At 46.9% G+C, this 56,170-nt stretch carries 45 protein-coding genes, 5 tRNA genes, 1 pseudogene and 2 riboswitches; of the genes and pseudogenes, 11 read left to right on the plus strand and 40 right to left on the minus strand.

The window, feature by feature from the left end; genetic code table 11:
• Positions 1–404 precede the first annotated feature (404 nt).
• Positions 405–863 (plus strand): hypothetical protein, encoded by a 459-nt coding sequence (locus tag AC3WU2_RS29515; RefSeq protein ID WP_492458411.1) that lies wholly within the window; start codon positions 405–407, stop codon positions 861–863.
• 94 nt (positions 864–957) lie between these two features.
• Here AC3WU2_RS29515 and AC3WU2_RS29520 read toward each other — a convergent pair whose 3' ends face one another.
• The 13 genes from AC3WU2_RS29520 to AC3WU2_RS29580 form a co-directional block, all read right to left on the minus strand.
• Positions 958–1,188, minus strand: a complete 231-nt coding sequence (locus tag AC3WU2_RS29520; RefSeq protein WP_492458412.1) for a DUF896 domain-containing protein — start codon at positions 1,186–1,188, stop codon at positions 958–960.
• A gap of 108 nt (positions 1,189–1,296) precedes the next feature.
• The gene (locus tag AC3WU2_RS29525; protein ID WP_492458413.1) at positions 1,297–2,265 is read right to left on the minus strand and encodes a DMT family transporter; all 969 of its coding nucleotides are present in this window, start codon (positions 2,263–2,265) and stop codon (positions 1,297–1,299) included.
• A 196-nt stretch (positions 2,266–2,461) separates the two neighbouring features.
• Positions 2,462–2,610: riboswitch (FMN riboswitch) on the minus strand.
• A gap of 63 nt (positions 2,611–2,673) precedes the next feature.
• A complete protein-coding gene (locus tag AC3WU2_RS29530) occupies positions 2,674–3,564 on the minus strand; it encodes a DMT family transporter (protein ID WP_018759876.1) in 891 nt (296 codons plus the stop codon).
• A gap of 75 nt (positions 3,565–3,639) precedes the next feature.
• Positions 3,640–3,855: a hypothetical protein gene (locus tag AC3WU2_RS29535; protein WP_492458414.1), complete on the minus strand. Its 216-nt coding sequence runs from the start codon at positions 3,853–3,855 to the stop codon at positions 3,640–3,642.
• Positions 3,856–3,881: 26 nt separating this feature from the next.
• Positions 3,882–4,550: a fructose-6-phosphate aldolase gene (gene fsa, locus AC3WU2_RS29540; protein ID WP_018759874.1), complete on the minus strand. Its 669-nt coding sequence runs from the start codon at positions 4,548–4,550 to the stop codon at positions 3,882–3,884.
• A 62-nt stretch (positions 4,551–4,612) separates the two neighbouring features.
• Positions 4,613–5,506, minus strand: a complete 894-nt coding sequence (gnd, locus tag AC3WU2_RS29545) for a phosphogluconate dehydrogenase (NAD(+)-dependent, decarboxylating) (protein WP_492458415.1) — start codon at positions 5,504–5,506, stop codon at positions 4,613–4,615.
• 57 nt (positions 5,507–5,563) lie between these two features.
• Complete coding sequence (gene zwf / locus AC3WU2_RS29550; RefSeq protein ID WP_492458416.1) at positions 5,564–7,054, minus strand: glucose-6-phosphate dehydrogenase; 1,491 nt, start codon at positions 7,052–7,054, stop codon at positions 5,564–5,566.
• 135 nt (positions 7,055–7,189) lie between these two features.
• Positions 7,190–7,660, minus strand: coding sequence for a MarR family winged helix-turn-helix transcriptional regulator (locus AC3WU2_RS29555; RefSeq protein ID WP_018759871.1), 471 nt, complete (start codon positions 7,658–7,660; stop codon positions 7,190–7,192).
• 155 nt (positions 7,661–7,815) lie between these two features.
• Positions 7,816–8,907 (minus strand): hypothetical protein, encoded by a 1,092-nt coding sequence (locus AC3WU2_RS29560; protein WP_492458417.1) that lies wholly within the window; start codon positions 8,905–8,907, stop codon positions 7,816–7,818.
• Positions 8,908–9,044: 137 nt separating this feature from the next.
• The gene (locus AC3WU2_RS29565) at positions 9,045–9,287 is read right to left on the minus strand and encodes a glutaredoxin family protein (RefSeq protein WP_492458418.1); all 243 of its coding nucleotides are present in this window, start codon (positions 9,285–9,287) and stop codon (positions 9,045–9,047) included.
• A gap of 24 nt (positions 9,288–9,311) precedes the next feature.
• Positions 9,312–9,932 (minus strand): nitrite reductase, encoded by a 621-nt coding sequence (locus AC3WU2_RS29570; protein ID WP_492458419.1) that lies wholly within the window; start codon positions 9,930–9,932, stop codon positions 9,312–9,314.
• Positions 9,933–9,943: 11 nt separating this feature from the next.
• Positions 9,944–12,373 carry a heavy metal translocating P-type ATPase gene (locus AC3WU2_RS29575; protein ID WP_492458420.1) on the minus strand — a complete coding sequence of 810 codons (2,430 nt, stop codon included), beginning with the start codon at positions 12,371–12,373 and terminating at the stop codon, positions 9,944–9,946.
• A gap of 153 nt (positions 12,374–12,526) precedes the next feature.
• A complete protein-coding gene (locus tag AC3WU2_RS29580; protein ID WP_492458422.1) occupies positions 12,527–12,763 on the minus strand; it encodes a metal-sensitive transcriptional regulator in 237 nt (78 codons plus the stop codon).
• Between the two features lie 142 nt (positions 12,764–12,905).
• On the opposite strand from AC3WU2_RS29580, the gene AC3WU2_RS29585 reads away from it, so the two are divergent.
• From AC3WU2_RS29585 to AC3WU2_RS29620, 8 genes are all read left to right on the plus strand, one after another.
• Positions 12,906–15,206 (plus strand): helix-turn-helix domain-containing protein, encoded by a 2,301-nt coding sequence (locus AC3WU2_RS29585; RefSeq protein ID WP_492458423.1) that lies wholly within the window; start codon positions 12,906–12,908, stop codon positions 15,204–15,206.
• Positions 15,207–15,419: 213 nt separating this feature from the next.
• Positions 15,420–16,274 carry an ABC transporter permease gene (locus AC3WU2_RS29590; protein WP_018759864.1) on the plus strand — a complete coding sequence of 285 codons (855 nt, stop codon included), beginning with the start codon at positions 15,420–15,422 and terminating at the stop codon, positions 16,272–16,274.
• A 15-nt stretch (positions 16,275–16,289) separates the two neighbouring features.
• Positions 16,290–17,189, plus strand: coding sequence for a carbohydrate ABC transporter permease (locus tag AC3WU2_RS29595; RefSeq protein ID WP_018759863.1), 900 nt, complete (start codon positions 16,290–16,292; stop codon positions 17,187–17,189).
• Positions 17,190–17,223: 34 nt separating this feature from the next.
• Entirely contained in the window at positions 17,224–18,903 is a 1,680-nt protein-coding gene (locus AC3WU2_RS29600) for an ABC transporter substrate-binding protein (protein WP_492458426.1), read from the plus strand.
• 80 nt (positions 18,904–18,983) lie between these two features.
• On the plus strand, positions 18,984–20,075 hold the full coding sequence (locus AC3WU2_RS29605) for an asparaginase (RefSeq protein ID WP_492458428.1): 1,092 nt from the start codon (positions 18,984–18,986) through the stop codon (positions 20,073–20,075).
• Between the two features lie 4 nt (positions 20,076–20,079).
• The gene (gene pepV / locus AC3WU2_RS29610; protein ID WP_492458429.1) at positions 20,080–21,618 is read left to right on the plus strand and encodes a dipeptidase PepV; all 1,539 of its coding nucleotides are present in this window, start codon (positions 20,080–20,082) and stop codon (positions 21,616–21,618) included.
• Entirely contained in the window at positions 21,615–23,072 is a 1,458-nt protein-coding gene (locus AC3WU2_RS29615; protein ID WP_492458431.1) for a leucyl aminopeptidase family protein, read from the plus strand. The genes pepV and AC3WU2_RS29615 overlap by 4 nt, the downstream gene beginning before the upstream one ends.
• A 159-nt stretch (positions 23,073–23,231) precedes the next feature.
• Positions 23,232–23,882, plus strand: a complete 651-nt coding sequence (locus tag AC3WU2_RS29620) for a 4'-phosphopantetheinyl transferase family protein (protein WP_492458433.1) — start codon at positions 23,232–23,234, stop codon at positions 23,880–23,882.
• Between the two features lie 63 nt (positions 23,883–23,945).
• Here the strand turns inward: AC3WU2_RS29620 and AC3WU2_RS29625 are convergent, their stop codons facing one another.
• The 13 genes and pseudogenes from AC3WU2_RS29625 to AC3WU2_RS29685 form a co-directional block, all read right to left on the minus strand.
• Positions 23,946–25,217 (minus strand): methyl-accepting chemotaxis protein, encoded by a 1,272-nt coding sequence (locus tag AC3WU2_RS29625; protein WP_492458435.1) that lies wholly within the window; start codon positions 25,215–25,217, stop codon positions 23,946–23,948.
• Between the two features lie 112 nt (positions 25,218–25,329).
• A complete protein-coding gene (locus AC3WU2_RS29630; protein WP_492458436.1) occupies positions 25,330–25,674 on the minus strand; it encodes a hypothetical protein in 345 nt (114 codons plus the stop codon).
• Between the two features lie 148 nt (positions 25,675–25,822).
• Positions 25,823–32,638, minus strand: a complete 6,816-nt coding sequence (locus AC3WU2_RS29635; RefSeq protein WP_492458437.1) for a non-ribosomal peptide synthetase — start codon at positions 32,636–32,638, stop codon at positions 25,823–25,825.
• A gap of 90 nt (positions 32,639–32,728) precedes the next feature.
• A riboswitch (cyclic di-GMP riboswitch) is annotated at positions 32,729–32,821 on the minus strand.
• A gap of 98 nt (positions 32,822–32,919) precedes the next feature.
• On the minus strand, positions 32,920–33,402 hold the full coding sequence (locus tag AC3WU2_RS29640) for a copper amine oxidase N-terminal domain-containing protein (protein ID WP_492458438.1): 483 nt from the start codon (positions 33,400–33,402) through the stop codon (positions 32,920–32,922).
• Between the two features lie 168 nt (positions 33,403–33,570).
• Complete coding sequence (locus AC3WU2_RS29645; protein WP_492458439.1) at positions 33,571–34,875, minus strand: DUF6080 domain-containing protein; 1,305 nt, start codon at positions 34,873–34,875, stop codon at positions 33,571–33,573.
• A 35-nt stretch (positions 34,876–34,910) separates the two neighbouring features.
• On the minus strand, positions 34,911–35,228 hold the full coding sequence (locus AC3WU2_RS29650) for an EamA family transporter (protein ID WP_492458440.1): 318 nt from the start codon (positions 35,226–35,228) through the stop codon (positions 34,911–34,913).
• Positions 35,218–35,547 carry an EamA family transporter gene (locus tag AC3WU2_RS29655; RefSeq protein ID WP_492458442.1) on the minus strand — a complete coding sequence of 110 codons (330 nt, stop codon included), beginning with the start codon at positions 35,545–35,547 and terminating at the stop codon, positions 35,218–35,220. Before AC3WU2_RS29655 ends, AC3WU2_RS29650 begins: the two co-directional genes overlap by 11 nt.
• On the minus strand, positions 35,535–36,164 hold the full coding sequence (locus AC3WU2_RS29660; RefSeq protein WP_492458443.1) for an HAD family hydrolase: 630 nt from the start codon (positions 36,162–36,164) through the stop codon (positions 35,535–35,537). Before AC3WU2_RS29660 ends, AC3WU2_RS29655 begins: the two co-directional genes overlap by 13 nt.
• A gap of 27 nt (positions 36,165–36,191) precedes the next feature.
• On the minus strand, positions 36,192–37,109 hold the full coding sequence (locus tag AC3WU2_RS29665) for a decaprenyl-phosphate phosphoribosyltransferase (RefSeq protein ID WP_492458444.1): 918 nt from the start codon (positions 37,107–37,109) through the stop codon (positions 36,192–36,194).
• Between the two features lie 289 nt (positions 37,110–37,398).
• Positions 37,399–38,415: a sensor histidine kinase gene (locus tag AC3WU2_RS29670; protein WP_492458445.1), complete on the minus strand. Its 1,017-nt coding sequence runs from the start codon at positions 38,413–38,415 to the stop codon at positions 37,399–37,401.
• Positions 38,412–39,084 (minus strand): annotated as a pseudogene (ybdJ, locus tag AC3WU2_RS29675) (two-component system response regulator YbdJ). Before ybdJ ends, AC3WU2_RS29670 begins: the two are co-directional and overlap by 4 nt.
• Complete coding sequence (locus AC3WU2_RS29680; protein ID WP_492458446.1) at positions 39,081–40,076, minus strand: alpha/beta fold hydrolase; 996 nt, start codon at positions 40,074–40,076, stop codon at positions 39,081–39,083. Before AC3WU2_RS29680 ends, ybdJ begins: the two are co-directional and overlap by 4 nt.
• A gap of 390 nt (positions 40,077–40,466) precedes the next feature.
• On the minus strand, positions 40,467–40,847 hold the full coding sequence (locus tag AC3WU2_RS29685; RefSeq protein WP_492458458.1) for an MFS transporter: 381 nt from the start codon (positions 40,845–40,847) through the stop codon (positions 40,467–40,469).
• Between the two features lie 90 nt (positions 40,848–40,937).
• On the opposite strand from AC3WU2_RS29685, the gene AC3WU2_RS29690 reads away from it, so the two are divergent.
• The gene (locus AC3WU2_RS29690) at positions 40,938–41,516 is read left to right on the plus strand and encodes a hypothetical protein (protein WP_492458447.1); all 579 of its coding nucleotides are present in this window, start codon (positions 40,938–40,940) and stop codon (positions 41,514–41,516) included.
• Positions 41,517–41,770: 254 nt separating this feature from the next.
• Here AC3WU2_RS29690 and AC3WU2_RS29695 read toward each other — a convergent pair whose 3' ends face one another.
• A complete protein-coding gene (locus AC3WU2_RS29695) occupies positions 41,771–42,127 on the minus strand; it encodes a GNAT family N-acetyltransferase (RefSeq protein ID WP_492458448.1) in 357 nt (118 codons plus the stop codon).
• A 191-nt stretch (positions 42,128–42,318) separates the two neighbouring features.
• Between AC3WU2_RS29695 and AC3WU2_RS29700 the strand changes: the two genes are divergently transcribed.
• On the plus strand, positions 42,319–42,759 hold the full coding sequence (locus tag AC3WU2_RS29700) for an HTH domain-containing protein (RefSeq protein WP_492458449.1): 441 nt from the start codon (positions 42,319–42,321) through the stop codon (positions 42,757–42,759).
• A gap of 114 nt (positions 42,760–42,873) precedes the next feature.
• On the opposite strand, the gene AC3WU2_RS29705 is transcribed toward AC3WU2_RS29700, so the two are convergent.
• The 13 genes from AC3WU2_RS29705 to AC3WU2_RS29765 all read right to left on the minus strand — a co-directional run bounded on the left by AC3WU2_RS29705 (position 42,874) and on the right by AC3WU2_RS29765 (position 56,083).
• Positions 42,874–43,212: a helix-turn-helix domain-containing protein gene (locus AC3WU2_RS29705; RefSeq protein WP_492458450.1), complete on the minus strand. Its 339-nt coding sequence runs from the start codon at positions 43,210–43,212 to the stop codon at positions 42,874–42,876.
• 192 nt (positions 43,213–43,404) lie between these two features.
• On the minus strand, positions 43,405–45,234 hold the full coding sequence (gene glmS, locus AC3WU2_RS29710) for a glutamine--fructose-6-phosphate transaminase (isomerizing) (RefSeq protein WP_492458451.1): 1,830 nt from the start codon (positions 45,232–45,234) through the stop codon (positions 43,405–43,407).
• Between the two features lie 589 nt (positions 45,235–45,823).
• Positions 45,824–47,164 carry a phosphoglucosamine mutase gene (glmM, locus tag AC3WU2_RS29715; protein ID WP_492458452.1) on the minus strand — a complete coding sequence of 447 codons (1,341 nt, stop codon included), beginning with the start codon at positions 47,162–47,164 and terminating at the stop codon, positions 45,824–45,826.
• Between the two features lie 49 nt (positions 47,165–47,213).
• The gene (locus tag AC3WU2_RS29720) at positions 47,214–48,581 is read right to left on the minus strand and encodes a CdaR family protein (protein ID WP_492458454.1); all 1,368 of its coding nucleotides are present in this window, start codon (positions 48,579–48,581) and stop codon (positions 47,214–47,216) included.
• A complete protein-coding gene (cdaA, locus tag AC3WU2_RS29725) occupies positions 48,574–49,398 on the minus strand; it encodes a diadenylate cyclase CdaA (RefSeq protein ID WP_492458455.1) in 825 nt (274 codons plus the stop codon). Before cdaA ends, AC3WU2_RS29720 begins: the two co-directional genes overlap by 8 nt.
• Before the next feature lie 140 nt (positions 49,399–49,538).
• Positions 49,539–50,156, minus strand: a complete 618-nt coding sequence (locus AC3WU2_RS29730; protein ID WP_492458456.1) for a zf-HC2 domain-containing protein — start codon at positions 50,154–50,156, stop codon at positions 49,539–49,541.
• 169 nt (positions 50,157–50,325) lie between these two features.
• Positions 50,326–50,919 (minus strand): RNA polymerase sigma factor SigW, encoded by a 594-nt coding sequence (gene sigW, locus AC3WU2_RS29735; RefSeq protein ID WP_018759843.1) that lies wholly within the window; start codon positions 50,917–50,919, stop codon positions 50,326–50,328.
• Between the two features lie 118 nt (positions 50,920–51,037).
• Positions 51,038–53,830, minus strand: a complete 2,793-nt coding sequence (gene ppc, locus AC3WU2_RS29740; protein ID WP_492458457.1) for a phosphoenolpyruvate carboxylase — start codon at positions 53,828–53,830, stop codon at positions 51,038–51,040.
• 963 nt (positions 53,831–54,793) lie between these two features.
• Positions 54,794–54,867: transfer RNA gene (locus tag AC3WU2_RS29745), tRNA-Gly, on the minus strand.
• 7 nt (positions 54,868–54,874) lie between these two features.
• A tRNA-Pro gene (locus tag AC3WU2_RS29750) sits at positions 54,875–54,951 on the minus strand.
• A 10-nt stretch (positions 54,952–54,961) separates the two neighbouring features.
• Positions 54,962–55,038: transfer RNA gene (locus tag AC3WU2_RS29755), tRNA-Arg, on the minus strand.
• 14 nt (positions 55,039–55,052) lie between these two features.
• Positions 55,053–55,127: transfer RNA gene (locus tag AC3WU2_RS29760), tRNA-Gly, on the minus strand.
• Positions 55,128–56,000: 873 nt separating this feature from the next.
• A tRNA-Leu gene (locus tag AC3WU2_RS29765) sits at positions 56,001–56,083 on the minus strand.
• Between the last annotated feature and the right edge of the window lie 87 nt (positions 56,084–56,170).

Genomic DNA, 56,170 nt, shown 5'->3' on the forward strand with positions numbered 1-56,170 from the left:
CGCCAGCGTTCGTCCTGAGCCAGGATCAAACTCTCCAATAAAGTGTTTGACTTGCTCATTTTGAAACTGACTTGCTTGCGAGAACCGAAGTTCTCGTTATTCTTTCAATCATTCGTTGTTCAGTTTTCAAAGATCAATGTCTTTCTCGTTGTCGCTGTTGTTCTCAGCAGCAACTTTTATAATATATCATGTTTGATTTCATAATGCAAGATATTTTTTTAAGTTTTTTTCGAGAAGTTCTTTTCTCTTGCGTCCCGTCTGCTACTCTCGTAGCGGCCGGAATAAGAATATACCATGCATTTCACGTTTATAGCAAGAGGTAAAATATTACATCAAAATCCGCGCTTTTCTAGTAAAATCTATTGGACATATAATAGAGCTAACTCTAAGCAAGGAGACGATTCATGAGCCAATTCACATTCATCGCATCCCGTCATCCGATACCCGAAATTGATTTAACAGATATAAAGAAAGTCAAAATTAAAGATATAAGGAACAAACCTAACTTTCCAGCTTCACTCGCCCATTTGAGTGATGATATAGAAATATTGTATGGCGAAGATGGGCATACGCTAAGTGGTCTTCGTATTTCCCCGTGCACCAATCCACCCTATGATCTAGAACATTACATACGGTTAGCCTTCATCTATTGGCTTGAAGGGGTATTTGACTCCTCCACGCGAGTCCAGCATCTTATCGATTATTTGCAGACATTCAAGACTCCCGTCGAGATCTGGTCCATTGCCTTCGGACAAGGGCGACTCCCTGTACATGATAGAACCATTCGACGCGTCGACCTTCACAGTAATGACTTGAACATACTCCATCAACGGCAGTCGACTTATTGCCTGACTCTTCTATAGAAGAATCTCGTTTTCCAAATCTCCACACAATGAGGCTATAATCAAAAAAGCCCGTGCACAATGCACGAGCTTCCATTCTTATACCATGAATGAGCTATGAAATATGATAGCGATCTTGCAGCGCTTTGACTTTATTCGGCGTGACATCATTTCCCAATGGGTCCATCACCGTCGTGCTAACGACGATCTTCTCCATGGAGCCGCGAATCTCGCTCAAGTAGGATTGACGAAGACGTTGTTGTTCTTCCTTCTCCTCTGGTGCCAACGCAAATTGTTTCTCTTTTCTAGCAAGTGCATTGATTCTGGAAAGGCTCTGAATAACCATGGGTACTTCCCTCACTTCCACACACATAATTTAAGTTATTAACTAACTTAATTGAAGTATAGTGGTAATGCTCTCCATTGTCAACATCCCAGAATGCCCCTTAGTAACCTAGGCCTGCGCGGATTGCAACGTCTGACTTGGAGCCACTTCTTGCTTCTGGCGGGAAATATAGAACAGCGTGAACCAAATGAACACAAATCCAAGCAGCTGCGTCCAAGTCACGACTTGTTGGAACACGATCCAGTTGATCAATACCCCTACCATCGGAAAGCTAAGTTCTGCGAGTGTTGCATAGGAAGCTTTCGTCGTACCCAATCCTTTATAATAGAGCAGCAAACTTAGCAAACCAGGCAATAAAGCCTGCAATAATAGATTAATGAAGACGAGTGATGCATCAAGCGTTCCGATCGACAGGTTCCAGCTCTGTCCCTCAGATAGCGTAACGATAATGAGCAGCGGTAGTGCTAATGCGAAACGAAGCGAGGTAACCGTCTCATATTTCATTGTTCGTAGCAGATAGCTCCCCATCACCGTGGAACCTCCCCATAACGCAGCAGCCCCAAGCGACAAGAGACTTCCAACCTGAACAAAATCATTCACATGCCCGAACGGCAAGGTCCATCCGAACGTCAATAAATACGTACCTAACAAAGCAAGAATGAATAGGAATCCAAAGTATTTCGGCAATACTTCCTTCAGAATCACTCTAGCCAAAACAATCGCGAACAATGGCTGCAGCTTCTGCAGTAATAGCACGGCATTCAGGTCTCCATGCATAAGCCCCTGGGTGAACAGGATCGTCGCGATCGCGGACCCGCCCCAAGACACGAATAAGAGAGCGAAGACACGACGCCATCCAATCCCCTGCAGTTCCGTCCGATGCCGCCATAAGACTGGCGCAGCAACGAAGAACAGAATAATATGCTCGAGCAATACAATTTGCGTGGACGTCAGCCATTTAAGCAGGATGACGCGGAAGAGTGGATCAACACCCCATAGCGCAGCGCCGAGCACGACGAGCCAGAATCCAGCATTGAATCGTGAAGTACGTGGAACGGATAATTCTGTAGCATTCATAGTGAACTCCTCTTCTGAATACAGGAACGAAGCGGTAAGGAAACCCCACAAAGTAGTGACTTGACTTGAAGCTGATTCAGGTACTTTGCGGAGGCCCCGAAAATCATAATAGCCCCGCAAGCGCACAACCATGTACGCAAACGGGGCTGATCAAATAAACATGCAGGAATATAGCGCTACTCCAGCACGCTTTTTTGATGATCTTCTACCATCCGGACTTTACCGTCGGCCTTGGATTCTCACCAAGTCAGTCCCCACGCCAAGTTCAGCATGAGGAGTCGCGGGCTGCGTTCTACGAGGAACATCACCGCCGGTTGGGAATTGCACCCTACCCCGAAGATCCTTATTCATTTAAATTTTTATTATTTGAAAACTTATAATTAAGATTATACACGTTCACGAAATATTTCAAGTGATTTTCATCACGCTCTGCCGCGGTCTATTCACGAAATAAATACTGACGAGAATGAGCACAAGCCCAACAAGCAGTGATAGGGTAAAGGGTTCATTCAAGAATACCGTTCCAATTAGAATCGCCACTAGCGGGATTAGAAAAGTAAACGACGCCACTTTCCCTGCCTCACCCGTATCGATCAGATAATAGAACACGATCCACCCTACCGCAATGACGAAGATCGCTATAAATAACAAACATAAAACAAAGGTCCAGTTCCAGTCGATATCCGCCCAGCTTTCGAACTGTGATCCGCCCACAGTCATCACGAAACCGCCAATGATGAGCTGCAGAGTGACAAGCCATATCGAATCGACGATCGGTGCTACTTTCTTCACGAAGATCGTACCTAGCGCCCAACTCAGTGCCGAGCCAAGGGCTAACAAGATCCCTGTAACAGAAAGATCACCGCTGAACCCGCCCATACTAATCACGCCGACCCCTGCGAATCCAAGAATAAGACCTATGAGCTTCAACCCATACATCGATTCACCTAACCATAACCAGGAGAATACGCCGACAAGAACGGGTTGGAGGAACACGATCGCCGAGAACAGCCCTGCCGGCAGATAATTCAGTCCAATCGTCTGTAGTCCGTAGTACAGAATGACATTCACCAACGCGGCGAACAAATAAATCTTCCACGTCTCGCGGAATTTGAGCTTGCGGTATCTTGGCAATGCGACAATCAGCAAGAAAATCCCGCCGAGCAATGTTCGAAGTCCGGAGAATAACACAGGCGGTGTATGCTCAAGGGCGATCTTCGTAAGGGGCCAATTAATCCCCCATACCGTAATTAAAAATATTAGCAATAATGCCGACTGTAGCCTTGTTGACTTCCCCATGGTGCCATTTCCCCCTCTCGCTACCATGCTAAAACGAACGGAATCCGCCATAAGCAGCGGATCCCTCGTCTTTGTCTATAGTACAGTGATGTCAGCGATGCGGAAGGAAATCTTAGTCATTTGAACCGGATGTCCGGTATGACGTATCGCTCTAGCTTGCGCCTCCATGAGGTCAAAATATTTGAAATAGATCTCTGCCTCGTCCAGATTCGGCGTGACATAAGGCTCCACTTCGATATAATATTGACCATCCTCGAACTTCAGAACATGGCCGGTCTTCTTATTCGACATAGTTTCCCCTCTCTTACCTCAAACCCTTAATTCTTCGGTGCTTTTGCCCAGTCTGCAGCGAATTTCTCCATCCCTTGATCCGTTAATGGATGCTTCGTCAACTGCTCGATTACCCCATAAGGGATTGTCGCAATGTGCGCCCCTGCCATCGCTACGCGAGTTACGTGATCCGGGTGACGGACCGAAGCGGCAATAATTTGCGCATCCAGGTTATGAATACGGAACAACTCCGCAATTTTCGAGACAAGCAGCACGCCATCTTCTGAGATATCATCAAGACGGCCTAAGAACGGCGACACATACGTCGCACCTGCACGAGCTGCAAGAAGCGCTTGGTTCACTGTGAAAATCAACGTAACGTTCGTCTTCACGCCTTTTTTGGTTAGGTAACGGCAAGCTTCTAGACCTGCAAGGGTCATTGGAAGCTTAATTGTAATGTTTTTATCGCCACCATTGATCTTAATCAGTTCATTCGCTTCAGCGATCATCTCTTCCGCAGTTACAGCATCAGGCGATACTTCTGCTGATACAGATTCAACTTCAGGTACGAGCTTAAGAATTTCTTCAATACGATCTTCGAATTTAACGCCTTCTTTGGCAACCAGAGATGGATTCGTTGTAACACCAGAGAGAACACCGAGTTTGTACGCCTTCTGAATATCCACTACATTCGCTGTATCGATAAAAAATTTCATGCCACTTACCTCCGTTTATGATTTGATAAGATTGGTGCATTACCCTTACTATTATAAACCAATTACTGCTTCTCGACAGCATGTCCCCCGAATTCGTTGCGAAGCGCTGCGACAACCTTGCCTGTGAACGTATCCTGATCTAACGAGCGATAACGCATAAGCAGGGACATGGCAATGACAGGCGTAGCCGTCTGTAGTTCGAATGCTGTCTCGACCGTCCACTTGCCTTCCCCGGAAGAGTGCATAATGCCCTTGATCTCATCCAGATTCGCATCCTTCGAGAAAGCACGCTCCATCAGTTCGATCAACCACGAACGAATAACGGATCCGTTATTCCATACGCGGGCAACCTGCTCATAATCGAAATCAAAATCAGACTTCTCAAGCACTTCGAACCCTTCGCCAATGGCAGCCATCATCCCGTATTCGATGCCGTTATGCACCATTTTCAGAAAATGTCCGCTGCCTGACTTACCTGCATACAGATATCCTTTATCCACGGCAGTATCACGGAAAATCGGTTCAACAACGGCCCATGCCTCTGCATCGCCGCCAACCATATAACATGCCCCGTGACGAGCGCCTTCCATTCCGCCCGAGGTACCCACATCCATAAAGCTCACGCCAAATGGCTGCAACTGATTGTAACGGCGAATCGATTCTTTGTAATGCGAATTCCCCGCTTCAATGACAATATCCCCTTGCGATAACAACGGCGTGATCTCCTCAATGACAGCATCCACAACCTGATGCGGAACCATAATCCATACAATGCGCGGTGTATCAAGTGAATGAACCATCTCTTGCAGCGACGAGACACCCGTTGCTCCGTAGGATTTCATCTCTTCTACCGCTTGTGTATTCAAATCAAATGCAACGACCTCGTGCTGGTGATCCAATAAATTTTGCCCTAGGTTCAACCCCATTTTCCCAAGACCTACTAATCCGACTTTCATATGCTACCCCTCCAATGGTGTGTATATTAATTCTAGATGTCCGGCGAGTTATGAAAATTACACTTCAGTAAGCACTCGTTCTCTGAGCGGCTTATCGAGCCACCACTGGTCTTCACCCAGCAGTTGATGTGCTGCTTCTGGCCCATTCGAACCCGCTTCATACGTATGAAGTGGAACCTCATTCGCTGCGAATGCATCGAGGATTGGCTGCACCCAAGCCCAAGATAATTCAACCTCATCCCAATGGGCGAAGAATGTTCCGTCCCCGCGCATCGCGTCATGGATCAAATTCTCATAAGCCTCCGGCATATCTTGCGCATTCGAGAAGCAGTTCACTTGGACAGGCTCGAACTTGTTCGCATGCACAGGATCTTTACTATTCAACTGCAGCGTAAGCCCCTCATGCGGACCGATCTCGATCACGAGCAGGTTCGGACCTGCTGTTTCATCTTGCGGTTTGTTAAATGGTTGCAATGGATCTTTGAATTCGATAACGATCCGTGTAGACTTCTCTTGCATTCTTTTACCTGTACGGATATAGAATGGTACGCCTTCCCACAAGCTGTTATCGATCCACAATTTGGCTGCGAAGAACGTATCATTCTGCGAGCTGGACACAATGCCCGGTTCATCCAAGTAACCATGTACCGATTTCCCAGCCATTTCCCCTGCTGCATATTGTCCACGAACGATGTTGCGCGTCAAATCTTCCTTGGCGAGTGGCCGAAGCGCCTCCATCACCATCTTCTTCTTGCGGCGAACTTCGTCCGGCGTACTCTGCTGCGGCAGCTGCATCGCTGTCATCATGAGTAATTGCAGCATATGATTCTGGAACATATCCCGAATCGCACCCGCTTTATCGTAATAGCCTGCACGCTCTTCAACACCAACGGTCTCTGCTGCTGTGATCTGCACGTTCTTAATGAAACGGTTCGACCATAGCGCATGAATGACCGGGTTCGCGAATTCGAGGACTTCCAAGTTCTGAACCATCGGCTTGCCAAGATAGTGGTCAATACGATAAATTTCATTCTCATCGAACGAACGAGATAGCTGTTCGTTCAGCGCGCGAGCAGATTCCAGATCATGACCGAATGGCTTCTCAATGACGAGTCGTTTCCAGCCCTTCGTGGAGCCTAGGCCGCTTGCTTTGATATTCGATGCGATCACATCGAAGAACTCTGGAGCTACCGACAAGTAGAACAGGCGGTTGCTTGGAATATGCAATTCTTCCTCACGCGCTTCAACCAGCTTCAGAAGTTTCTCATAATCTTCGATTCGGCCCACATCAAGCACGCTGTAGCGAAGTGAGCTAAGGAAAGCTTGAAGCTGCTCAGGCGTACCTACATCACGTCTAGAGAAGGTATGAAGGGAATCTTCCACTTGCGAGCGGAATTTCTCATCAGACCATTCTCTTCTTCCGAGCCCGATAATGGAGAATGAAGCAGGCATTTTCTGGTCCAAGAACAGATTATACAAAGCCGGATATATTTTTCTTTTGGCTAAATCGCCTGTTGCACCAAATAATACGAGTGTTGTTGATTCCATATATGTGTTCCTCCTGTTGAAAAAACAATGGTTGAATCGAGGAAAGCATGCTGCCTTTATTCCTGTGAATTCAGTCCGTCATTTATTAATTATAGTATATTACAAAAAGTAAGATAAGTAAATAAATAAATCGATTCAATCGGATGAATCTGATGTACTTTGGCATAAAGCTTGAAGTACACCTTCATTGATCCGAAGCAGCTGGTCAATTTCTTCTGCGGTCAAACGATTCAGCACATTTAATATCGCTTGGCTCGACGTCGATTTCACGATCGATTGCTTCGAGATTTCCTTGCCCTGCTCGGTTAACCGCAGCTTCACTTCTCTTCGGTTATGCATCGGAATTTCTCTTACAACCAGCCCCGCCTTTACGAGTCCATCAATATTGACGCTTAACGTGCTTTTGGAAGACACCAGACGTTCGGTCAAATCCTTCAATTTCATTTCGGGCGTTGCATGCAATGTATTTAGAATCGCCATTTGCTGTAATGATAAGCCTAATGAGGCGGCATTCTGCTGCTCCATCTTGACAGTCACCCGACTAATATTCCAATAGGAGTCCAATACACGCGCTGCAAGTTTGCTCTGCTCATCCAGAGAATGCAATCGAGATATACCTCCAATCTTGTGAAAACGCTTCATTAGTGAATTGTTCATAACTGAACTATCCAACTGTGATTTAGATCATATTCCTATTCATTTTCCTTGTCAATACAAATACCACCCCTTCGTAAGAGGTGGTATTTGCCATAAATTCAATATTATTTCAACCGAGAGAGAACATTGGGGTTCAATCTGGAGCTAATCTCCTCCACGACCGCATAGTCCGTCGCTTCCGCATAGATGGCACGAACCTGGTCGCGCAGCTGCTTCACTTCCGCCAAAATCGCAAGAGAGGCCTTCATCGATGCAGCGTATTGGGCCTTCACTTGGGCAATCTCCTCCGCATACCGCTCATCGGTTCCTTCATCAATCGTACGCACGTACATATCTAGAATTTCGTCCCCTTCACGGCTTGGAAAATGCTCATGCGGCGCCGTAGAATCGAATATCGCCAGACTCAGCGCCGGGAAGATGACCATATCCAAGCTGTTCGGATCGAATCCGCAATGATAGACCTCGACACTCTGTCCGCGTTCCTCCCCTGTGGCCACCAGCTTCTTCAGCATCGTTGATTTGCCGGATCCTGGGCGGCCTTTGACGAAAATACGACGGTCGAGATGCTCCGTCAAGTTCATCACGTAATCGACGGCGCCGACGCTTGTCGCCGCCCCCAGATACAAATGACGCGTCGATTGCACAGGCCGTTCCGACGATGCATCGGGAATGAGCGACTTCAGTTCTTCCGTCACCTGATCCGCCGCATCGAAACGAATATGGTCGATATAATATTTCTCCCAATCATCGTGAATACGTAATGTATGCAGGAATGAATCCGTCGCGCTTGCATAGCGCTCCTCGATCTGCTCCTGGATCTGTTGCAATTCCTGTTGATACGGGTTGAGGATATCACGGCTAACGGCACGATGCAGCGATACCGTAATGATCTTGGTATCGGTAAAGCCTGCAAAAGCATCCGGGCATGCTGCCGCGTCAACAACGCCAATCGCTGCGCTTGGAATCCACAGGCCATCGAGCGTCTCATGATTCAACGGATTGTGGAACCACCACGCCTGAGCTCCTTGGTCACGCACGCCGTCCGCGATCTTCTGAATCATCGTTGATTTTCCCGTTCCAGGGCCACCTTCTAATAGAAACAACGCATAAGCTCCTTGAAATGCCGATGCAAATGAATTCGTTCTTCCTAACGCCGTATTCCCGCCCGCAAAAGCATGTTTAACCGTACCTGCCATTGCTATCACACTCCCTGTCATCGATTGCTTATAAGATACGATATGCAAATACCTGGAACTGTGTGTTCGCCCATAACAAAAGAGAACCCTGCCTTCATATGGAAGGAGGGTTCTTCGAACTTCGTACGTCTTATAAATTATTTACCAAGCAAATCCCTAATGGCGCTCATATTCTCTGCAAAGCCGACGAAGACTTTATCATGAATCACGAGCGTCGGCACGACCTGCTTGCCTGTCAGCTCCCAGACTTCCTTCGGATATTTCTCATTCTCTTCGCAGTTGAACTCCTGATAAGGAATGCCATTCTCCTTGAAATACCGTTTGGCATGATTACAGTCACTACAGGTTGGAATCGTATATATTTTGAGAGGTTCGGTCATCGCTATCCACTCCTTATGAGTCATTTATGCTGCAATATCTTGCAGCTTCGTAAGCGTCATTCGGTTCACGAACTTGCTGAATTTCTCCTTACCCTTCGCCTCTGCTCTATAGAAATCGATGATTCGCGTAATGGTCGGCACGAGTTGCAGTTCCTGCAATCCCGATAACAATAGCTGTGCTGCGGCAACTTTGATCCCTTTCGGCTCACCGCCGACATAGATGTCGAACGTATCCCGCATCTTCACGACGCCGATATCTTTGAACAAAGGCTCACTCGTTCCGAGGGCACAACCTGCGTATCCGATTTTGAGCGGTGTCGGTGTATCGATGCCTGCTATGGCCCGGTTCAAAGCCCGCGCCGTCTCGATCCCTGCATCTTCTGCACCTTTGCAGAAGTTACAGGCAATTAAGCTTTTGCTAACAAAACCTGCGGGGTAGACCTCGAGCCCTGCCTGCTCTAATGCCGCTTGGATCGCATCACGCCGCTCCACTGGAATCTGTACATACATTTGCTTGAACGGCGTCATCTCAATCTTCGCATTCGGACCCACAATCGTGCCAATGGCGCTCAGCTGCTCTGGGGTAAACAAGGTGCCTCCCACCTGAAGAGGTGGGGCCACCGCAATATTCATCTTCTCTCCCATGATCATTCTCCTTAGTGACGAATTTTCACACGTTGTAGACGGAGCGCATTAAGAACAACCGATACCGAGCTTAGTGCCATCGCCGCGCCAGCTACCCACGGTGCAAGCAAACCGATTGCTGCAATTGGAATCCCCAGGGTATTGTATCCAAGCGCCCAGAACAAGTTCTGCTTAATGTTGCTCATCGTCTTCCGGCTCATGTAGATCGCATCCGGGATGCTCGAGAGATCGCCGCGCATTAGGGTGACGTCAGCTGCTTCCATCGCAACGTCCGTACCTGTACCGATCGCCATTCCGATATCCGCCGTTGCAAGTGCAGGCGCATCATTAATGCCGTCCCCAACCATTGCCACGGTCTTACCTTGCGATTGTAATTTCTTCACTTCTTCCGCCTTGCCCTCTGGAAGGACTTCAGCGAGCACATGTTCAATACCGACCTCCGCTGCAATCGCCTTCGCTGTCCGCTCATTATCGCCAGTGATCATAATAACTTGAATGCCCATATCTTTGAGACGGGTTACTGCTTCCTTAGAAGTTTCTTTGATGGTATCAGCTACTGCGACAAGACCTGCATAGTCGCCGTTCATCGCAACGATCATCGCTGTCTTACCCGCTTCTTCCAGTCGATTCATCACATCATAAGCATGTTGTGCATTCACATCGAATTTCTCCATCAATCGACGAGTACCGATCAAGAGCTCCTTCCCTTCCACAACAGCCTTAATTCCATACCCCGGAATCGCTTCGAAGGACTCGGTTGCTGGCATTTCAATATTTTTCGCTTTGATCCCTTCAACGATCGCTTCTGCAAGCGGATGCTCTGAGTTCTTCTCCGCTGCACCAACCAAGCGAAGGAATTCGGTCTCATTATTTTCCGTCAATACGTCGGTTAATTCCGGTTTACCTTTCGTTACGGTACCTGTTTTATCCAGGATGATCGCGTCAATCTTATGGGTCTGCTCTAGGTGTTCGCCACCTTTGAACAAGATCCCGAACTCTGCTGCACGACCCGACCCTGCCATAATGGATGTTGGTGTCGCTAGACCAAGGGCACAAGGGCACGCAATGACGAGGATGGCAATGGCTTTCTCAAGCGCCTCAGCGAAGTTGCCTGGGGTGACAAAGAAATACCATACGAGAAAGGCAACAATGGCAATCCCAACGACAATCGGTACGAAAATACCGGAGATGACGTCTGCCACCCGTTGAATCGGCGCCTTAGAGCCTTGCGCTTCTTCAACGACCTTAATAATTTGCGCAAGCGCTGTTTCTTTCCCTACCTTTGTTGCTTGAATACGTAACATGCCGTTTTTATTCATCGTTGCCCCGATGATTTCATCGCCGGCTTTCTTCTCTACTGGAAGGCTCTCACCGGTTAACATCGACTCATCCACGGACGATACCCCTTCGAGTACAAGACCATCGACAGGAATTTTCTCACCTGGTTTGACGAGGACAACATCGCCCGCCAACACTTCTTCGACTGGAATGGATTGCTCAACGCCGTCACGAATGACAAGCGCCGCCTTTGCTTGCAGCCCCATCAACGATTTGATCGCTTCGGATGTCCGGCCTTTCGCCAAAGACTCGAATAATTTGCCCATAAGAACGAGCGTAATCAACACGGCACTTGTCTCGTAGTACATCGCAGGCCCATGGTGGGCGTTCGCACCTGCTAAGAACCAATCGATGGTGAGATACAGACTGTAGAAGTAAGCAGCAGATGTACCGAGCGATACCAATACATCCATGTTCGCACTGCCGTTACGAAGCGCTTTGTAAGCCCCGACATAGAACTGTCTTCCGATATAGAATTGAACTGGCGTGGAGAGAAGCAACTGTATCCACGGATTCATGAATAGATCCGGTACGTAAATCCACGACGTAAATGAAAAGTGTCCCACCATGCTCCACAAGAGTGGAAGCGAGAGAATCGCCGAGATCAGCAGGTTCCGTTTCTGGTGCCGAATTTCCTTAGCACGATGATCGCCCGTGGATTCACTATCTTGCTTCGTGATCGCCTGGTAACCAAGCTGCTTCACCTTGTTCTGCATATCCGTGACCGACACATCGCCTGGCGAATATTCGACGCGTGCTGTCTCCATCGCGAAGTTAACGGTTGCGCTTGTCACCCCAGCCATCTTGCTGAGTCCTTTCTCAATTCGGTTCGCGCAAGCTGCGCAAGTCATGCCTTCCAGCTTGAAATCAACCGTTTCTTTGGCTACACCATAACCTAATTTCTTAATGGTCTCTTCCATACGATCCACGTCTAGCTTAGATGGATCATAAGATAGGCTCGCTTTCTCCAGTGCAAAGTTCACGTTGGCGTTCGATACGCCTTCTAATTTATTGAGACCCTTCTCAATCCGGTTTGCGCAAGCCGCACAAGTCATGCCCGTAATGGAAAGGGTGGTCTGTTTCTCATTCGTCGCCGTTGACATTCTCAGTCACTCCTCTTGTTCAACCTCTTCATGAACTTAGTATACCCCTCTACCCTATATGAAGTCAACAGCATTTTTACAATACCCCTCTACCCTACATAAAAGATCATAATGAATTCCCGCAATTCCCTACAATTGATGTTGGTTTTCCCGTTATTTTATGAGCTTATTCACCGTCACCAGGAGCTCTGATAACACATTTGTGTCGCCTTCCTTCACCCGATCCATGACACAGCTCTTCATATGACATTCGAGCACCAGCTTACCTACTTCATTCAAAGCCGACTGTACAGATGCAATCTGACTCATCACATCATCATAGTAGGTATCCTTCTCGGTCGTGCCTTTCACGCCACGAATTTGCCCTTCAATTCGATTCAGTCTGCTCATAATATACCCCTCTATAGTATATTAATCGGTTCGTAAAACTTCAATTTTTAAGCTTTACGCATTTCGTTCTTATTGTTATCTTGGTAAAAAGTAATCTATCGTCTTAGGCACCTACTATGCAATGGACAAGGAGAGGTTATTCATGTTCAAACAAGACCGCGGGAACCTGAAAGTATGGATCCATTTTTTCGTTCCTTATGCCCTTCTACTCACCGGGTTCCTCGGCGTCGGCTTATACGCATATGACCGGACCACATCATTAGTTGAGAGCCATACCAAAGAAACCGCCTATGCCGTCCTCGAACAGACCAAAGAGATTCTAGACCGCCGCTTCAATGAGCTGGAGACGATGGCCGAGCAGGCTGCGAACAGCACGAAGGTGCAGTCTTTTCAGTATGTCGATCGACCCTTCGCTGGTACCAATCCCATTCGAATCCTCGAGCTCAAAAAAGATTTATTCGATTATTCCCTATTCAATCATTTCCTACTGAACTACTACATGGTCTACCCGCACAGCGAAGTCGTGGTGTCGCCCCGATCTTCTTATTCCCTGCGCCAATTCTACGACCTGGAGTTCCGATACGAGAACCAATCCTATGAGGACTGGCTGAAAGAATTGAAGTCTCGCACCAGTACCAAGACCTTCATCCCGGGACGTACGACAACGTATCAGAACAAAGAGGTCTCTGTCGTCACGTACATGCAATCATTTGGCTCCCAAGAACGATCCGGCATCGTCCTCATGCTCATCGACAATACGCAGATCCAGAGCATGCTGCACAAGCTGGATTCTAGTAATGGCGGTTTCGTCTTAATTACAGACGCAAAAGGCGAGATCATCAGTCGTACCGGTTCGAAAACCGACAGCAGCTGGGCCTCAGAGCTGAAGGATGGATTCAACCCGATCGATATCGATGGGCAACGGATGCTCGTTACGAAGACCACGTCTCGCTACAATGGCTGGACGTATCTGACGGCGCAGCCTGAGTCCTATGTTCTCGAGAAGGTTCACTCCATTAAACAACTAATCTTATCCATTATGCTAATCGGCCTCATCTTCGGTCTGATCGCAGCACTGCTCTTCTCCTATCGCAACAGCCGTCCGCTCTGGTTGCTCCTTCGTCTACTCCCATCGGGCCGCATGGCGGGAGGACATTCACCGAATCGCAATGCTTGGGATTTCGTACGGACCTCGGTGACGAATCTGATGCTAAGCAATGACTACTTGTCCGAGAAAATGGATCAGCAGGTCCCACTTATTCGCAGCGGATTCTATGATCGACTGCTGCGTGGCCACTATCTGTCCAACAAAGACATTGCCGCGGCGATGGAGCATTCCCGCCAGACCTGGGATGGTGAATACTTCGCCGTCAGCATTCTAATGATCGCAGGTTATGAGGGGACATATAATGAAGCCATGCTCACCGAGCTAGATTTCCGTAAAATCGCAATCCGCGACATTATCGCCACAGGCTATGGGCGTATCATCGCAACACATGACCTGGGGGAGAATCAGATCGGCTTACTGCTGAATGACGACGCTATCTCGCCAGCCGCATTCATGGAGGATGTTCGGAACCATCTCAAAGCACTACATCATCGAATTGCTGCCGCACTGCATGTTCAGGTCAATATGACCGTCGGCGGATGTTATATGCAAATGACGGAGATCAGCCGATCTTATGAAGAAGCTCGTCTGCTTCGAGAACGGGAGCATTTATCCGAACAACGTCCCATCGTGTTCCATGACGAGGAGAGCCCTGCATTGCCAATGTATTATTATCCGCCCGATGTTGAGCTCAGGCTCATTAACCTTGTTAAATCAGGCAACTTGCCCGAGACAGAGGCGCTTCTCGAACAGATCCGTCAGAACAACCTGGAGCAACAGCATCTCCCTGCCGCCGTCACACGGGTTCTTATTCATGAGTTAACAGGTACACTCCTGAAATGCTGTGAGCAAGAACCGGGAGATAACGATCGCCAGCAAGAAGAAGTCAAATCAGCACTCGCCGCTTCGGAAACGAGTCGTATGCCAAGGATCGCATTCGAACTGCTTGTCATCGCGTTCATGCATCTATGCCGCCAGCAGCATGACCGGAAGAAAAGCCATAACAATCAGTTAAAACAAGATTTGATCCAACACCTCGAAGAGCATTATATGCGAACGGAGCTGAGCTTATCGGAGCTTGCAGAGCGCTTCAACTACGCTGAAGCGTATATATCGTATTTTTTCAAAGAACAGACGGGTGTGAACTTCTCCGATTATCTGGAATCGATTCGCATGAACCATGCCAGACGGCTCCTCAAGGAGAGCGACATGTCCGTGAACGAGATCGCAGCTTGGGTCGGCTACTATTCCCTCAACTCGTTCAGCCGCGCCTTCAAAAGAGCCAACGGCGTAAGCGCCACGGAGTTCCGCAAGCACGCACGGAGCGGAATCTAAAGGATTGCACAGCACTTGATTAGGGAATAAACGAGCATTTATTCCTTTTCTAAAAACCTGCATAGCCCTTGAATTTAACGCATTTACGAAAGCGCTTACTCCCTCTATACTTCGAATCACCGGCCGGTTAACCAATGGACATTCAAGGGGGAATCACAGCTGAAATCTTGGATATCGTTTAAAAAGGGGTGGCAGCTGTACGCGTTATTTGCCTTGCCGCTTCTCTACATCATCGTGTTCAAATATGCCCCGATGCTTGGCAACATTATCGCATTCAAACAGTATTCGATCACCAAAGGCATGTTCGGCAGCCCATGGGCAGGATTCACGCATTTCGAACGGTTCTTCAACTCTCACGAATTTTGGCGCTTACTGACCAACACGCTATCCATCAGCTTCTACACGCTTCTCGCGAGTTTCCCGTTCCCGATCCTGCTCGCTTTAGGACTTAATTATGTGAAAAATGAACGCTTCAAGAAAACGGTCCAAATGGTTACGTATGCGCCCTACTTCATCTCACTCGTCGTCGTTGTCGGCTTGCTGTTCCAATTCCTTGACCCCCGCACGGGGATCGTCAATCACATCTTGGGATGGTTCGGTGTGGATCCGATCAACTTCATGGGTGAAGCATCGATGTATCAGACCATCTATGTCGGTTCCTATGTATGGCAGAACGTCGGGTTTGCTTGCATCATTTATTTGGCAGCGCTCGCGGGGATTGATCCCTCTCTGCACGAAGCGGCTGTCATGGATGGCGCCAACAAAGTCCAGCGGATGCGTCACATCGATATCCCTGGTATTATGCCGATTGCCGTCATTCTGTTAATCCTGAATACAGGGCAGATGATGGAGACGGGCTTCGAGAAGATCCTGCTCATGCAAAATTCACTGAACTTGCGAACTTCGGAGGTCATTGATACGTACGTGTACAAAGTTGGGCTCGTCTCGCAAGCAATGAATTTCTCATACGCGACCGCAATTGGCCTATTCAAAGCCGCGATTGGTTTTGTCCTGCTGATCGTCGTTAACCAGACGGCGAAAAAGGTCGGGCAAGAAAGTCTATGGTAGGAGGGGGAGACAACGATGCAACAACATTCCACCATTCGCGAGTCGGGCAGCGACAAGGCATTCACCATCGTTAATTATGTGATTCTCTCGATCGTGCTCCTCATCATCTTGTATCCGCTCATCTATGTTGTAAGCGCTTCATTTAGTTCGAGCTATGCTGTTCTATCCGGCAAAGTATGGCTATGGCCCGTCGAACCGTCGCTGGATGGCTATAAGGCCGTTTTCAAAAACAAAAATATACTCACGGGGTTCCAAAACACGGTGTTCTATACGATCGCGGGAACTCTGATCAATGTCATCATGACGATCTTAGCTGCCTATCCACTATCCAGACGGGATTTCAACGGTCGAAATGTCTTCATGCTAATCTTCGTGTTCACCATGATGTTCAGCGGCGGACTGATTCCAACGTATTTCGTTGTCAAAGAGCTGCATATGATTGACACCGTCTGGGCGATGCTCATTCCTACAGCGTTATCCGTATGGAATGTGATCATTATGCGAACGTATTTTCAGACGACGATTCCACATGAACTGCTCGAAGCATCACAAATGGACGGATGCAATGATTTTCGTTTCCTGCGGAGCATCGTGCTTCCGTTGTCCGGACCGATTCTGGCCGTCATCGCTTTGTTCTACGCCGTTGGGCATTGGAATCAATATTTTAACGCGATGATCTATTTGAAAGACCCGGAGTTGTATCCATTACAGCTCATTCTTCGGGACATCTTGGTTCAGAACGAGGTGAAGATCGACATGCTGGGGGATGTCAAAACGGCGGCGGCCCGCCAAGGCTTGCGCGAACTATTGAAGTATTCGCTCATTGTCGTATCCTCTGTCCCTCTGCTTATCGTCTATCCGTTCGTGCAGAAGTTTTTCGTGAAAGGCGTCATGATTGGCTCTATTAAGGGCTAAGGTTGGTTATTAGAACCATTATGGGAGGGTCTCTATGAGAAAAACATGGGTTACGCTTATCGCAATCTTGCTTCTACTTACTACTGTTCTATCCGCTTGCTCCGGTTCGAATGAAGGGAAAGGCACCACGACAGATACGCCAAAAGAAGGTACAACGACGACGGACAGCTTGCTGACGCCGCCAGGCACCTACCCGATTACCAAAGAGAAAGTTACACTGAAGGTCATGGTGCGCGGCAATCCGCTCGTCGAGAATTTCTCGACGAATGAATTCACCAAATGGTATGAAGAGAAAACCAATGTCCACATTGAATGGGAAGTCGTCCCTGAGCAGAGCATGCAGGAGAAATTGAACCTTGTGCTTGCCAGTGAAGACTATCCGGATGTCATCTTCGGAATGAACGTGTCGCCTGCACAAGAGATGATCTATGGCACGCAGGGCGTATTCCTGCCATTGAATGATCTGATTGAGCAGCAAGGCACGCAGACGAAGAAGATGTTCGCCGATCGCCCTGATATTAAAGCAGCGATTACCGCACCAGGCGGCAACATCTACTCTCTGCCTGAAGTGAATGAATGCTACCACTGCTCGATGAGTCAGAAGATGTGGATCTACAAGCCGTGGCTCGATAAATTAGGTCTCAGCATGCCGACGACGACCGAGGAGCTGTACAACGTGCTCAAAGCGTTCAAGACGAAGGACCCGAATGGCAACGGCAAAGCCGATGAGATTCCACTATCCATCTCACCAAAATCGTGGAGATCTTCCATTGATGGGTTCCTGATGAACTCCTTCGTCTACAACCCGATGTACGGATCGACGAAGCATCTATTCGTGCAGGACGGCAAGCTCGATGTCTCCTACACGAAGCCGGAATGGAAAGAAGGCTTGAAGTATCTGCACAAGCTCTATGCGGAAGGTTTGATTGCTCCTGAATCATTCACCCAAGACGATAATCAGCTCATTCAGATCGGGGAAAATCCGAAGGAAGTCCTGCTCGGCGCTTCAACCGGCGGACACCAAGGAGTATTCACGCAGTTGCTCGGCGAGAGCGGTCGCTGGAGCGAGTATACTACTGTTCCGGTCTTGAAAGGCCCTGGTGGCGTGCAATATGCGCCAAACGATGCAACAAGCTTAACGACGGGTGCTTTCCTCATCACGAATAAAGCGAAAAATCCTGAAATCGCGCTCCGTTGGGCCGATGGATTATACGAATACGAGCACACACTGCGCAGCAATTACGGCCGTCCAGACTCGGAATGGCGTGATGCCAAAGAAGGCGAGATCGGCATCGACGGCAAACCGGCGAAATGGTCCGAATTGAAATCGTTCGGGGAAGTACAGAACGTGAACTGGGCACAGACAGGTCCTGCGCTTCGCTCCAACGAATTCCGCCTTAGCGCGGTGAGCAAAGGCGATAAAGACCTTGAAGTGATCCTCTATAATGAGACCAAGAATAATTATGAGCCATACAAGCCAACGAATATCGCAACGGTTCCTCCGCTCTTCATGACGAATGAGCAAGCGACAGAGGTTGCTGATCTCTCGAAGACCGTCAATGATTATGTAGATGAAATGTTAGCCCGCTTCGTCATCGGAGATGCCGACGTTGATAAGGAATGGGATACCTATATCAGTACGCTCGATGGGATGAATTTGAAACGACTCGTCGAGGTCTACCAGGAAGCTTATGATGCGCAGACGAAAAAATAATTGATGTGATAAGGATCCGTTCTGTTCTATGGACGGGTCCTTTCGATTGTTGCATAATGTAGACATGGGAGGGACTATACATGACAACTGAGCTGAATCATAATCAAAAAAACGAATCATCACCAAGTAAACCAGCGGTTGAAACCGCTGCCATGGAAATGACCCGCAATGCCGAGCCACTCGTGCTCGAATTCCGCGGCGGTCACCTAGAAAATGTCCACTACGGACATGTCTGCGGCGTCGATGAGACCAGACGCACGACGTATCGTTCCGGGGATCCGGAATGGGTTACCTTCATGCGTTCCGCAGCCAAGCCGATTCAAGCGATTCCATTCTTCCTCGAAGGATTTGACGAGAAATTCGGGTTCACCCCCGAAGAACAAGCCATTATGATGGCTTCGCATCGCGCGCTTCCTTATCATGTTGAGGCGTTGGAAGGCATGATGACCAAGCTGGGGCTAGACGAGAATGTCCTTGTCTGCAAGCCGACCTATCCACTCGATGCAGACGCAAGAGATACGCTCGTAGGGGATCATAAGCCGCAGCGCCGCATCTATCATAACTGCTCTGGTAAACACCTCGGTGTACTCGCATACTGCAAAGGTATGGGCTATTCGCTTGATGAATATTATGCTGCGGACCATCCCGCACAAGTACGTATTCTACAGATTGCATCGGAGTTATCCGAATGCCCTGTTCAAGATATTCAGATCGGAACCGACGGCTGCGGCTTCCCTGTATTCGGCATGCCGCTTCGGAATATGGCAATCGCCTTCCTCAAGCTGGCTTGCCCGGATTTGATCGAAGATGTGAAGCTGCGTGAAGCGGTCGTGAAAGTCACAACACTTATGAATGCCTATCCACGCATGATCTCGGCGGAGTATCTGATCTGCCCGAATCTGCTCATGGACGAGAATATTGTAGCGAAAGGTGGCGCAAAAGGCATCTATTGCTTCGCACTGAAGAAAGAGCGTCTTGCCTTTGCACTCAAAGTAACCGATGGTTCCGAAGATGAATGGCCGATCGCGGTCGCTTCGATCCTCGAGCAAATCGGATATAAAAATCAAGCAACGATTGATCGGATGTACCACATCGGTCCACCGGCGATTCGCAACGACAACGGACTCGTTATCGGCGAGAACCGCAGCGTCTTCACGCTGCATCAGGAGTAGTATCATGCCGAACATCGACTGGAATTACGAAGTTCAGCGGCGGCAAGAAGCGCTTATGCGCGACTTGTCGTCGCTCCTTGCCATTCCTAGCGTGAAGGACCTCAGCACGGTAGGTCCTGGAGCGCCGCTCGGAGTTGAATCCGCGCTGGCGCTGCGCTATGTGCTGGACCTCGCTGCACAGCATGGGCTTCAGGTCGTGAACCACGAAGGGATCGTTGGCTATGCAGCTTACGGTGGCGCGGTAGACGCGAATGCTGCTGGGAAATCGGATGGTACTGCTGATGCTGGTAAGCCGGAGGATTATATTGCGGTGCTTAGTCATGTGGACGTCGTTCCGGCGACGGGAGACTGGACTTCTCCTCCCTTCGCTCCGGAAATTCGCGAAGGCCGCTTGTACGCGCGGGGCGCAATTGATGATAAAGGGCCTACCATCGCCGCACTCTATGGGCTGCTCATCGTGAAAGAACTCGGCCTGCCTCTTCGTCATCAAGTTCGTCTCATTATCGGCACGGATGAAGAGACGGGGATGAACTGCATGGAGGTATACAACCGTTATGAACGGCCACCACTCGCCGGCTTTACACCGGATGCTGATTTCCCGATCGTACACGCGGAAAAAGGGCAAGTGAATACCCGAATGACACTGCGATTCGATGATGAATCAGGGGAGCATTCGGTTCCCGCTTCCGTTGATGCACCTCCGTTGCGACTGCGTGCGTTCCGTTCGGGAACGGCAGCCAATATGGTGCCGGACGCTGCTGAAGCGGTGGTGAGCGGATCGGCGGCGGCGCTCGATTCGTTAGCGCTCGCGTTGCAGGTCTTTTGTGCTGAAAGAGAGCTGGAAGGCGGATTTGCTGGTGATTCTGGGGAAATCACACTACATATGAAAGGGAAGTCTGCCCACGGCATGGTTCCTGAGCTGGGTAACAATGCGGGACTCCGGTTGCTCGAGTTCCTAAATACTCAGTCGTTCGCAGACCACGACGCCCGCTTCATTCGCGGCGCGGCTGACCTGCTCGCTGGCGAAACGGCAGGCGAAGCGCTGGGAATTGCCAGCCGTGACGAAGCGACGGGCGCTCTTACGGTCAATGTTGGATTGCTTCAATACGACCCAGCCGCACCTGAAGGCTATTACCACCTGAATATTCGCTTCCCATCCTGCATCCGCGGCGAACAGATCGTCGATACATTACGTGCGCGCATCGCGCCATATGGCTTCGAGTTGTCGCCGCCGATCATCAAGCCGTCGCATCTCGTGCCGGCCGACCATCCAATGATTCGGACGCTGCAAACCGTCTATACAGAGCAGACGGGTGCGGAAGCGACGCTCTTGTCGACCGGAGGCGGAACGTATGCTTGCAAGCTTCCAAACTGCGTAGCATTCGGACCACTCTTCCCGGGAGAGCTCGACACGGCGCATCAGCCTGACGAGTCGGTCAGCATCGACAGCCTGATGCAAGCGACGGCGATCTACGCAAAAGCGATCTATGAATTAGCGAATTTGAATTATTTCGCACCTGGCGAAGGGAGAGCACAACGATGAACATTCGCGTATTAGAATCGTCTGCAAGCTGTAGCGAAGCAGACATCAAGGTTTATCTGGCAACCGAAGGCGCCGAAAGGCTGGAGCTCGATTATGACGTGAAGCCTGCTATGACGGCGCACGGCAAAGTGACGATATTCTACGGTACGCGCGGCAGCCAGCATACGGCTGTCATCGGGCTGGGGCATGCAAAACGCCTAAGCACGGAAATGGTTCGCCGCGCGGCAGGCTGCGCTGTGCGTGCATTCGAACAGGAGGGCTTCCGATCAGCCGCCGTCCTGCTAGATTCCCTGCCGGCGGAGACGTTAGCATTCGATGCGGTCTTGGGGGCATGGGTGGAAGGCTGGATTTTAGGCCGTTATACCTTTGACGGCTATAAGAAGGACCCTCATCAAGGCACCCTCGAGGAGCTGATCTTGCTGCATGCGAGCGGCGATAGCGATGCTGCGCAGCACGCGATTGAGAAGTCGCGGCGCCGTGTGGAGAGCACGATGCTGGCACGCGATTGGTGCAACGAACCTGCGAATGTAATGACGCCGGAGCAGCTGACTGAGCGGATCGTGCAACGGTTCAACGGACGAGCGCATACCCGCGTGAAGGTGTATCAAGGCGAAGCATTGGCGGAGCACGGCATGAACGGATTATTGGCCGTAGCGCAAGGAAGTCGTCAGCTGCCGGCCCTCGTCGAAGTGGCCTATGCATCAGATACATCCCTGCCATTGCTTGCGCTCATCGGCAAAGGGATGACGTTCGATATGGGCGGTATGAACGTGAAGACAGGACGCGACCTCAGCGAAGCCCGCTTTGACATGGGCGGCGCCTGTGCCGTCATCGGTGCATTGGATCTCTTGATCGCGAGCGGTGCGGCAGCGAACGTCGTCGCGGTGATCGCCATCGCCGACAACGTGCCTGGCGCAGGTGCGCTGCTGCCTTCCTCCATCGTCCGTTATCCGAACGGACTGACGGTGCAGGTCGGCAACACCGATGCCGAAGGCCGGCTGATCCTCGCCGATGGCCTTCTTCACGCAGGCCGGCTCGGCGCAGCGGAGATCATCGATATCGCGACATTGACGGGCGCGGTCGGACACGCACTCGGCCTGCGCATCGCAGGCGTCTGGGGCGACCCGAACAGCACGAAGTCGCTTCATGAACTCGGCGCCGTCAGCGGCGACCGGGTATGGCCGCTGCCGCTCATCGACGATGACGATGCGCTGCTCGGCAGCGATTATGCGGACCTGAACAATATCAGCTCCAGCGCGTACGGCGGCGCGAACGCCGCGGCGCTGTTCCTGCGCCGATTCGTCGGGGCGGACACCCGGTGGGCCCATATCGACATGGCCAATACCGTCCAGTCGCCGACTGATCGCGGGTACGAGCGCACAGGCGCAACAGGCTTCGGCGTACGTCTATTGGCAGACTACGTCATGCAGCGAGCGGAGCAATGCGAAAAATAATAGATACAGCAAAGGGTCAACGTGATATTACGTTGACCCTTTGCTTCACGCTATCAAAACGGCAACAAGAAAATGACGCCATATCGAGGTGTTTATCAGATGGAGATTACCTCCCCCTGTTTGATCGCTATTAATAGAGCCGAAAACATAGACGAGGAAATGTTTAACCATGCCCTTCAATGGATTCCCGAGGATCATCGATATCCAATTATGCGGCTTAGAAGAAAAGAAGACCGCGACCTAGCTTTGCTAGGCGCACTATTAATTCGATACGCGATAAGTAAAGCATGTTCCATCCCCTTCAAGGATATTGTGATTCGCAAAAATGAATACGGCAAACCCTACTTATCGGGTTCTCATCACATTCATTTTAATATATCCCATTCCGGTCAATGGGTTGTCCTCATGCTGAGTGAAAACCCTGTCGGTGTAGATATCGAGCAAATAAAAGACATCGACTTAACTGCATTTGACTTATTCTTCGCAAGCTGTGAAATAAATCGATTGTCCTCCTATACGGGCCGACAGAAGTTATCATGTTTCTACGACTTGTGGACGCTCAAAGAAAGCTATATGAAGGCGATCGGGGTAGGCCTGTCGATGCCGCCGGATTCTTTCTGGATCGAATTTGAGCCGCGTATTGCTGTTTATCCTCATCAAGCTGAGAAGGACTGGCATTTTAGACAATATGCATTTTTCCCAGAGTATAAGCTCTCGGTGTGCAGCTCTAATCCATCGTTCCCTGAAGAAGTTCGCCGTCTAGCATCCGCTCATTTTATGAACCTGGTGTCACTTCACGTCTTCTCATAAAAAAGGCATAGTCGAATCAACGAACACGTTGATTCAGCTATGCCTTTTAATTGCTATTAAGATTTAGGATTGCACGTTAGAGCGGGTATCGCTGATTCTCTGCTTCAGCGCATCAGTTAGGGAAGACAAAGTATTCGCTGCTTCCAATGTCTGACCCATGGATTCGAAATGTTCCTCCGAAGCCATACGAATATTGTCCATTTCCGATCTGGCTTTCTCGAAAATTTGCTCCGTCTGACTTAGCGATCCTGTCACTTCATCCGTATGTGCCGAAATTTCCTCCACTGCCGCAGATACTTCTTGAATTTGCGTACTAACCTCTTCAATCGAGGATTGGATGTGAACAAATGTCGTACCGGCTTGATTCAATGAATCGATCCCTCTCTTCATATCCTCTGCCACATGAATGGAGGAAGTAACGGCATCACTAGCTTCCTGTTGAATCATGCCGTTAATCCGGCTCACTTGCTTGGCCGATTCCGCTGACTGTTCAGCGAGCTTGCGGACCTCGCTTGCAATGACGGAGAAGCCGCTGCCGTATTCGCCGGCTCTTGCCGCCTCGATCGCAGCATTCAATGCAAGCAGATGCGTCTGGTTGGACAATTCCGTAATCACCGAAACGAATGTCTCAACTTCCTTGGAACGAACGCCTAGACGATTCACTTGCTCAAGCAAACTCTCAAGCGCTTCGTCGGTCTTGCTCATTTGTTCCATCGCTTCTTGGATCGATTCGCCTCCCATAGCTGCCTTCATTGAAGTTTCACCCGAGGTGGACGCAACTTCATCGGAACTGCTCGCAATTTGCTGGATCGCGGTAGAAATCTCCGACATCGTCCTTACGGTGGTCTGCAGAACTTCCATTTGCGTACTCGATTCTTCGCTCACATTACGAGTAGACTCACTGATGAGATCAGCAACAAAGTGCCCTACTTCGGAAGTCGATTTTACCATGTCTACGGCAACGTTGACATCCTTCACGAAATGCTCCGTTCTTCCCGCTACATCTTGGAGCGATTCAGCAATCCGATGGAAGTCGCGCACAGCCTCCTGTGCCTCCGGTCTGCTTAGGTTCAACGTGTTCGGCGACAAATCGCCGTTCGCTACGCGCTTGATTTCTTCGCTGAGTAGAATCAGATCACTTTCCGCTCCGCTCTTGAGACGATTTATGACAAAAATAGCCGCACCAAAGCTTACAATGGCTATTACAACAGAACCGATTATGAACGATGTCCATCCCCGTCCCGGGATGAAAAATAGGAATAACAGAATAACAGTCAGCAGCGGTATCGGCAATGCCGAGATCATAAGCCGATTGTCTTTATTAAAATTTAACATCATATACCACCTAAATATTTTTTTTCAAATCAAAATTTCTAGCAATATGCAAAATACTGTCTGCAAAAACTTCAAAAAAAGCCTGGAAACCAGGCTTTTCAAATACTGTTATTTAGCTGTTCAAGAATGCTTCCGCTTCATCTAGCTTTTCAAATGATACGACAATATCTCCAAACATGCGTTTCATTTGCATTTTCGATACAGCAGAACCTGTGTAATAAGCCCATTTGGTTAAGCCCTTTTGAACGGAAAGTTCTCCAAGTGGCGCCAATGCTGTTGCTACATCCTGGGTGAACAATTTACCTCCGCTCAAGTCCGTTAATCCTGTAAAGCCAGGCTTTACCTGATTAAGCACTTTGGTGTACTCCTGTATGTATGTCTCTACTTCCTCCATGGTGATGCTTTGTACTTTGACCGTAATACGGTTTTTTGCTGCGTCGTAAGTCATTTGAAACATGGTTAATTCCTCCTAAAATGGTTAATATAAGATATATCAATATATTGATTCTATCAAAATAAACTATGAAGTAAAGAAGTATTTTGTCGAATTTTGTATTTATGTGACAAAATAAGTCGAAACATAGAACTAAACTACCTTATTTCGATCACAAGAAGTTTACTTCTTTACAGTATTCAATCATGGCTTGGATCTGGTTGGCATCAACCGGCTTCCACTCAAAGCCTAGCATATCCAATACCGTTACAGTCTTCCTGACAGCAACCACATACATCGTCGCGTCATGGTGTTGTTCCAGCCATCCGTAGTGCAATATGATTTTCTCAATCTCTTCCCTGCAGTCATTCGCCTCATATTTCGCGATCATATAATCGATAAACTGCTCGAACGAACCTGACTGGACATCCCACTCTAATCGCCCGTCTGCTAGCAGATGGCTCATGCTCTCGCGATGCGGATTGAATAAATGGAAGATTTCATTCTGAATGGCCTCTGGTTGCATAAGCAGGACAACAGCCCGGCTGACCGCGTCGACATAAGAGAAATCCGTGTCCGGTTCCATGTCAGGCACCATGCCGAGACGAATAAATGAACGCATCATCGTGTAGAACGCATTTTCCTCGATATTTTCTTGGAATCTTCCCGTGTCGGATTGGAAAACAATGTTACCCACTCTGTAAATACTCGAATGGATACCTGTCTCCCTGGCCGCGACAACTTTCCGTTCCGCTTCATATTTCGTTTTGGCATAATAATTCTCGTACTGCTGACCCAAATCCAGATCGTATTCGGTGAAATAAGCGGCGGATTGGTCAGGTATAATCCCCGATGCGACGCCTAATGTCGAAATATGATGCATGGATTTGATTCGGTTCAGCTTCGCAAATGCAAGTACCCGCTCCGTCGCAATCACATTCTGCTGTTCAAAATCATGATAATTGCCGTAATGCTTGACGGTTGCCGCCGAATGCACGATTCCGTCCACCATTCGGGATAGCTCGGTATACTTCGCTTCCGATAAGCCCATCCGCTCTTGCGTCAGATCCCCCTTATACACGCTGATTCTGCTCCGCATCATCTCATCGATCCGATCGCCGAAATAGAACGCTAATTTGCCGTGCAAACGGGCGACGGCCTGTTCATCGGTATCGCCGCGAACAATGACATGGACCGTCCAATGCGTATGAGATAGCATATCGCGCAGGAGATGTATACCTAAGTATCCGGTTGCCCCCGTCAGCAGCACATGATTGTAAGATACCTTCTTTGCCATATCCAATTGGCCATATCGCTCATTCTTTAAGCGGTATTGCTCTTCGTGATCATCAAACCGAACTGAAGAGGCGATATGCTCTTTCTTCAATTCTGCGAGCTTCTCCATCAAATGATTCGATGAAGTCTCTCTCACTTTCGTGGACAGCTCCGCAATCGTCTGATGCTCGAACACGTCATTGATGCCGATTTCGAACTGCTGCTGCAGCCTTGCTACCATAACGGCCGCTTTAAGCGAATGTCCGCCCAGCTCGAAGAAATTATCATGAATCCCGATGTTCGTTAAGCCCAGAAGATCCTGCCATACCTCGGCGATCCGGCGTTCCGCATCTGTACGAGGCGCCACGTATTCATGACCTCCAACCGGTATGTTCCCGATCTCATGGTTAGGAAGGGCCCTTCGGTCTATTTTGCCGTTCGGCGTGAGCGGCAAGGCCGGAAGCTGTACGAAGTAAGATGGAATCATATAATCCGGTAAACTCTTCGCAAGATGGCTCCGCAGCTCCGTGACCGTCTGCTCTTCTTCCACGGCGATATAGGCGCATAAGTATCGGCCTCCGCTGCCATCTTCTTTGGCAAGGACAATCGTCTCTTTCACAGCAGCATGATTAAGCAGCGTGTTCTCGATTTCCCCAAGCTCGATTCGGAAGCCCCGAATTTTCACCTGATGGTCCAACCTACCTAGAAACTCCAATGTACCGTCTTCATTCCAACGGGCTAGATCTCCGGTTTTGTACATCCGTCCTTCGCCTGCGTACGGGTCTGGCAAGTATCGTTCTGCTGTCAATTGATCCTGACCATAATAACCTCTTCCGACGCAATCACCCGCAATGTAGAGCTCCCCCGGTACGCCCGGCGGCTGAACGTGCAAATGATCATTTAATAGATAAATCCGCGTATTGGTAATCGGCCTACCAATCGGCGGCAGTTCGGGTATCGCCCCGTTCGGATCGATCGTATGGGCCGTAGCCACATGCGTTTCTGAAGGTCCGTAGTGGTTATGCAGATGCACTTGGTAATGCCGCAGATGCTCTCTGAATTTCTCCGGTACGATCAACTGCTCGCCCGCTGTAATAATATGGCGTACCGAGGTAGGGAGCCGATCTGCGTATTCCTTCTCATTCAATATGAATTTCAAGAAGGATACAGGCATGAACAGGATATTAATGCCTTCCTCTTCAATCACCTGCAGCAATCTGCCTACGTCGCGGCGCGTATCGTTCGTGACGAGACATAACGTCCCTCCGGCTAGCAAGGTTGACCAAATCTCTTGCGAGCATACATCGAAGCTTAACGTTGTAAATTGAAGCACCTTGCCGCTGTAATCGACATTGGTCTCTGTGTATTCATAATGAATCAGGTTCACCATATTCCGATGTTCGATCATGACGCCTTTGGGCTGCCCTGTCGTTCCGGATGTATAAATAACATATAGCAGATTATCAGCCCCGCTTCGGCTTGGCGGATTGCTTGTATGCTCGCTATATGCGGTTGGTTGATCCAAGTATAGCGATTCGCCTTCAAAGGCTGTCTTTCCGGTAAAATGCGTTTGCGTGAGCAGAAGCTTCGCCCCACTGCTGGCTAACATATAATTCACGCGATCTTGCGGATACTCGGGATCAATCGGAACATAAGCTCCACCGGCTTTGAGTATACCGAGAAGTCCAATGATCATCTCTAGCGACCTGTCAGCCATTAGTCCAATGACTTCATCGGCCTGAACGCCACTAGTCATCAACGTTCCAGCTAGACGATTCGCCTTCTCGTTCAGCTCTGCATAAGTGAGATGCTCACTTCCGAATACCAGTGCTGGATGATCCGGTGTCCGCAGCACCTGCTCTTCGAACAATTGATGAATCGTCGCTTCCTTGCGATATGGAACCACCGTGTTGTTGCGAGCATTCATCGCTTCATGTATTTCCTTCTCATCCATCAATGCGATTTCTGACAGCTTGATGTCACCTGACGTAACAGCCGCTTCCAGAATGCGCGCAAAATGTCTGCTCCAGCGTTCCACAGTCTCCTGCTTGAACAGATCCGTACGATATTGGAAATCGATATGGACCGTCGTGTCCAATTCCGTCACATCCACCATCAAATCGTACTTGGCAATCGGATCCACGTATGGTGCAGCCGTCACTTCCGCCCCCACCATCGAAGGGATGGTACGGCCCGTATTCTGCATGACGAATAAAGTGTCGAACAGCGGATTCCGGCCTGGAACGCGAGGGTTGTTCAAGTCGCGAAGCATCAGTTCCAGCTCATACTCCTGATGCTCGATGGCGCCGATCACGCATGCCTTCACTTCCTGTAAAAATGCCGCAAAAGACTTCTGCTTATCCGGGTAACTCCGAAGTGGCAACGTATTAACGAACATGCCCATCATTGTCTGCATTTCACTCTCGGTCCGGCTAGCGAACGGTGCGCCCACAACAATGTCCTCTTGGCCGCTATAGCGGAAGAGCAATACATTATAGGCAGCAAGCAATATCATATACATTGTTGTATCGGAGTCCGAAGCTAATTTTTTTAATTTCTCCGTCAATGATGCATCCAATTGAACCGAGAGTGTGTTTCCTTTGAAGCTCTGAATGTCCGGCCGCTTCATATCGGTGGGCAGCTGTAGAATCGGAATTTCGCCCGCCAATGCAGAGCTCCAATAATCCCTCAACGTATGACGCAACGGGGTATTGTCCTGCTGTCCGTACCACACCGCAAAATCCTTAAATTGAACGGCTTGCGTAGGCAGTACTTCTCCGCTGTACAGCTTGCTCCAATCTTCGAAAAACACATGCAGCGACACGCCGTCAACGGCAATATGATGGAAATCGAGCATCACATAGTGCAAATCGTCTGCACAAGCGACGAACGCCGCGCGCATCAACGGGGCCTCGCCCAGCTTGAACGGCTTCACGAACGCACGCATCATCCCCGCGACTTCCTTCTCATCGGCGGTCAACATCGACAATCGGAATGGAACGTGCTCCCGAATGGTCTGCACAATCTCCTCGCCAACCCATTGGAAAGAGGTCCGCAGCATTTCATGGCGTTGGATCAATTTTTGGAACGTCTGCTCCAGCCTGACCACGTCAACCTTGCCTTCGATACGGAGCAGCATCGGCGTATTGTATGCCGTCCCGACGCCTTCCATTTGCTCGATCAAGAACATACGTCTTTGCGCTGGATAGACAGGGTAATGGGAAGATACAGGGACAGGCTCAATCGCGGAACGAACCGCATGATCCCCTTGCTGCTCCGCGATTTGACGCGCTTGTTCTCGGATCGTCGTATATTGGAATACATCCGCCATGAGCAGACGCACGCCGAACCGTCGTTCGATTAGCCCTCGAAGCGAAGCCGCTTGCAGCGAATGGCCGCCGATTTCGAAGAATCGTTCATCCGGACCAATATTCGCAATCCCGAGTACTTTATGCCATATCTCAGCAAGCGCTCTTTCTGTCTCGTTCTCCATCACCACGTGTTCCGCTCGTACGTTCTCGCGCTCCGGCTCTGGCAGCGCACGCCGATCTACTTTGCCATTGGCATTGACCGGGAGACTGGACAGGGTCACAAATCGCGGCGGAATCATGTAATCCGGCAGCCTTACCGCTAGGAAGTCCATCAGTTCCTGATGTGTACATGCTTCCGATGCGACCACATACGCACATAGATAGCTGGACCCGTTCTGATCTTCACGCGCGATGACAATACAATCTTTAACCGCATCATGCTGGAGAAGCTGCTGCTCGATTTCGCCGATTTCAATTCGAAACCCGCGAATTTTAACTTGATGATCGATGCGTCCCAAGAACTCAATGGTTCCGTTCGGAAGCCATCTAGCTAGATCCCCGGTCCGATACATGCGTTCCCCCGCGCGGAACGGATGCGGAACGAATTTCTCCGCTGTCAGCTCCGGTCGGTTCAAGTAGCCCCGAGCAAGCCCTGTGCCGCTAATGCACAGTTCCCCCGCAATCCCGATCGGTTGGAGGTTGGCCGCTGCATCCATCATGAGCACCTCGGTGTTATCGATCGGTTTGCCGATGGAGATGTTGTCCGTCAATGCCGTAACCTGATGCGAGGTCGTAACGACCGCATTTTCTGTCGGGCCATAGCAATTGTGAAGCTCATAACGCTTAGGACGATACGTCTTTAACTTGTCGCCGCCTGTGACAAGCACGCGCAGAGACGTGTTCTCCAGCTCCATGAACTGTTCGCACAGCTGCGTCGGCAGGAACCCGATCGTAATCCCTTGTTGATGGAAATATGTATTCAATTCCTCGGCGTCAAGCCGAATGTCTTCGGGAACAATATGAAGCGACGCCCCGGTTATTATATAAGGGAATATTTCCCACACAGAAGCATCGAAGCCAAAGCCTGCATATTTGGTGGCCCGATCATGTTCCGTGACACGAAAATGCTGCTGGTGCCAGCATGCCAAATTCACGAGCGAACGATGCTCGACCATGACGCCTTTGGGCGTTCCGGTCGACCCGGACGTATAAATGATATACGCGAGATCTGTCGGACTGGACGACACAGGAACAGCTTCCACAGATTCTCCCGCAAGCAGATCGTCGCTCACAACCAATACGGGGCCATCATAAGCCAGTTCGGAGCGAATGTCCGGTGTCAATAACAGCACCTGTGTCTGGCTGTCTTCAAGCATGAATTTCGTACGTTCCGCAGGGTAATTCGGGTCGATTGGCAAATAGGCCGCCCCTGCCTTCAGAATGCCGAGGACCGAGACGATCATCTGCTTCGAAGCGCCGGACATAATCCCTACGATGTCCCCTCGCTGTACCCCTTGCCCCATGAGGACTCGAGCCAATCGATTGGATTGTTCGTCAAGCTGTCGATAGGTAAGTGTCTCTTCACCGCATACTACAGCTGCATGATCCGGCGTTCGGTCTACTTGCTCCTCGAATAATCTATGAATGGTCGTGTCTGCCTTAAAGTCTTGCTCTGTATGGTTAAATGCCTTCAGGATATGCTCCTTCTCATCGGCGTCCATGATATCAATCGATTCGACCGCCGCATGAGGCTCGTTGCACCACGACACCAAAATATTCTCTAAATGACGGAGTAAACGTTCAACCGTTGCACTACCAAACGCACACTCCCGATAAAGTGCCTCCACTTCAATCGTTTCGGCTTCGACCGTGAATTGAAGCCGAATGTCGCTTTCTTGCAGCAATGCACGATGCGAGAGTTCGATCGACTTCCCTATGCCTATTACCGAATTGGAAGGCAGTACATATCCCGTCTCCTCTTGCATCTCCTGCAGCTGTCCAAGCGACATTGAAAACGGCCGTTCTTGATTCATGACGGCCTGGGTTTGCTTCACCAGCGCATCCATTGCATGCGAGGAAGCCATATTCATATGAACAACAATAAGCTTATCCTCATCAGGTAAAAATGCAGCGTATGTGATCTCTTCGGTACGCATATAGCGATGAAGAAGTATAGACCATGACGAGTACAATACAGTGGATAAATCTACGCCCGCCGAATCACAAGCTTGATGAATTGAGCGCAATGACTTTTCCCGGAATGAGCGTCTGATGGTAGACACGTTCACGCGGTCAATCGATTTCGAGTCCGGGACAAGAAATGTTTTATTATCCACACCTTCCCATTTGTTATGCCAATGTTCCTGTACGGTGTCCATATTGGCTAGAATCAAAGACATCATTTCACTCCTTCTGCGTTGAACCCTATTTGAGCACAAAAAAACAACTCTACCGAAATAAGGTGAGTTGTTTGACGAAATAACAAGTACACTTTCGGCAGCTGGCTGGCTGATCAACAATAACTGTTCATGTAAGCCCCTATAGCTTTGCGTCTCCGACTTTCGACGGATTTGCCCGTTATTCATTTGTGTTCAAGAGGTTTTGATTTTAGTACAATGTACCTATTCTATTTTACTATGATATTTTCATTTTTCAACATGTTTCACTTTTTTTCAATGCATTTTCAAGAATTATCATAGTAACCATAGTCGTATCCGGCATCATCGAAGATAAACCGTAGAACTTCTCCTTCTGGGAAAGTGTAACCAAAATGATGATACCCTTCACCATGCTCTAAAGGCGGCGCATCCCCCGAGATTTTTGACAGTCTTGACGCAATCTTGCGTGCTTCCGTCAGATCGCCGTGCATCAGCGTATCATATGCTTTCTGGCCCGTAGGCTTTCGGACGATGACACGATTGTCTTGCGCGAAATACTTTACATAAGCGCCAAGCGTCTCGCTGATGAACCGAAGCGGCACATAGGTCAGTCCGTTCTTGTTCACGACTGCGGCGTCAATCGGAACGGATTTGCCGTTCACGGTTGCCTTCTTGTCCCCTTCCCGCAATTTTACCGGAATTTTGTTATCTTTCGTATGAAACATCACAATGCGTGTCTTCGGATCATAAGCAGAAACAAGCCATGCCGGATCCGTCAGCGCACGCAATTTTCTCCGGAAGCAAAACGGGAGCTGCCGATAGCAAGCTCCCGTTTTGTCTTATAAATTATTAATATGATAAACAATTAATAACAAAAGAAGCCGAAGACTCCTCGCTGTCCTTGTACCCGGTTCGGACCGTTTCCGCTCGGATCCGCATAGCACGCCGTTCTAGTCTTACTTCTTCCCCGTGTTGGAAACGTTCAGTTCCACATATGACTTTTCAATATACGTTAGAGTCTGTATATGTTTGATGATGTTGTTACTTAGGGTTACGATTATAAACACCAGGATAATACCGATCCATACTTTTCTCATGAATCCATGACGGATCTGCATAACGAAGCTTGCACTGAGTAGGAAGAAGGCAAATAGATAATGTCCTGCATACAAGTACATATCATATTTAAACGCAGCAAGACCATAACCAACAATCAAATGAAGACATATAGCAAAAAGAATGGGGGTCGCCAGTACCCATGATTCCCTAGACTTCTTACCCCTAATAAATCCTAGAACGGATAGCACAATGATGGTTAATCCGATGACATGCACATAGAAAGGATAAGGACGCATCAGATCAGTCGCAAATGCCACAATACCCGGATCAATCAATGCGATGTCAGGTGTCAAGATAGGGCTTACAATCAACATATAGATAGCCTTCCAATGCTGACTAAATGAGAATACGGACACGTAGCTGAATCCACTATGACTTAAGCTCCGGAACCAGTTATTGACCCACGAATGTCCATCAAACAATAGGAACTGTAATAGCGTAACAGCAATGACCATGAGTAGAAAATACAATAGGATTCGGATAAACTTATGCACTGTTTTTTTATCGTTTCTAACAATGTTAAAGAAGACGGCCCCTAGGAATGGAACGACATTCGTCGAGGTAACAGCAAAGTTAGCCAAAGCGAGTGAAGCGTTAGACAGTAATCCATTCTTCGCATACACGCGATAATATTGTAGATACAATACTGAGAGAATAATAATAAACTGCGCATAGGGATAAGAATCTGGGACCAGTACCGTAAACAAATTATAAGAGCTGACCCCGAAAAAGGCAGCAAAGAGTAGAGGGAATGTATCGCTCTCACGGCCCATGTTCCGTAGATAATAATAGATCATAACCACGCTAAGTGCGTTAATAACTGACTGGATCAGCAAGAAAAACAAATTCCCCAAGGAATGGTTCGCAATAAAAGTAAAAGGTCCCGTTAAAAAATTCAAGAACGGATGCACAATCGACGTATTGCTGGAACCATAGTACATAGACGGATCAAAATTGAACAAATTCAGCATAAATGGTGCGCCGTAAAAGGGATTATGCCCTACGAGTCCTGCCGTATTATGCTTCATATATTCAATAAATGGATAATTATTAACCACATAAAAGAGAAAGAAAACAATAAACAACCACAAAGCTTTGTAATTATCCTTCTTGTTGTTCCATATAAAACCCCAAAATCCCATAACTATCCACCCATCATGATAGATTTTAAGCTTTATTACACGATCAATAAAATTAAACCAGAAACAATGAAAGCGACTCCCGCGATTTTAAAGACCCCGACCGTCTCTCTGAATATCCATTTAGCAAATAATAGCGTCCAGATGAACGTTAATGCATTCGCCGGCAGTACCAGGGTGTACGGAAGTTCTTTTAAGAGATAAATGTTGAGCAGTGCCCCCAGACCGTAGAGTAGCAAACCGACCAGAAGATAGATAAGCTTTCTCTTCACCGTGAAACATTTAAAAAAAACACTACCTAGCGACCCGATCAACGTCATGACAAGAAGTAAGCCGATAAGCCATTCATTTCTCATAGGATGTTAACGTCACCCCAATCCCAAGTAGGGCCACAGCCGCCGCCTTCTTCAAGGTAATATCTTCTCCTAGGAAAAGATCGCCGTAAATCAACGCGAAGATATAACTCGTACACATTAAGGGATAAGCTACAGAGAGCTTTTCCAACGCAAAAGTTCTGAGCATGAACACAGCACCTAACCCGTAACACAGGAAACCAATCACCACATAAAGGAGATTCGTGTGTCCCCACTTCCAAAAAAGCTGTCCCGTGGCTGTAAGAAATGCGGATAGAATCATCAAGACTTTCCCCATATGACGAAACTTTACGTTTTCCATCGAAGTTCCTCCAGACCCGGACTTTGCAGATTAATGAGGTATCTATTCTTCACCAATCGAAACATTGGTAAATCTGATAGCGAGTCGGAATACGCACAAGACAGTTCAAAATCAATGTGAAAACCAGCGTCTTCTAAATACCTTTCAATTCGTACCGCCTTCTCTTCCCCCTTGCAGTTGTTACCTTCAATAAAGGGGGTATACCATCCTTGCTGTTGCACAAGTTCGGTCCCGATCACACCATCTACCTCAGGCAGCTTCTTGAAGTATTTCACATAGGCATGCGGTGAAGCAGAGACAAGCAAGATATGATAGCCGTTCTCCTTCTTCTTTTTAATCTCATCTAATGCATCTCGGTATATAAGAGGCACCAATACCTTATCATAGAAATCTTCCAAATCAACTTCCTTCATATAACGAATCGCGCTAAAATAAGATGCTTTTACACGTTCCACACGCAGGAGCTTCAGTTGATATAACACTGTCTTTATGCCGATATCGAACAAGTTCAAAATTGCCATAGGCCTCTTTTGGATGCCGAACCAAACAAATAGAAACATCGAATCTTTTTTTATGATCGTATGATCAATGTCGAAGATCGCCACTTTCTTGTGCATAATCATTCCCTCTATTTTCTAATAAAATCACTCTAAAAATGCTATAATACATCCCACACTAACCACATACAAAATTACCGTGATCAGGATATGTTTATCCTCAAATAACACTTTATCCGGCGAGCCTCCCTTATGTTCAATGTGAATGAGGTAGAGATACCGGAAGATTCCGTAAATAACAAATGGGATTGTCCACATCAAATGGATCGTACGTCCAGACGTAAAGGTAAACAAGGAATAACTGATGATCGTAGCCGTGGTGACAATGCTGTTCAGTTGATCTAATAATGTAAATGAATAATGATCCAGCACTTTACGGTGCGTTCCTTTATCATTTTGCAGTAGAAACAATTCGTGTCTTCGCTTGCCAATCGCGAGAAACAAGGAAAGCAGCAGCGTACAGATCAGGAACCACGGGGTGAATGAGACATGAATCACAAGCCCCCCTGCAATGGCGCGCAGCACAAATCCCGCAGCAATGACCATAATGTCAATAATAACAACATGTTTGAGTACGAAAGAATAAGCGACATTGATAGCAAAGTAAATGATCAATACCACGGTGAACAACGGATTTAGAAAGAATGATGTGATGAGAGATGCAAGCAATAGAATCGCACCGAACGCTAATGCAACATGAGGGTCTAGTGCACCGGATGCCATTGGACGATGTTTCTTAATCGGATGATTCTGATCCGCTTCTCTATCGACATAATCATTCAGAATATAGACGCAGCCTGAGATGAAGCTGAATAGAAAAAATCCTAGCATCGTATTCACAACAGACAACAAATTCATATTTTCGAAGGAAAACAACAAGGCAGCAAAGATAAGAAGGTTCTTGCTCCATTGCTTTGGTCTTAGCTGCATAAATAAGAGCTCTATGATATTGAAGTCCCTCATACGAAGTTCTTTATGTGCAACATTTGGCTTTGTGGGTTGCATTGATAATCATCCTTGGTCATAAGTTTTCTTCTCAACATCTGTTTTTATTTACAATATTTTCTACACGAAATGACATTAAACACTATTTTATACCATTTTTATTGTATGAGCTACCTATTTTTAGGATATAGAAATCCGTGATGACTTATTTTCAGATCTGACAATGATCCTCTCGTTAATATCTACTGATAATTAAATAGCCCGATACATTCCCTAGGGGAAGTATTCGGGCTTCGCAAATATAAAAAACGATCAAAAAAACGGATTTAGTCTACTTTCATCGAATTGTTCATGGATTAACCATACAACCAATTCTTTTTATCTGATGTGCACTAAACAGCGTCCCGCCATCACTCGATTGCAGCGTATATTGGATCTGGAGCATGTTCGCGATATCCTCGATGATTTTTAACCCCAGCCCCTCTCGGCTGCGATTTCTATCAAAACCAATCCCATTGTCTCGGATCGTAACGACGCCATTCTCGATGCTCACCTCGAGTTTCGTCGCTTTTGAATGTTTTAGCGCGTTCTGCAAAATGTTATCAAACAGCCTTTGAACCCATAAAGGATTGCAGCTCCATATCAAATCTTGATCTACCGGATGAAAGAGAAGCTCGATCTCATGCATGCTATACAAATAGCCCCACTTCTGAACCATTGTCTCCAGTACATCATGTATATTTACTTCTTCTTGTAAAATATAGGAACTCTCTAACGTATCCGTAGACTGCAAATGAATTTCATGGGTTAATTCCGATATATACTGGATTTGTTGATATAACGACTCAAGAATCGGTGCCTGGTCTTGAAGTTGGCCTTCCAGATAAAATAGCTGCAAGCGCACAGCCGTTAATGGCGTATTAATATCATGCCTTAATTTATTGAGCAGCTCCTTCTTCATTGCCTCTTGCTGTTTCAGTTCTAATTCGCGATAAGTGGTTCGCTCAATTAATAAATTGACCGATCGAATGAGCTCCCCCACCTCATCATCGCTATGAACCTCTATTTTGTTCGGAATCTTGTTATTGCTAGCTAAATTCCGGATGGCTCGGTTCAATATATTTATTTTGCTCAGCAACGAACTGATCGATTTCGAGAATAGGACGGCTAACACCACCAGCGATACAACAAAGACGGCTAACATAACAGGGTAGGCAAATGAAGCATGAAATGGAATATGCTCATTTTTCGTTTTAAAAACGGAATTATAAATAACACTCATCAACACACCAATCGATAACAACAGCAAAGGCACGCTAACAATGGCGGACAATAACAGCAGCTGGTATTTCTTCTTTAATTTCATGGCTTTCTGTAGGTATTGAGGCGATACCCTTCCCCGTATATATTTTGAATCATTTCACCCGCGTGATCATTAATCTTGGCTCTTATTTTTTTGATATGCACATTCACGATGTTCGGGTTTCTATCTTCTAGCTGCCACAGATATTCCATGAAATGCTCTTTCGTTAATATCCGATCCCGATTCTCATAGAGGTAGAAAAATATTTTCCTCTCAATGGCTGTCAAATCAACTTCATGCTGCATACTCGTCAGGAATACTCTGCGACGTTCTGCGTCAATATAAACGTGCTGGATTTGCGTAAACATGCCATAGTGATTCTCCAGCATCTTCTTCATGCGCAGAAGCAGCTCCCGCGGATCAAAAGGCTTCACCATGTAATCCTCCCCAATGGTTAGACCTTGTAGCTTGCTATCCATATCACTTCTGGCCGATAGAAAAATAATCGGGATATTTAATCCGAGATGTTTGATTTTCTTCGAGAGTTGATACCCATCCTCACCCGGCAGCATCACATCCATAATGACCATATCCATCTCGCGGATGACATGAAGCACGTCACTTCCATCCGTCTTCCAGCATACGTTGTACCCTTCCCGCTGCAAAAATTTTCTGCATGACATCGCCGATGACCACATCATCTTCAACCATTAAAATCTTATACCCTCTCATTCCTTCAGCCTTTCCTGGTTCACTTTCTCGATAAATGCCGTCGCTAGCTTGTAGATCTCATCCGGGACATAGAGATGAATACTGTGCGTTCCGCGCAGTGTAATCACGTCGGATAAGCGTAGTTGTGCTGCGAACGACTTATAGTCTTTGTTTTTTTGAACCGTGTAGATCGAATCTTTATATTGATCCGCAATCGCATCCAAGAATAATATCGGCGTATTTTGGGGATACGGCAAGTTAACAGACTTCACACTATTATTGTAGCTCTGCAGGAGCTCCCGCTCCATATCTCGATTGAAAAATTGTTTGTAGGACAGCGCCTTATACACATCTTTCTCATGCTCCGTCAGAAAAGATTGTCGAATCACCTCAGGATTATACACCGACGAAGGCGCAAGGCGATGGAACCCTAACGTCGTTAATAGACTCGTTCCTCTAACCATGATTGAATCCATGAACCCCATCGGATGGGCGACATACTGCTGAGGTAATCCAATATCCAGCGCAATGATCGCCTTTATTTCACTTGGATACTTCTGCGCCCAGTAAATCGCTTCTATCCCAGATATCGAATGCGGGACTAGAATATACGGCGGCTTATTTCCGCTCTGAACGAGTGCTTCTCTTGTCTGTTCCAAGATCGTATCCACATCTCGATCATCGCCAAAAACATCACTATACCCATACCCTGCTCGTTCGACGACAGCAATCTTGTTCTCCTGTGAAAACTTGCGATACATTCCCTTCAATTCATACACTGGAGCAGCGATCCCCGAGCCCGCCATAAAGACATACGTGTCCTCGCCGCTCCCTTCATTGTACACATTTATTTTCTTGTTGTTAAAATGAGCGAGCACACCCTCCCCCTTAAGAAGCCCCGCTTCCTTGCTAAGTTGGATCTTGTGATTGATGAATACTGCGAGTGTTGCCAGTGGCACAATGACTAACAATGCAATCCCAATTTTCTTTAAGACATTTACTATTTTCCGCATAGATATCTTCTCCCTTCAACTTCTTATTGAAAGGATAAATTAGAATAATAAATTTCTAGTGAATCTCGACTGCGAGATTCTGAACAAACCGCCGCTCCTTCAATTTCCCCAATATAATTTTCAACGTTTTCACCTCCATCCTATCGTTACGAACAAAACCCCATTAAAAAAACCACTCAGCCGCAATAAAAGAAGCCGAGCAAATGTCAGGAAATATTCCTGGACCTGCTCAGCTGTGATACTTCTTTATTTGCTTTGACTTCTCTTTAATATAATTCGATGTATAAGCGAGTACCCTTGCGCATATCCGACTTCGTTTTCGGCCGCCATTTGGATGCAATCATACGCCGTATCCATGCGGGTTGTCGCTGAGCGCTACGAACTGCTTATTTAGGCTTCAAACCCAGATATTTCTCTACGAGTTTTCAAGTCACTAATCATTTGGGGCTCATCTTTATCTAGCTTATAGAACATGAATAATAGAATAACAACGGCATTCGCAATTAATGGTAACCATACAAAATTGAATTCAATTGCTAGCAAAGCCGATGGCGCTTGCGCTTGATTCGGTACATATTTCCCTAACGCTAGAACCCAAGCTGCAATCGCTCCCCCGAGCCCCATTCCGAACTTAGCACCAAAACTACTTGCTGCAGATAGTAAGCCTGGTGCCCTCACTCCTGATTTCCATTCTCCATAATCAATCGTGTCAGCAATCATCGCAAACAGAAGACCAAATGCAAAGCCCCCACCAAAATTACTGATTATAATACCCGTTAATGCAACTCTTTCTTATCTTAATAAGTCCTGTTATATTTTTATTAAGTAAAGTAGCAATTAAAACAATAAAGGTGGAAAATTATGAGGAAAATTGCTGTAGTTCTTTTAAATGGATTTATTTCCATCTACTGTATCATCGGAGGTTTCTCTCTATACATATATCTTATAGAACTATCGATTAAACTATCACAAAGAAAAGCAACAATGACCGAAAAAGAAATTGAACTACCATATCCAATTCTAATGACAGTAGGCTTTTTTTTCTCAATTATTGCTTTTATTGTTATAGGATTTTATATAATTCATATAATAAGGATTGTTTGCAATTCTTTAAACAACACAAGATTTACAACAAAGCTATTATTAATTGTCATTCCTACTATATGCGGTTTATTACTATCTCTACAGAGTATTAATTATTGGATCACAACTCCTCCCATGAGCAGAGAAGAAGCGTTAAAAATTGCATTAATGAAAAATAACTCTGGAAGAAATAATATAACCAGTGAATATTCTAGAACAATATTCAAAGATATTGAATGGGACGATGTTAATCATCGATGGATCGTGGTATTCTCAGATAAATCTGGTAATTCGTGCGATTATATTTCAATTTCAAGATTAGGGATTACTATTACTGGTGGAAGTTGCACTAAATAAATATAAGTTTGATTTTCTAAATGTTTTCCAAGTCGCTGTGTGCAATAATTCCAGCTTGACATGTTCTAAGACAAAAGATTATTTAATGTCTGTTTCCGAGTGCCTTATTGTTTCCATCAAGGAAGTTCTTTGGATGGTTTATGCAACCTAAAAGATTTTCTTGATCCTAGCAGAAACCTACATTGTGTTGAATGAATGAGTCACTACTAGACAAATTTAATGTCGTAATTACTTCAAATGCAAATCTCATGACTTCATAAGTGGTTTCCGTTACAATACCGATATTCCACCATATTGAACCGATATAATAACCCAAGTTTGCAACGACATGACTTATTATTTGATATATCAAGCAAATGAACTGAACCTATCACTTCATTTTCAAACTCAATCGCCCTACGGTAAAACTCGGGATTTTCGTATCCTGATATCCATTTGGTACGCATTTCAGCCGTTTCTTCCAGCGATTCGTGAGTCTCCCACGACAAATATTTTATCATTTGAACATCACTTGTCATGTTGTGGTATACCGCATGTTTGTCGTTCATTGTAAACTTACGTAAAACCAGCCGTTTCGTTTTTATCGGAACTGTCCCTTTATGTATCAGCACAATTTAGAACTAGCAACTCGCAAGATTTACAATTTATTTCTATATGTAACTGTCTCTATCCTACCCGTTCGTATTATGAGGTCAACCATATCTTAAAATGTACCCTATAGAGTAGACACTTGAAAAAGGTCTGCCCTATAGGGTACTTTTTGTATAACTTATAAAATAGAGAAACCGGAGAAAATTATCAAATGCCAAGAAACCATTTTACCCAGAAAGAAGTAGAATATCTATCCACTAATTCTTATGTCAAATCTGTAAGTACCAAGGAGATTACGTATACAGATGACTTCAAAAGAATTTTTATAGCTGAAAATAAAACAGGAAAATCACCAAGACAGATCTTTGAGGAGAATGGTTTTGATGTCGAAGTTATAGGTATTGTCAGAGTAAATAGAGCTGCCCATAGATGGCGTACTGCGTTGATTGCGACTATGTGTGAAGAACAGTCCACACTCAATTTGAGAGCGGACAAGCTATTTTTCCCTAATTGCGGAAGGCTTGTTCAGTACAATAAGGGGAGAGTAAAATCTTCTTACTTCTCACATAAGTCAGTTGAGTGTATGTACATTGGTACGAACCAGAGACAGCAGACCACAGTAAAGGGAAGGCTTTGCATTACGATTGGGTGAAGCAAAATTTCCCGACAGACAGCGTAGAGTATGACTATTATATTGAAATCAGGGGATATTCATCGCCATCTAGCCATCGAACAAACAAATCGTCATGATTGCCTCCAATTGCCTTTACGTTTGTAGGCTGAGACAGCTTGTTTTCAGTTGCATTATCTCTATAATTTCGTTTTTATCATAATCATTAAGGTTCCTATAAATCTCAATTAACTTTTTTTCTTTGTGGTCTTCATGTGTAAACCCATCTTCCGAATCTACGCCTGTTAACAACCAATTTAGATTAATATTATATTGGACCCTAACTGATATCAATGTTTCCGCTGAAGGATTACTATTTCCCATTTCAATTTCACTAAGGTTTCCTTGAGATATCCCTATACTTTTTGCAAATTGAGATTGGTTAAGATTATTTTCTTTTCGGATACTTTTTATTCTATATCCAATTTCACTCACCTATTTCACCACCTTTCATCAAATTCCATGCAAAATCATTGTTCATTTATTAAAAAGAGGGGAGCCTGAATCATTGCCTCAGGCTCCCCTCTTGATGCATTAATCAATCATCTTACATGTCGGTTCCACACATTTTTTACTGGTTCCACACTTTTTTTTCACTGAACAGACGCTCATATCTATGACAATCCCCTACTCCACCGTAACACTCTTCGCCAAGTTCCGCGGCTTATCGACATCATTGCCACGCGCCAAGGACGCGTAGTATGAGATCATTTGCAGCGGGACAACCGATAATGCCGGTGTAAGCAGTGGATGTGTCGCAGGAATCGCATATACTTCATCTACCGCTTTACCAAGCGCGTTCTCTTCGTTCACATCGGAAATACCGAAGATTACACCACCGCGCGCTTTCACTTCTTTAATGTTGCTAACCGTCTTCTCGAGCAGCGCATTCTGCGTCGCAAGCGCGATGACCGGAATGCCGTCCTCGATCAATGCCAGCGTACCATGCTTCAATTCACCCGCCGCATAGGCTTCGGAATGAATGTACGAGATTTCCTTCAGCTTCAAGGAGCCTTCTTGTGCAACCGCGTAATCGACACCGCGTCCAATGAAGAACAGGTGCTCATGTACCGCAATGGACTCAGCATATTCGCGTAGTGCATCCGTATTGTCTAGTATCTGCTCTACTTGCTCCGGCAAGGCCAGCATCGCTGCGACGATGCCTCTCACCCAAGCTGTCTCTTGTGTCGAGAGCGTCTGAGCAAGGTACATGCCGAGCAAGAAGAATGCAATCAACTGCGACGAATACGCCTTTGTTGATGCAACCGCAATCTCAGGTCCTGCCATCGTCAGCATGATGCTGTCTGCTTCGCGAGCCACGGAGCTGCCGACAACATTCGTGATCGCCAGTACATGCGCACCATTCGCCTTCGCTTCACGAAGCGCTGCTAGCGTATCTGCTGTCTCACCGGATTGGCTTACGACAATGACCAAAGTCTCTGGCGTAATCAATGGGCAGCGATAGCGATATTCGGATGCCACTTCAACCTCGACCGGTATCCGTGCACTTGTCTCAATCACCGTCTTACCGACAAGACCTGCATGATAAGCCGTACCGCAGGCCACAATGTGAACCTTGCGAATGTTCGCAAGTTCAGCAGATGACAGCTTAAGTTCTGGCAATGACACCGTTAGATCCGAATCGACACGTCCACGCATCGTATCACGATAAGCCTTCGGCTGCTCGTAAATCTCTTTGAGCATGAAATGATCAAATCCGGCTTTTTCCGCTGTCACTGCATCCCAATCGACATGGATCATTTCCCGAGAAATAAAGTTCCCCTCGATTGTCATCAATTCGACAGTGTCTTTTGTCAGCACAGCCATTTCGCCGTCGTTCAGGATGAACACATTGCGCGTATGCTCGAGAATCGCCGGAATATCCGATCCGATGAAATGCTCGCCTTCCCCGATCCCAATGATCAGCGGACTTGCATTCCGAACCGCAACCAATCGATCGGGTTCAAATTCCGTCAATACGCCTAACGCATAGGCACCACGTAAATGCGTTATCGCCTTCTGGACTGCACGAACAATATCTCCGTCATACTCCCGTGCTACGAGATGAGATATCACCTCGGTATCCGTCTCCGATACGAATGTCACGCCGCTCGCGATCAACTCTTCTTTTAAATCCGTGTAATTCTCGATAATGCCGTTGTGTACGATCGAGAACTTCATCGTCATATCGGTATGCGGATGCGAGTTCACATCCGATGGTTTGCCATGCGTCGCCCAACGTGTATGCCCGATTCCTACCGTTCCAACCAAAGGCTCTCCGTCCAGTTGCGATTCGAGTACCGCTAACCGACCTTTGGCTTTCTTGACTTGCAGACCCGCTTCTGTATACATGGCAATCCCTGCCGAATCATATCCACGGTACTCCAGCTTCTTGAGGCCTTCCACCAAGATCGATTGCGCATCGCGCTTTCCAATATATCCAACAATTCCACACATAATTCGTAACCTCCGTTTAGTGGGACGTGCATCACATCCGTTAGGAAGCTACCTATAACGCGTCTAACCGCAGCTTATTCAATTGTCCAAAGAACCATAATTCTCTTTTCGCCTTCCACCTGCATGACTGCACATGACATGAATGTTAGCTGCGGTCTATCGACCGGCACTTCCCAAAGTGCAATACACATCCATGATTTTAAATAAATAACCCAAATATAATAGCCCTACCGCCACGCGGATCAGGATAAGTTCAATTGCTATGAAGCATCTTGCTGAAATCATTGTCCGAGCCGTTACCAACTCGTTTTCCGTTTCAACTCTACGGTATGATGCGATACCGGAAGGTCCCCGCCGAATGTTTCGAACACCTTCACCTCGTCAGCTCACCTAGCACATATATTCTCCGATCTGTGCGGTTAAGCTCTGGCGCTTTAAGTAACCATACAACCTCTATCCTGCCTTTCCTTCTGAAATCATACTTGCTATTATATACAGCCCTAGAGCATTTAGCAACTCGTCAGCGACTTAACGTTACAAAAAGAACCCTTCCAGCATCCTACCGCATGCCAAAAGGGTCCTTCAGAGATTAGCTGAGCGCTTCTCTCACCGTATCTGCTATATGTGCGACATACAACTCCAGTTGGTCCTTATCCGGGCCCTCAGCCATGACACGGATCAAAGATTCCGTACCGGATGGACGTACCAAGACACGACCGTTGTCGCCGAGCTCATTTTCCACTTTTTCAATCGCCGCTTCAATCACCTTGTTCCCTGGGTACTTGCTCTTGTCTGCAACACGAACATTGACGAGAACCTGAGGAAACTTGCGCATCATCGACTTCAATTCACTAAGCGACTTACCGGATTGGATCAATGTCTCCACCAGCTGCACACCAGTAAGAATGCCATCACCTGTCGTATTATAGTCGAGGAAAATAACATGTCCAGATTGCTCTCCACCAAGGTTAAATCCGCCGCGACGCATTTCTTCCATCACATAACGGTCACCTACGGCTGTACGAGCTGTCTTAAGTCCGAGTTTATCCGTTGCTTTGAAGAATCCGATATTACTCATGACCGTCGTAACGACCGTACCTTCGTTCAGCTTGCCCTCGCGATTCATACGATCGCCGCAGATGCATAGAATGTAGTCGCCGTCGACTTCTTCACCCTTCTCGTCAATGGCAATCAATCGATCCGCATCACCGTCAAAAGCTAACCCGAGATGCGCGCCATGTTTCACCACTTCAGCCTTCAACTGTTCTGGATGTGTCGAACCGCAGTGATCGTTAATATTAAGCCCATTCGGCTCTGCACCGATCGTAATCACTTCTGCACCCAACTCACGGAACAACTTCGGCGCAAGCTCATACGCAGCACCATGAGCGCAGTCGAGTACGATTTTAACCCCATTAAACGAAGTTTTCACAGTGGAAGCAAGAAACGCAATATATTTGAATTTCGCTTCATCATCGACTTGAACGGATCCAAGATCCTTCCCTACCGGACGAGGCAATTCATCCACTTCTGCATCCATCAGACGCTCGATTTCGAGTTCCGTCTCATCGAACAGTTTGTACCCGTCGCCGCCAAAGAATTTAATGCCGTTATCTTCGACCGGATTATGCGATGCGGAGATCATCACCCCTGCATCTGCACCGAGGATACGCGTCAAATACGCAACAGCCGGCGTCGATACGACACCAATACGTACAACATGTGCACCGATGGATAACAATCCAGCAACAAGCGCAGATTCGAGCATTTGCCCGGATATCCGTGTATCCATTCCGATAATTACTGTCGGCTTCTCAGCTTGACGCGTTAAGACATACCCGCCACATCGACCGATTTTATAAGCTAATTCAGCCGTTAACTCTTGATTTGCAACGCCTCTAACCCCATCTGTACCAAAATATTTCCCCATTCTTGCGACCTCTCTCTAACGTTATTATCCCATTGTACGCTCATTCTCTCTACTCGGTTCCGCTCACATCCCCTGGCGTCTCTTGTGTCCCAGGTTCAATCGTTCCCTCTGCTGGCGTATCGGTTGGTTTTCCATCCACCGGTTGATCTTTATTGATATCTGGTTCTGTCTTCGTAGCCGGGTTTGCCTTCTTCTCTTCGATAAGCACCTTCACGTAGATCGTCCCCTGATCAACACGACGAATGAAATTTGGTAAATTCACTTGCAGCGCGACCTGGTGAGTACCTGGTGGTAGATCACTCAGATTCGCTATAAGCTGCACGTCCCCCGCTTTAAGACTATTCACAACCTCTGGAGCTCCCTCAACGGTAATCGACATGGTTCGGCTTGCTGGCTCCTCAATCGATGCTTTCAGTTGGTCGTTCGCTCCTGTTAACGTAATCGGCAGCTTATCCAGCACACGCTGAACGGTAGGCACGATCGTTATATCAAAGTTTACACTGTTTGGTTCGATTTTTTCAACCTTTCCAAGAACTGGGAGAGGCATCGTTAATTTTGTAGACTCTTTGATCTGACTAAGGTCAATTTGAATCGAATCATAAAATTCAATGCTGTCGAGCACCTCTTGCGGCCCGTAAATGGCAACCTGGTTGGTACTTGGTGTGAAGGATGAGATAGCAAGTCCATCCGGCAGTTGACCTACAAAATTTATCTGCAATGGCACCAGCTTGAACGGCTTCGTAATCGGCAATTCCACTTCAACAACTGGCGGCGTGATGATGGCATCCTTCATCTCATGGCCCGTCTTGTCATAAGCCGTTAATTTCACCCGCTTCTGCTTCACCGACTTCTGTTCCCCATCAATCGGCAGCGTTGCTGACACCGAATGAATATCCTTCATTTGGCTTGCTGGAAGCGTCACGTGAACGCGATTCGATGGCGAGATAATCGGCTGTCCTACCGTATATCCCTTCGCAGGCGTGCCTGTCGTTTTAATGCTGACATCCATTTCCTTCGTCTGCATTTCCTCAATTTCCACGGTTACCCGAGATGGCACCATAGAGACAAGCTGGATCCCTTTTGGCATCACGTAGGTCAGATCGATATCATGTTTCCCTTCGCCAAGACCGGTTAAATCCAGACTGACACGGTAATCCTCAGGCATCGCTGATGTAAGCGCAGATGACTGACCACGCACCTGTATGCGTACAACCTCCGGTACCATTTGCTTCAGAATATACCGACTTTGATCCAGCCCAACCGTCTGAATTCGAACGTCATCAATCACCTTGACATCGACAAGCGAAGACACCTGATTTGGTGTTCGATCATCCATATGTACAATCGCCCATAATAAAATCCCTAAAAACAACGCAATGACTTTCGAGATATTCGCATTATTTAGCCACTTATCCATTGGTGCCTCCTTTCCGCTTCCAGAAAGGGGTCTTCTCCGAAATCTTCTGCTTAGGTGTTAGCTCCGAATGGAGCTTGGAGATCAGCGATTCCTCTTTAATATCGCGCACGACAAGCCCATTGATGGCCAGTGAGACCTGTCCGGTCTCCTCGGATACAACAACAGAGATCGCATCTGTGACTTCACTGACGCCGATAGCCGCCCGATGACGCGTACCGAGCTCCTTGCTGATAAAAGGGTTCTCGGACAATGGCAAATAACATGCCGCCGCAGCAATCTGACTTCCTTGCAGAATAACTGCCCCATCGTGCAGCGGTGTGTTCGGGATGAATATATTAATGAGCAGTTCCGAACTAATGCGCGAATCCATCTTGATCCCCGATTCCGTATATTCATTCAACCCCGTATCACGTTCGAAGACAATAAGTGCACCGATCTTCCGCTTAGCTAGATAGTTCACGGCCTTAATCACTTCGTTAACGGATAAGCTCACATCCATCTCCTGAAAGGACGAGCTTCGGAACAACTTACCTCGCCCGAGTTGTTCGAGCGCACGACGAAGCTCCGGTTGGAAAATGATCAGCACTGACACAACCCCGAATGTGAACATTTGATTCATTAACCATTTGAGCGTATAGAGATTGAACCATGTGCTAAGCCCCCAGGTAATAACAAGAACAAATATCCCTTTAAGCAGCTGCACCGCCCGCGTCCCGCGGACCAATTGCATAAGTTTGTAGATAATATAACTTACGATAAGTATATCGATAATATCTTTAATGGAATCTTTCCACGTAAGGCTCGTAAAATAATCCATGATGTACCCCCGACTATAACCTGTACTTTACCTATACCTATAGGTTATAACTATATCCTTTTCGATGCAAGTTTGATTCATTCCAATCCTTTGTCAAAATAAAAAAACCTCTCTTCAGAACAAAGAGAGGTTGGCTGCAATTACCTATACGAAACTTCCGAGAACAGATGGGTGATCCTGTACCACAACCAACTCATGGCCTCGTCGATTTTCGTTACTTGACCTGAAATATGGGCAGTTGAAGCCAAATTCATCGATCCATCGATTACGGTAAGATTGCCGTTCACCTCGCCATAGACTTCCGCCTGGCCATTCTGCACGGTCAGATCTCCCGCTACGCTAAGACCTTTAGGCACAATCACCTTATCTCCTTCGATAATCAACTTATCGAGATCTGGTCCCTTCACCATCAAGTCACGATCTTGATTCCAGAAACTTAACGCACTAATGAACATGACCATAAAGAACATCGCCGCCACCGTAACCGCAGGGTGATTCTTCATCCATTGCATCCAAACACGTTGCTTTGCTTTCTTAGGCAGGGATGCCATGATATTTGCTGTAACAAAACCCGATATCGGCTCAAAGTGCTGTGTTTTGGTGCCAAACAGCATCAGTTCTGTACGCTCTAACTGATCATAATGCTCCATACACGCAGGGCATATCGCAAAGTGCTCTTTTAACAGCAGTATTTGATCGGGTGCCAGCTCATTATCCAAATAGTCATGCATTAAAGAGAGGGCATGCTTGCAATCCATAGGAGCCATTCCTTTCACATCATTATGCTCAGTATACCGATACTGTAAAATACGTACTGGCTTTAAATATGTTTCAAAAATTTAATCTGTTTTATTTTTCCATTTATGTGAACGATGCACCTATCGCCTCAACTGTTTTCCATGTCCATGGTATTCAACAATAACATTACTATAATTTCCGCTCTAACTTCTTACGTAAATATTCCCGGCCACGATGAACACGAGTCTTAATCGTTGTCACGGGCATGTCCAATACATCACTAATCTCCTGCAGCGATAATTCCTGCAGGTATCGAAGCACCATGACTGTCTTATATTTCGCAGGCAGACTCTCAATCGCTTGACGAATCAACTGCTGTGTCTCCGATAAGAGCAGCTCACTCTCCGGCGTTCGATCATCACTCGGTAGAATAGAATACCCATCCACACCTTCTTGATCATTCATCTCCGCATCCAGAGAATAGGTTGGTTTCCGTTTGCGCAACCGATCGATACATAGATTCGTACCAATCCGGTAGATCCATGTTGAGAATTTCTGGTTCTCATCGTAACGGTCTAAATTTTTGTACACCCTTAAGAACGTATCCTGCACGACATCTTCTGCTTCATGTCGATTACTCAGCATACGATAAGCGAGGTGAAATATTTTGTCTTTATAGAGTTCAACGATTTCAGCAAATGCTCGCTGATCACCTTTCCGTGCCAGCAGAGCGAGTCTTGTTTCCAGAGTAAACCCCTCACTTCCACATACTAACCCAAGCAATATAATAAATGGTAATCGACACCAATCGAAATTGCAAGGTTATTCGTTAACCTTCTCTCCATATGAAAACCGAGCGCCATCAGTAGTCGTTGGCGCTCGGCTGTATAAAGAAAGAGGATCAACCTGTGTTCCGCAAGCCCGCTGCAATGCCGTTGATCGTCAACAACACTTCACGCAATAGCTCCGGATCATCTTCCCCTTGATCACGTAGCGTACGAAGCTCAGTAAGTAATTGTACCTGTAAGTAGCTGAGCGGATCGACGTAAGGGTTACGCAAGCGAATGGACTCTTGAATGACTCGAGAATTATCTAGAATCTCTTGCTGTCCTGTGATCTTCAAGATCAGCGACGATGTCAGATGGAACTCTTCTTCAATAGAGGAGAAGATGCGATCCCGAATCACGTCATTGTTAATCATGCCTGCGTATTCTTTCGCAATAATTAAATCGGCTTTGGCTAATGCCATCTGCAACCCGTCAATTAAGGAGCGGAAGAATGGGAAATGCTCATACATTTGACGTAATGTATCCAAGTTCTCTTCCTTGTCCTGATAGAAGCTCTGTATACCTGTACCCGCTGCATACCATGCAGGCATCAAGTATCGGCTCTGCGTCCAAGCGAATACCCAAGGGATGGCACGGAGATCTTCGAACCGGTCGCTGTTCTTCCGTTTGGAAGGACGGGAACCAATATTAAGCTCACCAACCTCTGGAAGTGGCGTTGATTCCTTAAAGAACGTTAAGAAGTCTGCGTCACGGAAGATTAGATCCTGATATTTCGTAAGCGATCGTTCCGACATATTCCTTACAATGTCTTCCCACTCACTCTCGTGCTCTTCCTTCTCTTCGCGACGAGCGCATAGCGCTGCTGTGATGAGTGCTGAAGTCGCCTGTTCTAGACTGCGGTAAGCAATTCCCTTCATAGAATAACGGGAAGACAGCACTTCACCTTGCTCCGTAATCTTAATCCCTGCCCCAATCGTATGCGGCGGTTGTGCCATAATACTGCGGTTCAGCGGCATACCTCCGCGGCCAAGCGATCCTCCGCGGCCATGGAAGAACTTCAGCTTGACGCCGTATTCACTCGCTGCTGCTGTAATTTCATTCAGTGCAACGCGCAATTCCCAGTTCGCTGTGACTACGCCACCGTCTTTATTACTATCCGAATACCCGAGCATAATCTCGTGTTGGTTATTCATCGATCTAACCGCTTCACGATAAATCGGCAAGTTGAACAACGTCTTCATAATATCAGGTGCTGCATGCAAGTCTTCGATCGTCTCGAACAATGGGACCGCCTGAATCGTACAACGCAGGTCACCGTTCTTAAATTTCTTGAACAAACCTACTTCCTTCGCGAATACCATCACTTCAAGCATATCACTTGCACCTTGCGTCATACTGATCAGATAACTCGAAATACAGTTCACACCGAATTCGTCCTGTGCTCTGTAAATCGTACGATAGACATCGAGGCATTCGTTTGTAGATTCACTGTACTTAATATGAATCGATGTAAGTGGACGCGGATCATTCAATACACGGTTCAGAAGATCAATCTTCTCTTCTTCTGTTAAGGCGCTGTAGTCCTCCACAATCTGCATATGAGATAGGATCTCGGTCATCGCATTCTCATGCTCTTGGCTATGTTGGCGAATATCAAGCGTCGACATATGGAAACCAAACAGCTCGATTTGACGTATTAACTTACGGATATGGGTATCAGCTACGAAATCCGCATAGTGATAACGAAGACTGCGGTCAATAATCATCAGCTCTTGAATGAACTCCTGTGGTGAATTGTAACGAAGCGGTGTTCCCTTCGTTGATTCATCCAGAATATTCGATAGCTTCTCGAGCATGAAGGATATCTTCACGCGGTAAGGCTCTTTCTCGTTATGCCAGAACTCAAGACGTTTCACTTCAATAAGCTCACGATCTACTTCAATGGAAGCTTTGAGTTCTTCGGACACTTCGATCACACCCACACTAAATGACATCGTGCGGAGCAATTCCTTCAGAACCTGTTCATATTTAAATAATGCCATTTGGCGATGCATCTTCAGCGTCTCCCATGTGACATCGGAAGTAACCGAAGGGTTCCCGTCACGGTCGCCGCCGATCCATGAGCCAAATCGCAAATATGTCGGTACATGCCACTGATGGGCAGGATAATATTTCGTTAAGCAGCGTTCCAGCTCTTGATACACTTCTGGCAACACATCGAACAATGTCTCATGGAAATAATAAAGACCGTTACGAACTTCATCGAGCACGGTTGGTTTACGGTCACGTAGCTCATCCGTCTGCCATAGCGTCAGCACTTCATTCAGAAGCTTCTCACGTAATTGCTCACGCTCACGGAACGTAAGATTCGGATTATCAAGCTCCATGACATCTTCAGAGATCCGTTTGTGGATATCGAGGATCGCACGTCGCATCGCTTCCGTTGGATGCGCCGTCATGACAAGTTCTAATGAAATCCCAGCAATAATATCTTGAACCTCTTCATAGGAGATTTTATCTTCCTTCAGCGCAAGAACTACATTTTCAATTGAACCTGGTTGAATGGCTTCTCCGGCGGAACGCTCGTAATCACGTTTTCGGCGAATTCGATGATTCTGTTCAGCAATGTTCACCAGCTGGAAATAAATCGCAAACGCACGAATGACCTGATGCCGAATCTCCGGATCAAGTGACATAATGACTCGTTTGAATTCATCATACAATTCTGGGATAAATCCCGCGCGTAATGATTTGCTCAATTCCCGGACTTTCTCTACTATATCAAGAAGTTCGTTACCACCTTGGTGGACGAGCACTTCACCCAGTATGTTCCCAAGAAAACGCACATCACGACGAAGCAAGTTATTTGAGTTTGCTTTCCCCACGATCAATGTAGACTCTGTCATCGTTATCCCCCTATCCATCTCTATATTCCCATACAAAAAAAATGCTTTCTAAACATAATACTATAAATCGACACGAAAATCTTTACTTTTATTATAAAATACAGGATTAATATTCATGTATTTATGCAAGCCATAAATTCGATTCATAACACTTCATAATGATTGCTCAGCACAGGTTGCCCTCATGTTAGATATAAAATGTACATGGATATCCTTGTAAACCGATATCTATTTATTATTCTTCATAAAATCCAATGAGGACAACTGATCCGAATCCACTAAATCCGTTTGTGGCTTGTACGTCACCAATAATTATATAGGATTGAAACTCTTACAAAATAAGCACTTGCCTATATCTATTCAGACTCATATTGATGTCATATGGCAGATCTCCACGCACAAATAAAATACGCAAAAAAGAATATATATACACAAATATTACGAATTTCAAATCATTTCCTTACAAATATTTTCAAGTAAATTTCAAATCCTCCGCTAATATTCTGAAAAACATTGGACCACTTACCTCGGTTCATCATTAATATATAGTACAAATGCAGCACATGGATGGAGGGCGTCAATAGCAATTAACAGATGACCTAGCCTAGAACGGCATAGAGCTAACCGGTCTCGGTGATTTTATGTTGTCCTATCACTGCTGAAAGCTCGCACGGAGATAAAACAGCAACAATCTTCTGCAAATGATTGATGTTCTGTAGGAAAAGTAATAAAAGCCACCTAATGGGTGGCTTCTTCATTATCTATGAGCAGGTGATGGGAATACTCCCTCTGTCTCATCAGCTTTCAGCATTGAGGCTGACTCGAACAACATCGGGACGCTCGTCCACCGAGACCATCATTCACGGTCTCGAAATTGACGGTCGAACCCTCTGTGGGTTCTCTCCCTACACAGCGGCTACACAATAAAAAAAGCCACCATAATGGTGGCTGTTCATTTTATTCTGGAGCGGGTGATGGGAATCGAACCCACGCTATTAGCTTGGAAGGCTAAAGTTCTACCATTGAACTACACCCGCAAATAAATGGTCGGGATGACACGATTTGAACATGCGACCCCCTGGTCCCAAACCAGGTGCTCTACCAAGCTGAGCTACATCCCGAAAAAATAAATGGCGCGCCCTAAGAGATTCGAACTCCTGGCCTTTTGATTCGTAGTCAAACGCTCTATCCAGCTGAGCTAAGGGCGCATATAAAGTTGTAATGGAGCGGACGACGGGAATCGAACCCGCGACCCTCGCCTTGGCAAGGCGATGCTCTACCGCTGAGCCACGTCCGCATATTTATTTCTTAACAGCTTGTACTTCATTGCTGCGTTTCATCAGCGACAAGTAATAATATATCAAAAATCCAAAGTGATTGCAAGTGTTTTTATAAAAAAAATTTACAAATCATAATAATACGCTTGCAATATCTAATAATTACTTCAAGTACGTAGTATCAAATACACCCGCCTGAACCGCTAGTACGTGTGATTCATTGCCTGACCTAGTGAATATCAACAAATGTACAAGCAGCATACTTATCCATATCCTGTAAATATATTTTCACGGAACTATCCTAATGAGTGATGACGCTGTCCTGCGATAATATAGCATCAGGAGCTTGTTCTAATACACTCAGAGGACTGCAAACGGAAATACTGCTTTAAGCGAAGTAACACAAACACAAGCTACAGGAGATGCCACACATTCTGAAGGGTTTCAGACTGTTACTAACGGATCCATATCCCATGCTGAGGGATGGAAGGGTGCCAGATGATACAAGTAGCAGCTGTCAATTCCTTTGCAGCAGGACAGGCTACAATCTCGAGTGCGAGTGCGGCTTTATCTACAGCCATTGGATTAAATCTAGATGATAATAGCCAACCGAGCTAATGGAATTGGTTCACATACAGGAGGAAATTACACCAAGACAAATGTAGCATTCTCACATGGTCTGCCACTATACCGGGATTAGAGCTAACGACGCCGACCAACTTGAATCTGATCGCCGCCACAATCGAAGGTTTCGAAGATAGCCACATCTTCTAATCAATCGCAGGTATGAAGCAAATCTCCGCAAATGTTAATCAGATCCTCTTAAAATAATTACTGTATATGCAAAAAACCCTGCAGATCAAATGATCAACAGGATTTCGATGTTGTTGGTATGGTGCGCGTAGAGGGACTTGAACCCCCACGGTCGCCCGCTAGATCCTAAGTCTAGTGCGTCTGCCAATTCCGCCATACGCGCACATGAGATAAAAACTGGTGAGCCATGAAGGACTCGAACCTTCGACACCCTGATTAAAAGTCAGGTGCTCTACCAACTGAGCTAATG

The sequence above is a fragment of the Paenibacillus sp. EB106-05-06-XG162 genome (assembly GCF_058791655.1).

Coding starts and splice junctions, on each gene's coding strand:
- AC3WU2_RS29665 (WP_492458444.1), bottom strand. CDS start 37,109: ATGCAACCCACAAAGCCAAATGTTGCACATAAAGAACTTCGTATGAGG.
- glmM (WP_492458452.1), bottom strand. CDS start 47,164: ATGGGGAAATATTTTGGTACAGATGGGGTTAGAGGCGTTGCAAATCAA.
- AC3WU2_RS29575 (WP_492458420.1), bottom strand. CDS start 12,373: ATGTCAACGGCGACGAATGAGAAACAGACCACCCTTTCCATTACGGGC.
- pepV (WP_492458429.1), top strand. CDS start 20,080: ATGCCGAACATCGACTGGAATTACGAAGTTCAGCGGCGGCAAGAAGCG.
- cdaA (WP_492458455.1), bottom strand. CDS start 49,398: ATGGATTATTTTACGAGCCTTACGTGGAAAGATTCCATTAAAGATATT.
- AC3WU2_RS29690 (WP_492458447.1), top strand. CDS start 40,938: ATGAGGAAAATTGCTGTAGTTCTTTTAAATGGATTTATTTCCATCTAC.
- AC3WU2_RS29535 (WP_492458414.1), bottom strand. CDS start 3,855: ATGTCGAATAAGAAGACCGGCCATGTTCTGAAGTTCGAGGATGGTCAA.
- AC3WU2_RS29630 (WP_492458436.1), bottom strand. CDS start 25,674: ATGTTTCAAATGACTTACGACGCAGCAAAAAACCGTATTACGGTCAAA.
- AC3WU2_RS29605 (WP_492458428.1), top strand. CDS start 18,984: ATGACAACTGAGCTGAATCATAATCAAAAAAACGAATCATCACCAAGT.
- AC3WU2_RS29585 (WP_492458423.1), top strand. CDS start 12,906: ATGTTCAAACAAGACCGCGGGAACCTGAAAGTATGGATCCATTTTTTC.
- ppc (WP_492458457.1), bottom strand. CDS start 53,830: ATGACAGAGTCTACATTGATCGTGGGGAAAGCAAACTCAAATAACTTG.
- AC3WU2_RS29680 (WP_492458446.1), bottom strand. CDS start 40,076: ATGCGGAAAATAGTAAATGTCTTAAAGAAAATTGGGATTGCATTGTTA.
- fsa (WP_018759874.1), bottom strand. CDS start 4,550: ATGAAATTTTTTATCGATACAGCGAATGTAGTGGATATTCAGAAGGCG.
- AC3WU2_RS29525 (WP_492458413.1), bottom strand. CDS start 2,265: ATGAATGCTACAGAATTATCCGTTCCACGTACTTCACGATTCAATGCT.
- AC3WU2_RS29655 (WP_492458442.1), bottom strand. CDS start 35,547: ATGGAAAACGTAAAGTTTCGTCATATGGGGAAAGTCTTGATGATTCTA.
- AC3WU2_RS29720 (WP_492458454.1), bottom strand. CDS start 48,581: ATGGATAAGTGGCTAAATAATGCGAATATCTCGAAAGTCATTGCGTTG.
- AC3WU2_RS29625 (WP_492458435.1), bottom strand. CDS start 25,217: ATGTTAAATTTTAATAAAGACAATCGGCTTATGATCTCGGCATTGCCG.
- AC3WU2_RS29580 (WP_492458422.1), bottom strand. CDS start 12,763: ATGAGCAGACTGAATCGAATTGAAGGGCAAATTCGTGGCGTGAAAGGC.
- AC3WU2_RS29560 (WP_492458417.1), bottom strand. CDS start 8,907: ATGGCAGGTACGGTTAAACATGCTTTTGCGGGCGGGAATACGGCGTTA.
- AC3WU2_RS29515 (WP_492458411.1), top strand. CDS start 405: ATGAGCCAATTCACATTCATCGCATCCCGTCATCCGATACCCGAAATT.
- AC3WU2_RS29570 (WP_492458419.1), bottom strand. CDS start 9,932: ATGGGAGAGAAGATGAATATTGCGGTGGCCCCACCTCTTCAGGTGGGA.
- AC3WU2_RS29520 (WP_492458412.1), bottom strand. CDS start 1,188: ATGGTTATTCAGAGCCTTTCCAGAATCAATGCACTTGCTAGAAAAGAG.
- AC3WU2_RS29660 (WP_492458443.1), bottom strand. CDS start 36,164: ATGCACAAGAAAGTGGCGATCTTCGACATTGATCATACGATCATAAAA.
- gnd (WP_492458415.1), bottom strand. CDS start 5,506: ATGAAAGTCGGATTAGTAGGTCTTGGGAAAATGGGGTTGAACCTAGGG.
- AC3WU2_RS29615 (WP_492458431.1), top strand. CDS start 21,615: ATGAACATTCGCGTATTAGAATCGTCTGCAAGCTGTAGCGAAGCAGAC.
- glmS (WP_492458451.1), bottom strand. CDS start 45,234: ATGTGTGGAATTGTTGGATATATTGGAAAGCGCGATGCGCAATCGATC.
- AC3WU2_RS29620 (WP_492458433.1), top strand. CDS start 23,232: ATGTTTAACCATGCCCTTCAATGGATTCCCGAGGATCATCGATATCCA.
- AC3WU2_RS29700 (WP_492458449.1), top strand. CDS start 42,319: ATGCCAAGAAACCATTTTACCCAGAAAGAAGTAGAATATCTATCCACT.
- AC3WU2_RS29650 (WP_492458440.1), bottom strand. CDS start 35,228: ATGAGAAATGAATGGCTTATCGGCTTACTTCTTGTCATGACGTTGATC.
- zwf (WP_492458416.1), bottom strand. CDS start 7,054: ATGGAATCAACAACACTCGTATTATTTGGTGCAACAGGCGATTTAGCC.
- AC3WU2_RS29635 (WP_492458437.1), bottom strand. CDS start 32,638: ATGATGTCTTTGATTCTAGCCAATATGGACACCGTACAGGAACATTGG.
- AC3WU2_RS29565 (WP_492458418.1), bottom strand. CDS start 9,287: ATGACCGAACCTCTCAAAATATATACGATTCCAACCTGTAGTGACTGT.
- AC3WU2_RS29730 (WP_492458456.1), bottom strand. CDS start 50,156: ATGGATTGCAAGCATGCCCTCTCTTTAATGCATGACTATTTGGATAAT.
- AC3WU2_RS29600 (WP_492458426.1), top strand. CDS start 17,224: ATGAGAAAAACATGGGTTACGCTTATCGCAATCTTGCTTCTACTTACT.
- AC3WU2_RS29645 (WP_492458439.1), bottom strand. CDS start 34,875: ATGGGATTTTGGGGTTTTATATGGAACAACAAGAAGGATAATTACAAA.
- AC3WU2_RS29595 (WP_018759863.1), top strand. CDS start 16,290: ATGCAACAACATTCCACCATTCGCGAGTCGGGCAGCGACAAGGCATTC.
- AC3WU2_RS29530 (WP_018759876.1), bottom strand. CDS start 3,564: ATGGGGAAGTCAACAAGGCTACAGTCGGCATTATTGCTAATATTTTTA.
- AC3WU2_RS29670 (WP_492458445.1), bottom strand. CDS start 38,415: ATGAAATTAAAGAAGAAATACCAGCTGCTGTTATTGTCCGCCATTGTT.